This is a genomic window from Kitasatospora misakiensis (assembly GCF_042656005.1).
GTDB lineage: Bacteria > Actinomycetota > Actinomycetes > Streptomycetales > Streptomycetaceae > Kitasatospora > Kitasatospora misakiensis.
This window is the reverse complement of sequence record NZ_JBHSOF010000018.1, coordinates 1-57054: the sequence shown is the minus strand read 5'-3', so window position 1 is coordinate 57054 and position 57054 is coordinate 1. Positions and strand designations below refer to the sequence as shown.

The 57054-nt window shown below is 74.7% G+C and carries 47 protein-coding genes (1 of these 47 only partly in view); 24 read left to right on the top strand and 23 right to left on the bottom strand.

Annotated features, from left to right (window positions below; genetic code table 11):
* The 7 genes from ACFP3U_RS16125 to ACFP3U_RS16095 all read right to left on the bottom strand — a co-directional run.
* A protein-coding gene (locus ACFP3U_RS16125) for a dynamin family protein (protein ID WP_380226207.1) crosses the window boundary here: on the bottom strand, positions 1-1480 show its 5' portion. The gene continues 329 nt to the left of window position 1, outside the view; only the first 1480 of its 1809 coding nucleotides appear in the window; its start codon is at positions 1478-1480; its stop codon lies beyond the left edge, outside the window.
* Complete coding sequence (locus ACFP3U_RS16120) at positions 1477-3462, bottom strand: dynamin family protein (RefSeq protein ID WP_380226206.1); 1986 nt, start codon at positions 3460-3462, stop codon at positions 1477-1479. The genes ACFP3U_RS16125 and ACFP3U_RS16120 overlap by 4 nt, the downstream gene beginning before the upstream one ends.
* Entirely contained in the window at positions 3459-3881 is a 423-nt protein-coding gene (locus ACFP3U_RS16115; protein ID WP_380226205.1) for a hypothetical protein, read from the bottom strand. The genes ACFP3U_RS16120 and ACFP3U_RS16115 overlap by 4 nt, the downstream gene beginning before the upstream one ends.
* Before the next feature lie 11 nt (positions 3882-3892).
* Positions 3893-5500, bottom strand: coding sequence for an Hsp70 family protein (locus ACFP3U_RS16110; RefSeq protein WP_380226204.1), 1608 nt, complete (start codon positions 5498-5500; stop codon positions 3893-3895).
* 91 nt (positions 5501-5591) lie between these two features.
* Positions 5592-5897 carry a hypothetical protein gene (locus tag ACFP3U_RS16105; RefSeq protein ID WP_380226203.1) on the bottom strand — a complete coding sequence of 102 codons (306 nt, stop codon included), beginning with the start codon at positions 5895-5897 and terminating at the stop codon, positions 5592-5594.
* Positions 5894-8149: an Hsp70 family protein gene (locus ACFP3U_RS16100; RefSeq protein WP_380226202.1), complete on the bottom strand. Its 2256-nt coding sequence runs from the start codon at positions 8147-8149 to the stop codon at positions 5894-5896. Before ACFP3U_RS16100 ends, ACFP3U_RS16105 begins: the two co-directional genes overlap by 4 nt.
* Before the next feature lie 316 nt (positions 8150-8465).
* Positions 8466-9887, bottom strand: a complete 1422-nt coding sequence (locus tag ACFP3U_RS16095) for a helix-turn-helix domain-containing protein (protein ID WP_380226201.1) — start codon at positions 9885-9887, stop codon at positions 8466-8468.
* A gap of 405 nt (positions 9888-10292) precedes the next feature.
* On the opposite strand from ACFP3U_RS16095, the gene ACFP3U_RS16090 reads away from it, so the two are divergent.
* The 3 genes from ACFP3U_RS16090 (at position 10293) to ACFP3U_RS16080 (ending at position 15879) form a co-directional block, all read left to right on the top strand.
* Entirely contained in the window at positions 10293-13505 is a 3213-nt protein-coding gene (locus ACFP3U_RS16090; RefSeq protein WP_380226200.1) for a M28 family peptidase, read from the top strand.
* Positions 13506-13696: 191 nt separating this feature from the next.
* Positions 13697-15013, top strand: a complete 1317-nt coding sequence (locus ACFP3U_RS16085; RefSeq protein WP_380226199.1) for a cytochrome P450 — start codon at positions 13697-13699, stop codon at positions 15011-15013.
* Between the two features lie 236 nt (positions 15014-15249).
* Complete coding sequence (locus ACFP3U_RS16080; RefSeq protein ID WP_380226198.1) at positions 15250-15879, top strand: LysE family transporter; 630 nt, start codon at positions 15250-15252, stop codon at positions 15877-15879.
* 73 nt (positions 15880-15952) lie between these two features.
* Here ACFP3U_RS16080 and ACFP3U_RS16075 read toward each other — a convergent pair whose 3' ends face one another.
* Positions 15953-18148: a discoidin domain-containing protein gene (locus ACFP3U_RS16075; RefSeq protein ID WP_380226197.1), complete on the bottom strand. Its 2196-nt coding sequence runs from the start codon at positions 18146-18148 to the stop codon at positions 15953-15955.
* Positions 18149-18429: 281 nt separating this feature from the next.
* Positions 18430-18948 (bottom strand): GNAT family N-acetyltransferase, encoded by a 519-nt coding sequence (locus tag ACFP3U_RS16070; protein WP_380226196.1) that lies wholly within the window; start codon positions 18946-18948, stop codon positions 18430-18432.
* 51 nt (positions 18949-18999) lie between these two features.
* Here ACFP3U_RS16070 and ACFP3U_RS16065 point away from each other — a divergent pair, with 51 nt between their 5' ends.
* Positions 19000-19581, top strand: coding sequence for a TetR/AcrR family transcriptional regulator (locus ACFP3U_RS16065; protein ID WP_380226195.1), 582 nt, complete (start codon positions 19000-19002; stop codon positions 19579-19581).
* A 229-nt stretch (positions 19582-19810) separates the two neighbouring features.
* The gene (locus ACFP3U_RS16060) at positions 19811-20386 is read left to right on the top strand and encodes a hypothetical protein (RefSeq protein WP_380226194.1); all 576 of its coding nucleotides are present in this window, start codon (positions 19811-19813) and stop codon (positions 20384-20386) included.
* Positions 20387-20602: 216 nt separating this feature from the next.
* Here the strand turns inward: ACFP3U_RS16060 and ACFP3U_RS16055 are convergent, their stop codons facing one another.
* Positions 20603-22813 carry a transglycosylase domain-containing protein gene (locus ACFP3U_RS16055; RefSeq protein ID WP_380226193.1) on the bottom strand — a complete coding sequence of 737 codons (2211 nt, stop codon included), beginning with the start codon at positions 22811-22813 and terminating at the stop codon, positions 20603-20605.
* Positions 22814-23081: 268 nt separating this feature from the next.
* Between ACFP3U_RS16055 and ACFP3U_RS16050 the strand changes: the two genes are divergently transcribed.
* Positions 23082-24038: an ROK family protein gene (locus ACFP3U_RS16050; protein WP_380226192.1), complete on the top strand. Its 957-nt coding sequence runs from the start codon at positions 23082-23084 to the stop codon at positions 24036-24038.
* Positions 24039-24076: 38 nt separating this feature from the next.
* Positions 24077-24223 carry a hypothetical protein gene (locus ACFP3U_RS16045; protein ID WP_380226191.1) on the top strand — a complete coding sequence of 49 codons (147 nt, stop codon included), beginning with the start codon at positions 24077-24079 and terminating at the stop codon, positions 24221-24223.
* 120 nt (positions 24224-24343) lie between these two features.
* On the opposite strand, the gene ACFP3U_RS16040 is transcribed toward ACFP3U_RS16045, so the two are convergent.
* The 3 genes from ACFP3U_RS16040 to ACFP3U_RS16030 all read right to left on the bottom strand — a co-directional run bounded on the left by ACFP3U_RS16040 (position 24344) and on the right by ACFP3U_RS16030 (position 26512).
* Positions 24344-24940, bottom strand: a complete 597-nt coding sequence (locus tag ACFP3U_RS16040; RefSeq protein WP_380226190.1) for an acyl-CoA thioesterase — start codon at positions 24938-24940, stop codon at positions 24344-24346.
* Entirely contained in the window at positions 24937-25251 is a 315-nt protein-coding gene (locus ACFP3U_RS16035) for a hypothetical protein (protein WP_380226189.1), read from the bottom strand. Before ACFP3U_RS16035 ends, ACFP3U_RS16040 begins: the two co-directional genes overlap by 4 nt.
* A 268-nt stretch (positions 25252-25519) precedes the next feature.
* The gene (locus ACFP3U_RS16030) at positions 25520-26512 is read right to left on the bottom strand and encodes a DUF6528 family protein (RefSeq protein WP_380226188.1); all 993 of its coding nucleotides are present in this window, start codon (positions 26510-26512) and stop codon (positions 25520-25522) included.
* 213 nt (positions 26513-26725) lie between these two features.
* Here ACFP3U_RS16030 and ACFP3U_RS16025 point away from each other — a divergent pair, with 213 nt between their 5' ends.
* Complete coding sequence (locus ACFP3U_RS16025) at positions 26726-29116, top strand: ATP-binding cassette domain-containing protein (RefSeq protein ID WP_380226187.1); 2391 nt, start codon at positions 26726-26728, stop codon at positions 29114-29116.
* Between the two features lie 24 nt (positions 29117-29140).
* Here the strand turns inward: ACFP3U_RS16025 and ACFP3U_RS16020 are convergent, their stop codons facing one another.
* From ACFP3U_RS16020 to ACFP3U_RS16010, 3 genes are all read right to left on the bottom strand, one after another.
* The gene (locus ACFP3U_RS16020; RefSeq protein WP_380226186.1) at positions 29141-30520 is read right to left on the bottom strand and encodes an NAD(P)/FAD-dependent oxidoreductase; all 1380 of its coding nucleotides are present in this window, start codon (positions 30518-30520) and stop codon (positions 29141-29143) included.
* Between the two features lie 140 nt (positions 30521-30660).
* Entirely contained in the window at positions 30661-31254 is a 594-nt protein-coding gene (locus ACFP3U_RS16015; protein WP_380226185.1) for a hypothetical protein, read from the bottom strand.
* 124 nt (positions 31255-31378) lie between these two features.
* Complete coding sequence (locus ACFP3U_RS16010; protein ID WP_380226184.1) at positions 31379-31861, bottom strand: cysteine/serine endopeptidase inhibitor; 483 nt, start codon at positions 31859-31861, stop codon at positions 31379-31381.
* A gap of 130 nt (positions 31862-31991) precedes the next feature.
* Here ACFP3U_RS16010 and ACFP3U_RS16005 point away from each other — a divergent pair, with 130 nt between their 5' ends.
* Complete coding sequence (locus tag ACFP3U_RS16005) at positions 31992-32249, top strand: hypothetical protein (RefSeq protein ID WP_380226183.1); 258 nt, start codon at positions 31992-31994, stop codon at positions 32247-32249.
* Positions 32250-32292: 43 nt separating this feature from the next.
* On the opposite strand, the gene ACFP3U_RS16000 is transcribed toward ACFP3U_RS16005, so the two are convergent.
* A complete protein-coding gene (locus ACFP3U_RS16000; RefSeq protein WP_380226182.1) occupies positions 32293-33090 on the bottom strand; it encodes a helix-turn-helix transcriptional regulator in 798 nt (265 codons plus the stop codon).
* A gap of 55 nt (positions 33091-33145) precedes the next feature.
* Here ACFP3U_RS16000 and ACFP3U_RS15995 point away from each other — a divergent pair, with 55 nt between their 5' ends.
* From ACFP3U_RS15995 to ACFP3U_RS15945, 11 genes are all read left to right on the top strand, one after another.
* Positions 33146-34489, top strand: coding sequence for an MFS transporter (locus tag ACFP3U_RS15995; protein WP_380226181.1), 1344 nt, complete (start codon positions 33146-33148; stop codon positions 34487-34489).
* Positions 34490-35041: 552 nt separating this feature from the next.
* The gene (locus ACFP3U_RS15990; RefSeq protein ID WP_380226180.1) at positions 35042-36076 is read left to right on the top strand and encodes a TauD/TfdA dioxygenase family protein; all 1035 of its coding nucleotides are present in this window, start codon (positions 35042-35044) and stop codon (positions 36074-36076) included.
* Between the two features lie 28 nt (positions 36077-36104).
* The gene (locus ACFP3U_RS15985; RefSeq protein ID WP_380226179.1) at positions 36105-37403 is read left to right on the top strand and encodes an ROK family transcriptional regulator; all 1299 of its coding nucleotides are present in this window, start codon (positions 36105-36107) and stop codon (positions 37401-37403) included.
* Between the two features lie 61 nt (positions 37404-37464).
* Positions 37465-39048 (top strand): ABC transporter substrate-binding protein, encoded by a 1584-nt coding sequence (locus ACFP3U_RS15980; protein WP_380226178.1) that lies wholly within the window; start codon positions 37465-37467, stop codon positions 39046-39048.
* Positions 39049-39066: 18 nt separating this feature from the next.
* On the top strand, positions 39067-40011 hold the full coding sequence (locus ACFP3U_RS15975) for an ABC transporter permease (protein ID WP_380226177.1): 945 nt from the start codon (positions 39067-39069) through the stop codon (positions 40009-40011).
* A gap of 32 nt (positions 40012-40043) precedes the next feature.
* On the top strand, positions 40044-40904 hold the full coding sequence (locus ACFP3U_RS15970; RefSeq protein WP_380226176.1) for an ABC transporter permease: 861 nt from the start codon (positions 40044-40046) through the stop codon (positions 40902-40904).
* Positions 40901-42589, top strand: a complete 1689-nt coding sequence (locus ACFP3U_RS15965) for an ABC transporter ATP-binding protein (RefSeq protein WP_380226175.1) — start codon at positions 40901-40903, stop codon at positions 42587-42589. Before ACFP3U_RS15970 ends, ACFP3U_RS15965 begins: the two co-directional genes overlap by 4 nt.
* Positions 42586-44940 (top strand): arylsulfatase, encoded by a 2355-nt coding sequence (locus tag ACFP3U_RS15960; RefSeq protein WP_380226174.1) that lies wholly within the window; start codon positions 42586-42588, stop codon positions 44938-44940. The genes ACFP3U_RS15965 and ACFP3U_RS15960 overlap by 4 nt, the downstream gene beginning before the upstream one ends.
* Positions 44941-45028: 88 nt before the next feature.
* Positions 45029-45664, top strand: a complete 636-nt coding sequence (locus ACFP3U_RS15955) for a 4'-phosphopantetheinyl transferase family protein (RefSeq protein ID WP_380226173.1) — start codon at positions 45029-45031, stop codon at positions 45662-45664.
* A 153-nt stretch (positions 45665-45817) separates the two neighbouring features.
* Complete coding sequence (locus ACFP3U_RS15950; protein ID WP_380226172.1) at positions 45818-46411, top strand: hypothetical protein; 594 nt, start codon at positions 45818-45820, stop codon at positions 46409-46411.
* 21 nt (positions 46412-46432) lie between these two features.
* Entirely contained in the window at positions 46433-47686 is a 1254-nt protein-coding gene (locus tag ACFP3U_RS15945; protein WP_380226171.1) for a sensor histidine kinase, read from the top strand.
* Here ACFP3U_RS15945 and ACFP3U_RS15940 read toward each other — a convergent pair.
* From ACFP3U_RS15940 to ACFP3U_RS15930, 3 genes are all read right to left on the bottom strand, one after another.
* Positions 47658-48587, bottom strand: coding sequence for a polysaccharide deacetylase family protein (locus tag ACFP3U_RS15940; RefSeq protein ID WP_380226170.1), 930 nt, complete (start codon positions 48585-48587; stop codon positions 47658-47660). The two genes, ACFP3U_RS15945 and ACFP3U_RS15940, sit on opposite strands and share 29 nt — an antisense overlap.
* 192 nt (positions 48588-48779) lie before the next feature.
* A complete protein-coding gene (locus ACFP3U_RS15935) occupies positions 48780-48989 on the bottom strand; it encodes a DUF397 domain-containing protein (protein WP_380226169.1) in 210 nt (69 codons plus the stop codon).
* Positions 48986-49408 (bottom strand): Scr1 family TA system antitoxin-like transcriptional regulator, encoded by a 423-nt coding sequence (locus ACFP3U_RS15930; protein WP_380226168.1) that lies wholly within the window; start codon positions 49406-49408, stop codon positions 48986-48988. Before ACFP3U_RS15930 ends, ACFP3U_RS15935 begins: the two co-directional genes overlap by 4 nt.
* Between ACFP3U_RS15930 and ACFP3U_RS15925 the strand changes: the two genes are divergently transcribed.
* The 4 genes from ACFP3U_RS15925 to ACFP3U_RS15910 all read left to right on the top strand — a co-directional run bounded on the left by ACFP3U_RS15925 (position 49391) and on the right by ACFP3U_RS15910 (position 52835).
* The gene (locus ACFP3U_RS15925; protein WP_380226167.1) at positions 49391-49516 is read left to right on the top strand and encodes a hypothetical protein; all 126 of its coding nucleotides are present in this window, start codon (positions 49391-49393) and stop codon (positions 49514-49516) included. The genes ACFP3U_RS15930 and ACFP3U_RS15925 overlap by 18 nt on opposite strands.
* Before the next feature lie 295 nt (positions 49517-49811).
* On the top strand, positions 49812-50297 hold the full coding sequence (locus ACFP3U_RS15920) for an NUDIX domain-containing protein (RefSeq protein ID WP_380226166.1): 486 nt from the start codon (positions 49812-49814) through the stop codon (positions 50295-50297).
* A 216-nt stretch (positions 50298-50513) separates the two neighbouring features.
* Positions 50514-52070, top strand: coding sequence for a CehA/McbA family metallohydrolase (locus tag ACFP3U_RS15915; protein ID WP_380226165.1), 1557 nt, complete (start codon positions 50514-50516; stop codon positions 52068-52070).
* 294 nt (positions 52071-52364) lie between these two features.
* A complete protein-coding gene (locus ACFP3U_RS15910; protein WP_380226164.1) occupies positions 52365-52835 on the top strand; it encodes an ATP-binding protein in 471 nt (156 codons plus the stop codon).
* Positions 52836-53118: 283 nt separating this feature from the next.
* Here ACFP3U_RS15910 and ACFP3U_RS15905 read toward each other — a convergent pair whose 3' ends face one another.
* The 3 genes from ACFP3U_RS15905 to ACFP3U_RS15895 form a co-directional block, all read right to left on the bottom strand.
* Entirely contained in the window at positions 53119-53721 is a 603-nt protein-coding gene (locus ACFP3U_RS15905) for a sigma-70 family RNA polymerase sigma factor (RefSeq protein ID WP_380226163.1), read from the bottom strand.
* A 212-nt stretch (positions 53722-53933) separates the two neighbouring features.
* Positions 53934-55331, bottom strand: coding sequence for a S8 family serine peptidase (locus ACFP3U_RS15900; RefSeq protein ID WP_380226162.1), 1398 nt, complete (start codon positions 55329-55331; stop codon positions 53934-53936).
* On the bottom strand, positions 55328-57054 hold a 1727-nt coding region (locus tag ACFP3U_RS15895; RefSeq protein WP_380226161.1), incomplete at its 5' end, for an AAA family ATPase. The genes ACFP3U_RS15900 and ACFP3U_RS15895, both read right to left, overlap by 4 nt.

Sequence of the window (57054 nt, the reverse complement as noted above, 5' to 3'; positions counted from 1 at the left end):
GGTCGACGGTGGCGCGGATCCGGGCGGCCGAGGGCGGGTCGGGCGGCAGCAGGTCGAGCGGCAGGGTGTCGGGGAGGGTGCGGGCCCGGTCGACGATCCGGCGGAGTTTGATCAGGTCGGCCCGGGCGCCGAAGTGGTCGGTGAGCAGGCGGCGGAAGTCGGCCAGGCCGCTGCGGCGGTCGAGTTCGGCGCGCAGCTCCGGCAGCCGGTCGACGCCGTCCCGGAGGAGTCCGCAGGCCAGGGTGAGGCCGTACCCGGCGAGCAGGCCGAACAGGTGCGCGCGGCGGTCGGCCGGGACGGGCAGGTCCGGATAGGGGCGGGTGGTGAAGTACGGCCCGCGGGCGACCCGGCGGGCGAGCAGGGCGGGTTCGACGGTGGCCAGCTCGGCGAGGTCGGCGAAGTCCGCCTCGGTCAGTTGCCCGGCGGCGGCGCCGACCAGGCTGCAGAGCGGGCGCAGGTCGTACATCAGCCGGGTGCCGCCGGCGGCGGTCATCACCCTGCCGGCGACCCGGCGGCCCTCGGCGAGCGGGTCGGGGTGTTCGGGCCAGTACAGCTCGACCTTGGTGAGGGCGCCGACGGTGGTGAGCGCGCCGCCGGGGCCGCCCGGGGCACCCTGCCCGGTCCCGGGGCCGCCCGGGGAGCCCGGTGCGCCCGGGGCGCCGCCGCCGGTAGAGGCGCCGGGGCCGAAGCCGGCGCCGGTGAAGTCGGCGAGCAGTTCCTCCTCCCCCTGGGCGAGGCCGCGGGCGAAGACCAGTACCAGGGCGTCCGCGCTCCCCGCGTGGCCGATCGAGTCGGCCCGCACCTCGTCCGGCGAACGGCCCAGGAAGCGCAGGGTGTTGGCGGAGTCGGCGCCGAGCACCGAGTCCAGGCCGGGGGTGTCCACCAGGTCGAAGGAGCGGAGGTAGGGGCTGGGATCGGTCACCACCAGGTGGTCGACCGCCCGGAGGCGGGCCTGCCCGGCCGCGTCGTCCTCGCGGGCCCGGGCGGTGAGCGCGCGCAGCTCGTCCGGGTGGTGGCGGTCGGCCGGGCGGCCGTCCTTGTAGTGGACGGTGACGGTGCGCTCGGATCCGTGGGTGAGGCGGCTGACGTTGAAGGTGAGCTCCTCGGCCCCGGTCTCCACCCGGTGCGCGCCGAGCAGGGCGTTGACCAGGGTGGACTTGCCCGCGCTGACTCGGCCGACCAGCGCGACCCGCATCGGGCGGGCGGCCAGCTCGCGGTAGCCGTCGAGCGCGTCGAGGGCGGGGAGGAGGGCCGCCGGGGCGCGGTGGCGGGGGCCGAGCAGGTCGGCGGCCTCGGTGACGGCGCGTTCGGTGGCCTCGCGGACCCCCGGTTCGGGGGTGGCGGCCTCGGACCCATCCGAGATGGGCGGCGGGGCGGTGGCGGTCGGGCCGGAAGGGCCGCCCGGGGCGTGCGGCGGCGCGGCCGGGTGCTCGTCGCCGCCCCGCCCGAGGCGCCACCAGCGGCCGCCCGCCGGGCTCACCGCGCCTCCGCCAGCAGGGCCGCCAGCCGGGTGCCCAACTGCTCCACCCCGGCCCGGACCTCGGTCAGCGGGCGGCGCTCCAGACCGAGTTCGGCGGCCCGCCGGGTGGCCTGCTCGCGGGTCGCGGTCCGGGTGGACTCCAGCCGGGCCAGGGTGTCCCGGGCGGCGGCCTGCTCGCGGGCGATCCGGCTCTCCAGTTCGGCCCGCACCGCGTCCGCCAGGGTGCGCGTCAAGTCCCGGACGGCGTTGGCGAGATGGTTGTACTGGCCGGCCCGCATGGCCTCCAGTTCGGTGCGCAGGCTGTTCCGCCGGGCGGCCCGGTCGGCGATCTGCTGGTCGCGGACGGCGCCCCGGTAGCCGGCCACCCCGCCGAACAGCGCGCCCACCACCGAGCCGATGGAGGAGCCGATCTGCGCGCCGACCGCCGTGCCCGCGCCCGGCAGCACCAGGGTCCCGATGATCGCGCCGATCGCCCCGGCCGCCAGGCCGCCCGCCGTCGTCCCCAGCCCGGAGCCGCCGGTGGTCGCGCGCAGCAGGCCGCCGCCGCGGGCCTGCCGTTCCTCCTCGCCGAGCCGGCCGGTGACCGCCAGCGGGGGCACCGGGGGCTCGGGCAGCCGGCCGCTCGGGCGGGCGTCCAGCTCCAGGCCGTTGCGGCGGGCGAACTCGGCCTGGAGCTCCGCTGCCCGCAGGCCGGCCAGCTCGCCGACCGTCCCGGTGACCAGCGCCGCGTCGGCCGCCAACTGGCCGACCAGGCGGTCCGGTTCGGCGAGCATCGCGTCGTCGTAGAGGTACTCGGTGCGGAACCGGTGCCAGACCTGGTCCAGCTCCTGCTGTGCCTGGACGACCAGGCCGCGGCCGAGGTCGGCGACGGCGTCGACGAGTTCGCGGCGCCAGCGGGCCTCGGAGGAGGCGAGTTCGGCGATCCGGCGCTCGCGTTCCTCGGTGTCGGCCCGGAGTTCGGCGAGCCGGGTGCGGGTCTCGTCGAGCAGGGCGTGCAGCTCGGCGTCGACCGGTTCGAGCATGGTCCGCGCGGAGGCCTCGAGTTCGGCCAGCGCGCCGCCGACCAGCAGCGAGGCCCGCCGCCTGGCCAGCGCCGACCAGAGCACCCGCTCGAACTCCTCGAAGTTGCTGATCTCCAGGTCCTCCGGGTCGCCGTGCGCCAGGTGGTCCAGTTTGGCGCGGGCGGAGACCGGCACCAGCGGGACGTCCTGCGGGGCGAGGCCGGTCGCGGCGGCGAGCTTGGCCAGGGTGTTGGCGTGGATCGCGGTCCAGTCGCCGACGGTGTCGATCTTGGTGAGGGCGAAGACCAACCCGTCGGTGCCGTCCAGGGCCCGGGACGCGGCGGCCGCCCGGGAGAGGAAGCGCAGTTCGCTCTCGGTCAGCGGCTGGGTCGCGTCGGCCACGAACACCAGCGCGTCGGCCTGCGGCAGGAAACCGGCGGTCACGGCGGTGTGCGCCTGGTAGACGGCCCCGACGCCCGGGGTGTCCACCAGCACCAGACCGGAGGCCAGCCGCGGGTTCGGCAGCAGGACGGAGATCAGCCGGACCCGCCGGACGTTCCCCGGATTGCCGGACTCGGTGGCGAACTCCGCGATCCGCTCGCGCGGGATCTCCAGCCGGACGGGCACGCCGTCGGGCCGGTCGTCCGGCGGGTCCAGGGTGACGACGACCTGCTCGACGGGGCCGAAGGCGGCGGTGGTCACCAGGCTGGTGGCGAAGTACGTGTCCCGGGGGAAGAGGTCCGGCTCCTCCAGCAGCGCGTTCAGCAGGCTGGACTTGCCGCGCTTGAACTCGCCGCACACGACCACCGTCAACGTGCCCTCCCGCAGCCGCCGTTCGGCGGCGGCCAGCCGCTCGGCGGTCACCGCGTGACGGGCCGCACCGGCCGCGGCCACCGGGCGCAGCGCCCCGTACAGCGCGAGGGTGTCGGCGCGCAGCGCGTCGAGGACGCGGGCGGGGGACGGCGGGGCGACGGAGGTCATACGGATCCTCGGAGGTCGGGCGGAAGGTCGAACGGGAGGTCGGGGCCGGACCGGCCCGGGCCGGCGATGTCACGCAACCGCTCTTCCATGGTGGCGAGTTGCTCCGGATCGGCGGCCAGGATGTCCTCGATGAGGTCGGCCGGGTCGACGGCGGCCACCGGGTCGACGAGGGCGGCGTAAGTGCCGACGGCACCGGGGCCGGGGCCGGCGGTGTCCGGTCCCCCGCCGGAGCCGCCGGAGCCTCCGGCCTCGGCCTCGGCGTCGGCCAGGTCGTCGAGGAGGCCGATCGCCTCGCCGACGTCCTCGACCAGGTCGGTCACGAACTCGGCGACCTGCTCGACGAGTTCGGCGAAGCCCTCGACGGCGTCGTGCTGGTCGGGCAGGTGCAGCGGGTCCCCGCCGCCAGTGGGATCGAACATCCTGTCGTCCTTCATCGTCCGCTCCTACGGGTCTCCCGCGTCTCCCGGGTCGTCCGGGCCTCCCGGGCCGTTCGGGTCGTCCCTCGGTTCTCCCGGCGGCGGCCCACGGCGTAGTAGACGCCGACGGCGAGCAGTCCGGTCACGATGCCCACGGGCGCGTTGCCGCTCATGGCCAGGCCCGCCACCACGGCCAGCAGGAACACCAGGGCCAGCACCCCGGGCCGGCGGTGCGGGGCGGCCTGCGGCCGTGCTCCGGCGGGCCGCGCCGCCGCGCCGGGCGCCGCCGGGGCCGGCTCCTGCTGGACCGCGATCAGCCACTCGCCGGCGCCCACCGTCTCACCGGGGGCGCGGAGTTGGCGGACCACCCGGCCCGGGGCGGCGGCGGCCAGCTCGACCAGGGCGCCCTCGGGCGTGCGCAGGGTGCCGAGCGCGGCGCCCGCGGGGTAGCCGGTACCGGGCGGGACGTGCCAGGCGGTGAGCTCGGCCGGCGCGGCGAGCTCCCAGGCCAGCGGCACGGCCCCCGCCTCGGTGGCGGCGGGCAGCAACCGGCGGTCGGCGGAGCGGGCCGCCCAGGCGGCGGCGCCGTGCACCACCGCCAGGTCCGGGTCCTCGACCAGCCGCAGCGGACGGCCCAGCCGGTCGGCCAGCAGGGTGGCGACCAGCGGGATCCGGGTGGTCCCGCCGACCAGCAGCACCGCGTCGACGTCCCTGGCCCGCACCCGGTGGGCGGCGAGCAGCTGTCGACAGCAGGCCACCGTGCGGTCGATCAACGGGCCGACCAGGTAGTCGAGTTGGGCGCGCGCCACCCGACTGGCCGGAGTGACGGGGGTGAAGTAGTCCTCCACCTCCGCGGCCTCGCTCAGCTGGTGCTTGATCCGCCGGACGAAGTCGCCGAGTTCGAGCCGGGCCCTGGTCGCCCCGGCGGCCATCAGCGGGTCCAGCCACTCCCGCCCGGCGGTGGCGATGCCACCGGCCAGCAGGGCGTCGATGTCCCGGCCGCCGCAGTCGTCCAGCGCCGCGTGCCCGAGCACCGTGGGCGAGGCACCGCCCGCGCCGATCCGCACCAGCGCCGTGTCGAACGTACCGCCGCCGAAGTCGTACACCAGCACCGTCGCGCCCGGCGCGAACGGCGCCCCCGCCACCGTCGCGTGCGCCGCCGCCACCGGCTCGGCCAGCAGTTCCACGCTCCGAAATCCGGCCGCGGCGCCAGCCGCCAGCATCGCCTCCCGCCGCGGATCCACCGGCCCGTACGAGGCCGGCACGGTCACCACCAGCCGATCGACCTCCCGGCCGACCGCGGCCCGCGCCTGCCCCCGGAACTCGGCCAGCACGGCCGCCACCAGGGCCACGGCGGTGAAGCTGCGCCCGCCCAGCACGACGGGCGCCCGCTCACCGAGGTCCCGCTTGAACTCGGCGCGGTAGGAGTCCGGTTCGGCCCGCTTGCGGCGCTCCGCGGCCGAGCCGACGAGCAGCCGCCCGTCCGCGCCGAGGGACACCGCCGACGGCCAGGACAGCAGCCCGCTGGACGGCTCCTTCAGCGCCCGCTCACGCCCGTCCAGCACCACGGCGGCCGACGAGGAGGAGGTGCCGAAGTCGACGACGAGCACGGGTACGGTCACACCGCGCCCCTTCCTGTGAGGTCTTCCGGAGTGGGTGGTCGCCCGCAGGGCGAGGTTCCTGCGGAACGGCCCGGGCGGGTGGTGCCGGTGGTCAGTCGCCGTGGCGGGCGAGCCGGACGGCCCAGCCCACCGCCCCGGCGGCCAGGCCGAACGGCAGCACGATGCCGAGCATCGCGACGAACTCGCCGTCCGCCCGCGTCACCGTCAGGACCACCGCGCCCACGAGGGCCGCCGCCGCCCCCAGCCCGAGCCCCGTCCGCGCCCCCGCCGAGTGGCCCCGGCCCCGGACGGCGGCCACCGCGAGGGTCACCGCCGCCGTCACCAGGACGACCGTCGCGAGGACGGTGACACCGCCGTCGCCCAGCAGCCAGGGGCCTTCCGCCGCCGCGAGGATCATCCGAGCACTCCGTTCACCGCGACCAGCCCCGCGAACAGCAGGGCGCACCAACTGCCCACCGGCAGGCCCGCCACCCGCTCGGCGCGCCGGGACCGGGCGGCGAGGCCGAGCCCCGCCGCGCCCCCGGCGGCGGCCAGCGCCGCCGCCACCTCCACCAGCCACCGGCCGTGCCGCAGCTCGTCCGCTCCGGCGGCGATCAGCGCCGCCGTGGCGAGCCCGGCCGCGACGGCCGGCCAGACCGACCGGCGGGACCTTCCGAGGGCCCGTACGAGGAGCGCCCCGGTGACCGCTCCGCCCACGCAGGGCAGCGTGACGGTCAGCAGCTCCGCGCCCTCCAGCACGCCGTACCGGCCCTCGTGCGAGGAGACCGCGAACCAGGTCGTGCCGCCGGCGAGCACCGCTCCCAGCAAGCCGCCGAGCCAGCTCCGCCACGCCACCGAGGCCTCCGCGCGCCGACGGCGGCGGACCGCCAGGGCCACCGCGACCAGCCCGGTGCCGAGCAGCATCAGGCCCGTCTGCTGGAACTGGTAGACGGTCGGGCTCTCGTCGAACGGCAGCCGCCGGTACGGGTCCCAGTCCCGGGTCACCGTGTCCGACGCCCAGCCCGCCCAGCACAGCGCCACCACCAGCGCCGCCCCCGCGGCCGAACGCCAGGCCCGGCCCGCGCTCCGGCCGACCGCGACGAGCCCCGCCACCAGCACCACCACGGCGGCCTGGCCGAGCAGCAGGAACATGCCCCGGCCCGGGTCCACCTTGTCGACGAGCCCGAGCAGACCGTACCCGAGGAGGAGCGCGCCCAGCAGCGCCAGCATCGCGGTCCCGGTGCGGCCCGGCCAGCTCGGCCGACCCGGCGGTGGCGGCGGGTAGCCGGGCGGGGCGTGCCCGCCAGGCGGCCCGTCCGGCTCCTGCGCCGCGCCGGCCGGCTGGACCGCCAGCAGCCATTCGCCCGGACCGACCGCCGTGCCGGGCGCCACCAACTGCCGGACCATGGTGCCGGGTTCGTCGGCGGTCAGCTCCCAGAGGCTGCCGTCGGGCAGGCGCAGCGAGCCCAGCGCGGCACCGGCCGGGTAGGCGGTCGCGGCCGGGACGGCCCAGCCGACGACCTCGGCCGTCGGCGCGGGGAAGCCCCAGGCGAGCGGCCGGGTGTGGGCGGGCAGCCGGAGCGGGCTGAGCCGGCGGTCGGCGGAGCGGGCGGCCCAGGCGGCGGCGCCGTGCACCACCGCCAGGTCCGGGTCCTCGACCAGCCGCAGCGGACGGCCCAGCCGGTCGGCCAGCAGCGCCCGCACGGCGGGGACGCGGGTGGTGCCGCCGACCAGCAGGACGGAGTCGACGGCGCGCGGTCGGACCCCGCAGTCGGCGAGCAGCTGGCGGCAGCAGGCCACCGTCCGGTCGAGCAACGGGCCGATCAGGGCTTCGAGTTCGTCGCGGGCCACCCGGCTGGCCGGGCCGAGCGGCGTCAGATAGTCCTCGACCAGCGCGGACTCGGTGAGCTGGTGCTTGATCCGGCGGACGAAGTCGCCGAGCTCCAGGTGGGCGCGCAGCGCGCCCGCGCCGCCCGCGCCGAGCAGCGGCTCCAGCCAGTCCCGGCCCCGTTCGCGGATCCGGCCGGCGAGCAGCCCGTCGATGTCCCGGCCGCCGCAGTCGTCCAGCGCCGCGTGCCCGAGCACGGTGTGCGAGGCGCCGTCCGCGCCGATCCGCACCAGCGCCGTGTCGAACGTACCGCCGCCGAAGTCATACACCAGCACCGTCGCGCCCGGCGCGAACGGCTGCCCCGCCACCGTCGCGTGCGCCGCCGCCACCGGCTCGGCCAGCAGTTCCACGCTCCGGAACCCGGCCGCGGCGCCCGCCGCCAGCATCGCCTCCCGCCGCGGATCCACCGGCCCGTACGAGGCCGGCACCGTCACCACCAGCCGCTCGATGCCGCGGCCGATCATCACCTGCCCTTGGGAGCGGAACTCCGCCAGGACGGCGGCCACCAGGGCGCTCACCGGGTACGTCCGCTCGCCCAGCGGAACGGGCGCCCGCTCGCCCAGGTCGCGCTTGAACTCCGCGCGGTAGCAGGACGGTTCGGCCCGTTTACGGTGCTCGGCCGCCGAGCCGACGAGCAGCCGGTCGCCCTCCGCGCAGACCGCGGAGGGCCAGGACAGCAGGCCGCTCGACGGCTCCTTCACCAGCCGCTCGCCCCGGTCCAGCACCACCGCCGCCGCCGAGGACGACGTGCCGAAGTCCACCACGAGCACCGGCTCGGCCATGCTCCACCCCCTGGACGGACCCGGCCGGCGGTGAGGGTACCGGCCCGGGTTCGCGGCGAGGATAGCAGCGGCGGATCTTCCCGTTCGGCCGCTTCGAGGCCGGTCCGGGAGACCGATGCGATGTCGTGATGGACGGTCCACAGACGGATGTTGATGCACCGTCAGGTATTCCGACGACGGGTCGCGAGGGGATCGGCGGGTGCACTCGGACCGTCGTTCGAGTGCACCCGGGGGTGGTGGTGTCGGCGGTACGTTCAGCCGCGGTGGCGCGGATGGCGGGGGACGGAGCGGCGGTGGGCGAACCCCGCCCGTCGCCTCACCCCGCGAGGCCGTGCCCGGCCAACCGGCGGCGCAGGACGGCGAGTTCGCGCCGGACCAGCGGCGGCAGCCCGTCCGCCCCGCCGCCGCCCGCCGCGAGGACCGGCCCGAGCAGGTCGGCGGCGGCCCGGGGGTCGTGGGCGAGCAGGTGGCAGTCGGCCACCCGGACGGTGAACAGGAGTCGGGCGGCGGGGAGTTGGTCGGGGGCGAGCAGGGCGAGCGCGGTCTCGGCGGCGTCGACGGCGCGGCGGGCGAGCCGGGGGTCGTCGACGGCGGCGGCCGCGTCGCGCAGGGCGGCGGCGGCGCCGGCCTCGACGCGCAGCCGCATGGAGGCGATGGAGAGCCAGGCGGCGTCGGACTCGTCGTGGGCGCCGATGTGGTCGAGGTGCAGCCGGGAGCGGCCGAGGTGGCGGACGGTGGCGCGGACGTCGCCGGTCATGGCGTGGGCGCGGGCCTGGGCGATCTGGCCCATGGCGCCGGCCCAGTGCCGGGCGGGGGCGACCCGGGCGATCTCGCGGGCGTAGCCGAGGGCGGCGGCGGGGTCGCCGTCGAGGCGGGCGAGGAAGCTCATGTCGCTGAGCGCGGCGACCTGGGTGGCGTGGTCGTCGGCGAGTTCGGCCCAGCCGAGGGCGCGGGTGTAGCAGGCCATGGCGGTGGCGTTGCGGCCGTCCTGCATGCGCAGGGCGCCGGCCGCGTGGGCGTACTCGCCGGCGAGCCGGGCCAGCGGGCGGCGGTCGGGGCCGGCGGGGTGGGCGGCGAGGCGGCGCAGGACGACGCGCAGGGTGTCCTCGACGGCGGCGGTGCCGGGGGCGGCGGGGCTGTCGCCGGCCCGGAGGTGGGCGGCGAGCAGGCCGGCGAGGGCGTGGGCGGTGTCGGGGTCGAGCGGTGCGGCGGTGTCGGGGTCGGCGGCGCGGAAGGCGGTGTGCAGGACGGCCAGTTCGACGGGCTCGGGGACGGCGCAGCCGGCGGCGTCGTGGAGCGGGCAGAGCAGCCCGTAGTCGGGGAGGCGCGCGGGCAGGTGGGCGGCGAGGCCGGCGGGCAGGAAGGCGGGCAGGACGGGGCCGAGGGCGGCGACGGGCGGGCCGGGCAGCGGGGGGCGGGCCCAGTCCCCCGAGGCAAGTGCGGGAGCGGGGGCCAGGGACGTCCCGGCGGTGGGGGGCGGGCCCTCCTCGGCGAGGCGGCAGGCGGTGCGCAGGTCGCCGCCGGCGTGCAGGAGGTCGTCGAGTCGGTCGGCGACGCGGGGGCTGGTGCGGCGGGTGCCGTGTTCGAGTTTGCTGACGGCGGTGTGGTCGTAGCCGATCTCGGCGCCGAGCTGGGCCTGGGTCAGGCCGGCGCGGCGGCGCCACTGGCGCAGGCGGAGCCCGAAGGCCTGCCAGAGGTGGTCCTGGACGGGCGTGGTCGCCGCCCGGTTCCGGTGCACGGGGCTGCCCTCCCGAGTGCGTTCCGGGCCTTCCGGTGGGGAGGTCCGCTGAGGAGGACGGTACTGGACGGGGGCCTCGTCGTACATGAGGTGGTCTCAACCACTTCCGCACTCTGGTCTCAACCTCTCCACACGGTGGTCTCTACCTCTCCAGTAGCTCCGACCTGCCCCGACGCCTCCACAGCCACCAAGTCCCGTAGCAACCACACCTCCTGACGCCACTTGACGGAACTTGCCAACCGCCCGCTCCGCGCGCCCGATCCGTTGACCGTGGCATGACGCCGTGTGAGGGTTCCGGCACCCGAGCGCGGACGCCCGCAGGGCCGTCCCCCTAGCGGCCCGCGGTGAGCGCCCTTCCGGCACGCCGTCCGCGGTCGAGCACCCCCACGTTCGAGGAGCCTCGGAATGACACGCAGATTGCTGACGGCGGGGACCACCCTGGCCGTCCTGGCCGGCCTGCTGACCGCCACCGCGGTCGGGCAGGCCGCCGCCGCCCCGGGCGCGGCCACACCGACACACCCCAGCGCGCCGACACCCCCCAGCGCCCTGGCCGCCGCCGTGAACACCGCCGACCGGGCGGCCGCGGCGGGCCTGGACGCACTGGCCAAGGGCCCCGGCGAGACGTACGAGCGCCAGTCCGTGACCCCCTGGCTGGCCGGTCTCTACTCGGTCGCCTACGAGCGCACCTACCGGGGCCTGCCGGTGGTCGGCGGCGACGCCGTCGTGGTCGCCGACGGCCAGGGCAGGGTGCGCGGGCTGCAGTCCGCCGCCACCGGCCCGATCGGCGTCCCCACCACCGCGCTGGTCAGCGCCGCCCACGCGGAGCGGACCGCCCGCACCCAACTGGCCACCGTCGACGGGGTGCAGGCCCGCCGGCTGGTCGTCCGGGTCAAGGACGGCGCCGCCCGGCTCGCCTGGGAGACCGTGCTCACCGGCCGGACCGCGACCGCACCGAGCACCCTGCACGTCTTCGTGGACGCCCGCAACGGCGAGCTCGTCGACAGCTACGACGACGTCCGGGCCGGCACCGTCAACAGCAAGTGGAACGGCGCTCCCCCGGTCACCATCAGCACCACCGCCTCGGGCGGCGGCTACTCGCTGCGCGACCCGAACCGCCCCGGCCTGACCTGCGCCGACTACTCGACCGGCCAGGTGTTCAGCAAGTCCTCGGACTCCTGGGGGAACGGCAGCCCCACCAGCAAGGAGACCGGCTGCGGCGACGTCATGTTCGCCGCGCAAAAAGAGTGGGACATGCTCAAGGACTGGCTGGGCCGCAACGGCCACAACGGCAACGGCGGAAGCTGGCCGGTCAAGGTCGGTCTGAACGACGTCAACGCCTACTGGGACGGCTCCTCGGTCTCCATCGGCCACAACCAGGCCAACGAGTGGATCGCCGCGATAGACGTCGTCGGCCACGAATTCGGCCACGGCATCGACCAGTTCACCCCGGGCGGCGCCAACAACGAGAACGGCCTCGGCGAGGGCACCGGCGACATCTTCGGCGCGCTCACCGAGGCGTACGCCAACGAGCCCTCCCCGTACGACACCCCGGACTACACCGTCGGCGAGACGATCAACCTGGTCGGCCGCGGCCCGATCCGCAACATGGCCAACCCCTCACTCGTCAACGGCGACCCCAACTGCTACTCCTCCTCGATCCCGAGCACCGAGGTGCACGCGGCGGCCGGCCCGCTGAACCACTGGTTCTACCTGCTCGCCGAGGGCTCCAACCCGGGCGGCGGCAAGCCCACCAGCCCGACCTGCAACAGCTCCGCGGTCACCGGCATCGGCATCAAGGACGCGGGCCGGATCTTCTACGGCGGCATGCTGCTCAAGACCAGCGGCATGACGTACAAGAAGTACCGCACCACCACCCTGACCGCGGCCAAGAACCTCGACCCGAGCTGCACCCTGTTCAACCGCACCAAGGCGGCCTGGGACGCGGTCAGCGTACCGGCCCAGACCGGCGACCCGAAGTGCGACGGCCCGACCGGCCCCGACTTCTCGATCGCGACCACCCCGGGCTCCGGCACCGTCCAACCCGGCTCCTCGGCCACCGCGACGGTCGTCACCCAGGTGACCCAGGGCGGCGCCCAGACCGTCAACCTGACCGCCTCCGGCGCCCCGAGCGGCGCGAACGTCAGCTTCAGCCCGTCCTCCGTCCAGACCGGCTCGAACGCGACGATGACCGTCTCCACCAGCGCCACCACCGCGCCGGGCAGCTACCTCATCACGGTCACCGGCACCGGCCAGACCACCCACACCGCGCAGTACGCGCTGACGGTCGGCGGCGGCAACCCCGGCGGCCAGGCGCCCGACATCAGCGTCGCCAACGTCCAGGCGCACCTGGCCCAGTTCAACACCATCGCCACGCAGAACGGCGGCAACCGGCGCACCGGCACCGCCGGGTACAGCCAGTCGCTGGCCTATGTGAAGGGCAAGCTCCAGGCGGCCGGCTACACGGTCGGCGAGCAGACCTGCGGCTCCTGCACCTACGGCGGCAACAACCTGATCGCCGACTGGCCGGGCGGGCCGGCCGACCAGGTCACCATGTTCGGCGCGCACCTGGACGGCGTCAGCGCCGGCCCGGGCATCAACGACAACGGCTCCGGCTCGGCCGTCCTGCTGGAGAACGCGCTCACCCTGGCGCAGCAGAACCCGACCCTCACCCGGCACGTCCGGTTCGCCTGGTGGACGGGCGAGGAGCAGGGCCTCCAGGGCTCGCAGTCCTACGTGGGCCAGCTCAGCTCGACCCAGCGCAGCGCGATCAAGGGCTACTACAACTTCGACATGGTCGGCTCGCCCAACGGCGGCTACTTCATCAACAACCTCAACTCCGCCACCTCGGCGCCGATGAAGGCGTACTGGGACTCGCTGAACCTCCAGCCGGAGGAGAACGTCGAGGGCCAGGGCCGCTCGGACGACGCCTCGTTCCAGGCCGCGGGCATCCCGACCTCGGGGTACGCGGCGGGCGCCGGCGCCACCAAGTCCTCCGCGCAGGCGGCCAAGTGGGGCGGCACCGCGGGCCGGGCGTACGACTCCTGCTACCACTCGGCGTGCGACACCACCGCCAACATCAACGCCACCGTGCTGGACCGCAGCGCCGACGGCGTCGCCTACACGCTGTGGAAGACCTCGGTCGGCGGCGGCCCGATCCCGACCAACGACTTCTCGGTCGCGGTCAACCCGGCCACCGGCACCGTCAAGCCGGGCGAGTCGGCCAGTGCCGCGGTCGACACCCGGACCACCTCCGGCTCCGCGCAGACCGTGAACCTCGCGGTCTCCGGCGCGCCGGCCGGGGTGACGGCCACGGTCAGCCCCGCCTCGGTGCAGTCCGGCGGCTCCGCGACGCTGACCGTCGCGGTCGGCCCGTCGGTCCCGGCGGGGACGTACAACCTGGTGGTGACCGGGACCGGTTCGGTCGCCCACACCGGCGGCTACACGCTGGTGGTCGGCTCCGACCCCGGCCCGGGCAACGGCACCTGGGCGGCGGGCACCACGTACAAGGCGGGTGACCTCGTCACCTACAACGGAATCGGCTACCGGTGCCTCCAGGGCCACACGGCCCAGGTGGGCTGGGAGCCGCCGATCGTCCCGGCCCTCTGGCAGTCGATCTGAGCGGACCGGATCGTCTTCCGGGACGGGATGTCAAAGCGGTGCCGCGGTTCGTCGAGGGGGACGGACCGCGGCACCGCCGCGTGGTCGGGGGCCGTTCGCTGACGTAGAGTCAGCGCGGGCCGCCGTACGGTCCGTCGCCAGCCACGAGCCGCCGACCGAGGAGGCACCCCCGTGACCCGAGGAGGCACCCCGTGACCACCACCGCGAACCCCGGCCCCTCCCCCGCCGCCGCCCCGCCCGTCCCCGAACTGCCGCCCGAGGCCGTCGAGGAGTGGCGCAGCGAGGAGGCGGAGCTGATCGACCTGCTGGCCCGCACCCGGCAGCGCCTCGGCGGCGTCGCCGCGTTCCGGATCGGGCCGCGCCCCACCGTCCTGGTCACCGACCCGGACGCCGTCCAGCACGTCCTCGGCCGCCACCCCGAGCGGTACGTCAAGCGCTCGCACCGCGCCCGGATGCTCGCCGGCGAGGGTGTGCTGTCCGCGACCGGCGAGCCCTGGAAGCGCCAACGCCGCATGCTCCAGGCCCAGTTCACCGGCACCGGGATGCGCCGCTACGAGCAGCGGATCGCCGCCGCCGCCCGCCGCGCCGCCGACCGCTGGGCCGGGTACGCGCGCACCGGCGAGCCCGTCGACCTCGGCGAGGAGATGCGCCACTTCGCCCTCGACACCATCTGGCGCGCGCTCACCGGCCACCCCCTGGAGGCGGAGACCGAGCGCGAACTCGACCGCATCGCCACCGTGGTCGCCGCCCTGCCCCAACTCCCCGACGGCGAGCAGGTCCAGGAGGCCGTCGCCGAGGACCTCGCCCGGATCGACGCGGTGGCGCACGCCGCCATCGCCACCGCCCGCCGCCGCGAGGACGGCCCCGACGGCCCCGGGGTGCTGCGCGTCCTGCTCGACGCCGCCGAGGAGCACCCCGAGTACACCGACCGGCTGATCCGCGACGAACTCGTCACCCTGCTCGTCGCCGGCCACGAGACCACCGCCACCACCCTCGGCTGGCTCTTCCTGCTCCTCGACACCGCCCCGGACACCCGGAGTTGGGCCCTCGACGCGGGCCCCGAGGGCTCGCCCGAACGGCGCGAGGCGGTGCAGGCGCTGGTCTCCGAGACCCTGCGGCTCTACCCGTCCGCGTGGATCCTCCCCCGGCACGCGCTCACCGAGGACACCCTCGCCGGGCACCGCGTCGAGGCCGGCACGGACCTGCTGGTCTGCCCCTACCTCACCCACCGCGACCCGGCGCTCTGGCTCGACCCGGAGCGGTTCGACCCCACCCGCTTCACGGCCGCCGGCAGCCGCCCCGCCCACCTCGGCGCCTACCTTCCCTTCGGCCTCGGGGCCCGCGCCTGCCTGGGCACCCAGTTCGCCCTCCGCGAGTCGGTCGCGCTGCTCGAACTCCTGCTGCCCGCCTTCGCGGTGCGCTTCCTCGACAAGCCGTCCGGCGCCGCGTACAGCATCACCGTCCGCCCGGACGGGCCGATGCCGGTGGTGCTCAGCGCGACGGGGTGAGCACCGGGGCAGGGTGAGCACCGGGGCAGGGTGAGCACCGGCGCTCGGACGGTCGGTCCGACGAGCGCCCGGGGCTGAAATCCGGTACCCGGGGCGGAAGTCCGGTGTCCGGGGCGGAAAACCGGTGGCCGGGGCGGGAGGCGCGGGGCTACGCTTCCGGCCACCCCGACCACCGCCGCGACGCTGCGACCGCTGCGACCGCCGCCGGCGACCCCGACCGGATCGGACCTCCCCCGATGACCGACGCCCTGCTCTCCGGACTCCTCGCCGGCTACGGCATCGCCATGCCGATCGGCGCGATCTCCGTCCTGATCGTCACCCTCGCCTCCCGCGTCTCACTCGGGCGCGGCCTGGCCGCCGCCCTCGGCGTGGCCACCGCCGACGGCCTCTACGCCCTCGCGGCGGTGCTCGGCGGCGCGGCGCTCGCCCCGCTGCTCGCCCCGGCCGCGAACACCCTGGAACTCGTCGCGGCCGGGGTGCTCGCCCTGCTGGCCGTCCACGGACTGCGCGCGACCCTGCGCGGCCACCGGGCGGAGCGCGACCCGGCGGGAGCGCCGCCCCCTGCGCCCGCCTCGCCCTGGCGCACCTACGCGTCGCTGCTCGGCCTGACCCTGCTCAACCCGCTCACCGTGGTCTACTTCACCGTCCTGGTGGTCGGCGGCCGGACCGGCCCCGGCACGCTCGGGCCGGGGCTGCTCTTCGTCCTCGCCGCCTTCGCCGCCTCGGCCAGCTGGCAGGCCCTGCTCGCCACCGGCGGCGCCCTGCTCCGCCGCCTGCTCACCGGCCCGCGCGGCCGCCTGCTCACCGGGCTGGCCGGCAACGCCGTGGTGTTCGCCCTCGCCCTGCGCCTGGCCCTCCGGCACTGAACCGCCGCCGGCCCCGGGCGGGGCCGGCGGCGGTCGGGAGCGCCTCCGAAGAACGGTCAGGCCGTCACGGCCGTCACGGGAAGGAGACCACCGTCGACGGAGTGGTGGAGGTGCCGGAGGTCGCACCGCCGGTGCCGTTGATCACGTGCTCGAACTGGCCGTTGCCGCTCAGCGAGACCACCAGCAGGTCGTGGAACCGCACCCCGGGCCGGACCGGGGCCTCGAAGCCGTGGTCCATCCGGATGGTCGGGTCCACATTGAAGTAGCAGTAGCTGCCGATCCCCCAGCCCTCGTGGGTGGTGACGTGGTCGTCCACCTTGTACGCGGCGAAACCCTTGGTGGCGCCGTTCTGCACGGCGGCCTGGTTCGGCGCGTCATAGGCGATCTCGTTCTGGTAGAAGATCGTCCGGCCGCGCTCGCCGGACCACTCGACGTCGTACTTCTTGAAGTGCTCGACGAACAGGCCGGTGCCGAGCACGTCGTCGCCGCGGACCAGCAGCCCGTAGTCGGCGGGGTTGACCGTCCAGCCGACGCCGGCGCCGTGGTCGGCGCGCCAGATCCAGGTGTGGTCGATGATCACGTCGTCGCTGTTGACCACGATCCCGGCGGTCGCCCGGCCCGCGCCCGCGCCGCCGACCCGTACGAACACGTCCTGCAGGGTGGTCGGGTCGGCCGCGTGGTCGGCGGCGGCGTTGTCCGGGCCGATCTGCACCAGCACCGGCGAGTTGACCGGTCCGGCGTCGACCAGCAGACCGGCCAGCCGGACGCCGTCCACGTCGGCCACCCGGATCGCGGTCACGCCGTTGTCGGGCACCACGGTGGCCAGACCGAGGCCGAGCACCACGGTGCCGGGGCGGGTCACCTCGATCGGCCGGTCCACGTGGTAGACGCCGGGGGTGAAGAGCAGGTCCAGGCCCTGGGCGAGCGCCTGGTTGATGGTGGCCGCCGTCGCCCCCGGCTTGACCAGGTAGAACTGGCCGAGCGGTCGCGAACTGCCCTGCAGGGCGCCGTCCCAGGAGACCCCGCGGGCGCCGGTGCGCTTCGCCGGGACGAACACCCGGTACTCGGTGCCGTCCAGGTAGAGGAACGGCTTCTCCCGGGAGACCGGGGTGGTGTCGAGCGTGGTGTACGGCGGGGTGGGGAAGCTCTGCGCGGGCGCGCCCTGGACGCCGGAGAACACCTGGTTCCACACGCCGTTGGAGAAGCCGCCGATCGCGCTGTCCCGGGTGTACCACTGCTGCTGCGAGTAGTTGCCGACCTGCCCGTCGATCCGGCTGTCGGCGATGTAGCCGCCGCTGGCCCAACCGTAGCCGTTCGGGGCGAGGTTGAGGCCGCCGCGGACGTGCATCCGGCGGAACGGCGCGGCCTGGGCGACGGCCCAGCGGTCGGTGCCGTTCACCGGGTTGAGGGCGAGGTTCTCGGCGGAGCGCCAGAAGTTCTGGGTGGCGTTGCCGTCGAACCAGCCGGCGTCCACGGTGACGTCGCCGTTGATCGTGGTGTCGTCGGGCTTCAGGCCGAGACCCGCGATCGAGGTGTAGAAGCCGAGTTGGGCGTTGAGGTTCTGGTAGGTCCCCGGCTTGAACAGCAGCGCGTACCGCTCGGGGCCGAACTGGTTGGCCTCCTGCTTGCGGAACACCTCGTCCAGCTTGGCCTGGATGCCCGGCGTGCCGGGGTCGAAGAGCAGCACATTGGGCCCGAGGTCACCGCCGCCCTGCACCGGCGGCACGGTCGGCCCGTCGGAGGCGGCGACCCGCAGCTCCCAGAGCGAGTAGCCCCACTCGGTGGCCCGGGCCAGGCCGTTGAGCCGGAGGTAGCGGCCGCTGCCGGTCACGGCGAGGGTCTCGGTGCCGCCGGTGCCGCGCTCGGTGGCGTAGAGGGTCCGCCACTTGGCGCCGTCGTCGGAGGCCTCGATCCGATAGGCGCGCCCGTACGCCGCCTCCCAGGCGAGTTCGACGCGGCAGAGCGGCCGCACCGAGCCGAGGTCGACCTGGAGCCACTGCGGGTCGGCGAAGGCGGAGGACCAGCGGGTGGCGGGGTCGCCGTCCACGGCGTTGGCGGCGGACAGGGCCGCGCCCTCGGTGGAGGAGGCGGTGACCGGGCGGCCCCGCGCGGCGTCGGCGGCGCCGCACGCGGCGGCGGGGGCCGTCGAGGGGGCGGGCGCCGCGAGGGCGGCCGGGCCCGGCAGGGCGAGGGTGGTGGCCGCGAGCAGGGCGAGACCGAGCCTGGCGGCCGGCCTCCCGCGACGCGGGCGTGCTGAAGTGAGCCTCATGGGCTGCTCCTGCGGTGGGGGGCGGGTGAAGGGCGGAGGCGCCCGCCGAGTCCCGCGTCCGGCGCGGTGTTCGGCGACGGGCGGCCATCAGGTGCATGACAGATCTCCGCCCGACCGTGCTCCAGGCCCGGGAAGCGCCCCCGACCCGGAGTCTCGGTGCTGCCGATCCGGGGTGTCAACCCCGCCCTCCGGCTTCCCTCATGCCATGAACTCGCCGACGCCCCGCCGGATTCCGGCAAACACCCGGCGGCGCCGGCTCACCGAGCCGTGCCGTGGGTCGCTCAGAACCGCAGGTCCATCCGCTGCTCGACGGTATCGAGCCCGAACTTGCGTTCCGGGCGCGAGACGGTGAGCTCGAAACCGGCCTCGGCGTACAGGTGGTGGGCGGCGTCGAGGCCCGTGATCGTCCAGAGCAGCACGCCGTCGTACGAGCGGGCACGGGCCTCGTCCAGGGCGGTCTCCAGCAGCCGCCGCCCCAGGCCGCGACCCCGGGCGACCGGGTCGAGCAGCACCCACCGCAGCTGTCCCCAGCCCGGGCGCTCCTCGGTCCGGACCAGGCCCGTGGCACCGACCACCCGGCCGTCGAGCTCGGCGACCCAGAGCCGACCGGGTGCCGCGCTGCCCTCGGCGGCCCGGGCCAGGACCAACTCGGCCATGCCGGCCGCGACATACGCCTCCATGGTGGCGTCCATGCCGTACTCGCGGGAGTAGAGGACGCCGTGCAGGGCGGCGACGGCGCCGAGGTCGCCGGGCCGGTCGGCCTCGCGGACGGTCGCGGTCCCGGGTGCGGAGGTGGCCATGGCAGCATCCCCTTCGACTGAAACACTCGTTTCAGTGAAAGGATAGAGCACGTGCCCACCCCAGCCGACGCACCTTCCCACCCGACGCCGCGCCGCCCGTCCGCGCGCCGAGAGGACCTGCTCGCCGCGACCGTCCGCTACGTCGCCGAGCACAACGTCTCCGACCTCTCACTGCGCCCGCTCGCGGCCGGGATCGGCACCAGCCCCCGCGTACTCCTCTACCTCTTCGGGTCGAAGGAGGAGCTGGTCCGCGAGGTGCTCGCGGTCGGCCGGGGTGAGCAACTGGCCCTGCTGGAACGCTCCGAGGCCGAGGGCGGCAGCCCCCGCGAAACCCTCGAACGGCTGTGGGAATGGGTGACGGCCCCCGAACACCGGGGCGCGCTCCGCCTGTTCTTCGAGGGCTACGTCCGCGCCTTCGGCCGCCGCGAGCCCTGGCTGGACTTCGGCACCGCCTCACTGGAGGAGTGGCTGCCGCCCCTGACCCGCGTCCTCGACGGCACCCGGGCGAACGCCACCGTGGTGCTCGCCGTCCTCCGCGGACTGCTGCTCGACCTCCTCGCCGCCGAGGACGAGCCCCACATCCAGCGCGTGCACGCCGCCTGGCGGGACTTCCTGGCCACCACCTTGGGCTAGGGCCCGTCTTCAAGCCCCCGCCTGCGGGCCGACGCCGGGGGCTTGAAGACGGGCCCTAGGCCGGCAGGGGCGGCGGGGTGCCGGAAAGCTGCCGGTCGAACTGCCGCCGACCGCCGTTCCGACGGCCATAACCTGGGCGCCCGGCGCGCAGGAACAGCCTGACGCACCGTCGGAACGGCGGTCCCCCCGGGCCGCCGCTTCTCCCATCGGAAGGATCCCGAGCCCCACTATGACCACTCTCCGCAACCGGGCCGCGGCCCTCGCGGCCGTCGCCGCGATAGGGTTCGCCACCCTCGCCGGCGGCACCGCCCACGCCGCCCCGGCCCCCGCCCCGGCCGCCCCCGTGACCGCCGAGGCGCCCGTCCTCTCCGCGACGGCCCTCTCCACCCCCACCCGGATCCCGGGCAACACCTCGATCGGCCGCAACCAGGCCTGGTACTCCCCGGACGGCCGGGTCATGCTCGCCATGCAGGGCGACGGCAACGTCGTGCTGTACCGCGACAACAAGGCCATCTGGGTCGCCAAGGGCGCCATGCCCCGGGGCGAGGTCCTGATCATGCAGGGCGACGGCAACCTCGTCGTCTACGCCGCCGACAACACGCCGCTGTGGAACAGCCAGACCGGCGGCCAGTGGGGCGCCACCCTCTCGATCTACAACGAGGGCGCCATCGCGATCGAGCTGAACGGCAAGATCCTCTGGACCTCCGCGCCGCCGGCCCAGCTGCCGCCGTGCCCGCCGTGGGGCCCGCCGGTCCCGGGCCAGATCGTCTGGCCGTGGTGCCCGACCTGGCCCTTCCCCTCCTAGGTCCGGACCACTACCGGCCATGACCGCCGGAGCGGCGGGACGAACGGGCAGCCGTTCCCGCCGCTCCGGCACCGCTCAGGCACCGCTGCTTGTCAGATGAGCTTCTTGGCGTTCTGGACGGCCTTGGCCGACACGCACGGCGGCGGCCCCCGTGGCGGCGCCCCGGAAAGGGGTGCCGCCACGGGGGCCGCGGGTTCGACCGACGTACCGCCGGGACTACTGCCCGGTGGGAGAAGTAGCGGGAGCGCTGGCGGGGGCCGTGGACGGCGCGCCCGTGGGGCTGCCGGTGGCGTCGGGGTCGGCGGGCGGGACCGGGTCCGGGATGTCCATCATCGGCAGGGACTGCTTGGGCGCGCCCCGCAGGGCCTGGTTCATCGCGTCCCGCCAGATCGGCCCGGGGCCGTCCGCGCCGAACACCTCCTTGCGGTACTTCCCGTTGATGGTGATGTTGCGCATCTCCACACCGCCGTCGGGGCCGCCGATCCAGACCGCGGTGGCCAGCTGCGGGGTGTAGCCGCTGAACCAGGCGGCCCGCTTCCGGTCCGAGGTGCCGGTCTTGCCCGCGATCTGCCGGCCCCCTTCCAGGCCGAGGTCACGGCCGGTGCCGTTCTCCGTCACGCCGTTCAGGATGGTGTTCAGCGCCCGGGAGGTGTCCTCGGAGAACGCCCTCGCGCAGTGGGCGGACGGGACCGGTACGTTCTTGCCCGCGACCGTGGTGATCCTGTTGATCGCGACCGGGGCGCAGTAGGTGCCGCCGGCGGCGAAGGCGGCGTAGACGCCGGCCATGCTCAGCGGGCTCACCTCCTCGACGCCCAGGGCCATCGCGGGGACCTCCTCCAGCGGCTGGCCGCTCGCCTTGGCGTTGATGCCGAGCTTGTTGGCCATCTGCTTGACCGCGCAGAGACCGATCTCCTGCTCCATCTGCACGAAGTAGGTGTTGACCGAGAGGGCCATCGCCTCCTTCAGCTGGTACGGCCCCTGCTCGCTCGCGGACTCGTTGGGCACCACCGTCTTGGGCTTGCCGGTGTTCGTCCAGGTGCCTTCGCAGGTCTTCATCGTCGGGTACTCGAGCTTGTTCGGGGCGTCGTACTGCTGGGTCGGGGACAGCCCCGCCTCCAGGGCCGCGGCCGCGACCACCGGCTTGAACGTCGAGCCGGGCTGGAAGCCGTTGCCGCCGCCCATCGCCGCGTCGACGTTGAGGTTGACGACGGTCTGGTTCTTGCCCGTGTCCAGGCCGTACGGGCGGGTCTGCGCCATCGCCAGGATCTTGCCGGTGCCGGGCTCGACCATGCTGGCGGCGGCCGAGACGCTGTCGGTGACCCGCACGTTGGAGCTCACCGCGTTCTGGGCGGCGGCCTGCTTGTCCGGGTCGAGGGTGGTGTAGATGTTGAGGCCGCCCTGGTCCCAGACCTTCTTCCGCTCGGCGGCCGTGGCGCCGAAGGTCGGGTCCTGCTTGACCACCTGGCGGACGTAGTCGCAGAAGAAGCCCATGCCCGCCTGGGCGGTGATGCAGCCGTTCTGCGGGTCCTGGTAGTTCAGGCCGAGCGGGGCGGCCTTGGCCGCCTTGGCCTGCTCCTCCGTGAGGTGCTTGTTCTCGACCATCTTGTCGAGCACGGTGTTGCGCCGGTTCAGCGCCGCCTGCGGGTGCAGCTTCGGGTCGTACTGGGTGGGGTTCTGCACCAGTCCGGCCAGGGTGGCGGCCTCGGCGACGGTGAGGTCCTTGTTGCTCTTGCCGAAGTAGCGCTGGGAGGCGGCCTCCACGCCGTAGGCGCCGTTCCCGTAGTACGTGATGTTGAGGTAGTTGGTGAGGATCTGGTCCTTGGTGAGGTCCTCCTCCAACTTGATCGCGATCCTCAGCTCCTGGATCTTGCGGCCCAGGGTCTTGCGCTGGGCCTCCAGGACGGCGGCCTGGTCGTCGCCGGCCTTCTCGACGTTGACGTTCTTCACGTACTGCTGGGTCAGCGTCGACGCGCCCTGGGAGGCGGTGCCGCTCTCCGCGTTCTTGCTGATCGCGCGGAGCACGCCCTTGAGGTCGACGGCGCCGTGCTCGTAGAAGCGCGCGTCCTCGATGTCGACCTGGGCCTGCCGCATGTACGGCGACATCTTGTCAGCGGCGAGAACCGTCCGGTCGCGCTCGTACACCTTGGCGATCAGCCCGCCCTTGGCGTCGAAGATCTGGGTCGCCTGGGTGAGCGGCGGCGTCTTGAAATCGTCCGGAATGTCGTCGAACCCGTCCGCCGTGCTCTTGACGGCCAGCCCGAGCGCGCCGGCGGCGGGCACGGCCAGCCCGGCCAGCAGCACGCCGGACATCACGCTCACGCCGAGGAAGGTCGCACCGTGCCGGGCCAGTCGCAGTGCGGTGTTCCGGGGCGGGCGGGGAGGTCCGTCGCCGGACGAACGCCAGGTCGGAGGGAGGTTCGATGCCATGTCGGCATGCTAACCACCGATTCTTATGAGTCGAATAAATTTCCGCATGGCTCTGTCACAGCCCTGCAACAAGCACGGGAATTCAGGATTTTCTCATGAATCGTTCACGAACTTCATGATCGCGAGAGGCGCACACCCGGGCGGGACCGGTCACCCTGCGACTGACGCCGGTGGCCTGATCCTGTTTGCTGTCCCTGTCCGGTCGGCCGTCCGGCCGCACCGGTAGTCGTCCCACCCCCGTCCGTCCCCGCATCCGGAGCCACCCGCCATGACCGCGCCCTCGCCGTCCACCGCCCCGCTCGCCGCCGGCCCGCTGTTCGCCGCCGTCGACATCGGCGGCACCAAGATCGCCGGGGCGCTCGTCGACTCCGCCGGGACGCTCGCCCACCGCGTCCAGCTGCCCACCCCGGCGAAGGAGTCCGGCGCCGAGGTGCTGGCCGTGGTGCACCGGGTGCTGGACCACCTCGCCGCCGCACCCGGGTGGGCGGCCGTCACCGCCGTCGGCATCGGCAGCGCCGGCCCGGTGGACCTCGTCGGCGGCACCGTCAGCCCGGTCAACATCCCCGGCTGGCGGGAGTTCCCGCTCACCGCCGAGGTCTCCGCCCACCCCGCCGTGGGCGCCCGCCCGGTGGCGCTGGCCGGGGACGGCGTGGCGATGGCCGCCGCCGAGCACTGGCGCGGCGCCGCCCGGGGCGTCGACCACGCGCTCTGCCTGGTGGTCTCCACCGGGGTCGGCGCGGGCCTGGTGCTGAACGGCGCCGTGCACCCCGGCCCCAGCGGCAACGCCGGGCACCTCGGCCACATCACCGTGGACCTGGACGGCGAACCCTGCCCGTGCGGCTCGCGCGGCTGCCTGGAGAACCTCGCCAGCGGCACCGCCATCGCCCGGCGGGCGCTCGCCGCGGGCTGGGAGCCCGTCGGGGCGGACCGCTCGGCCCGCGCGGTGGCCGAGGACGCGCTGGCCGGGCACCCGGTGGCACTGGCCGCCTACGACCGGGCGGCCCAGGCACTGGCCGCCGGAATCGCCGCCACCGCCACCCTGGTCGACCTGCGGCGGGTGGTGATCGGCGGCGGAGTGGCCGCCGCCGGGCCGGTCCTGTTCGAGCCGCTCGCCCGCCACCTGGACCGCTACGCCGCGCTGCCCTACGTCCGCGGGCTGGAGGTGCGCCGGGCCGAACTTGGCACCGACGCCGGGCTGATCGGCGCCGCCGCGCTCTGTCGCTGACGGCCGGCGGCCGTCGCCGAGGCCCGGGGGGCGAGCTGATGGCCGACTCGGACAAGGTGCTGCGCTGCGGTTCGACCGCCAAGCACATCGACGTTCCGGGCCTGCTCGCGGTGACCGGGTTCCGGGCCGCCGCTCCGGCCGTACGCGGAGCTCCACCGCGCGACCGTCGGCTGACGCCCTCTTGAGTCTTGTCCCGCCCTGGTCCTGCCCGTCCGGCGCCGTGGCCGCGGGGACCGCCCCTGCACAGGAAGAAGCCCCAGTCGACTTCCTGTGCCCGGCGTCGTCCGGCCCGGCGCCCCGGAGGGTCAGCGCGCGCGGTGCCGGTAGGAGCCCACGGGGACGCTCCGGGTCAGCGCGCCCAGGCCCGGCAGGCGCCGGCGGGGCTGGTGGTGTCCGGAGGAGGCCGCGGTCAGCGCCCCGCGCGGGGACTTCACCGCCAGCCGGGGCGGCACCGCGACGGCCGTCTCCTCGGCCAGGAACCCGGTGAGGAACCGCCGCTCCGAAGGGCTGAGCGTGCGGGAGCGGCCGGACGCCGCGTCCCGGGCGACCACCACCGTCCGGGCCCGCATAAAGGTGTGCGGGTCACGACACACATTCACCACGACATGTGCGGAACTCCGCCCCAGGCGTTCCACGTTCAGCCTCACCAGCAATGGCTCCGGCCGATGGTACAGCTGTTCCAGATAATCAATCTCGTGCCGGGCGATCAGGAATCCGGACGGGAAAAGGGATTCCCGCACGGCGACCGAGTGGTGGCAGAACAGGTCGTAAATTCCCTCCTGTACGTAGGAGACCAGCCGGGCGTTGTTGATGTGCCCGTTCTCGTCGACGTCGCTCCACCGGGTGGGGCAGGCCAGGACGTGCGCGTTGGCGTCCGCCGCGTGGTTCCGTGCCGCGCTCACCGCTGCTCTGCCGCGGCAACGGTCGGCAGCAGCGCCCGCTGCAACCGCGCGTAGTAGACGGCGTGTTCGGACGCCATCCGGGCGGCGGTCCAGCCCTCCTCGGCGGCCTCGGCGGCCGCCTGGACGACCAGGCTGTCGAGCACGCCGTCGACCGCGCGGCACAGCTCGGCCACCGCCGCCAGCCGGTCCGGAACGTCCGCCCCGCCGACTCCGCCGACCCCGCCGCGGTCCGGGAAGGCCGCGAGCGAGTCGACCGCGAGCCGCAGCTCGTCGACGCTCTCGGACCTGGATTCGGAAACGAAATTGCGCACAGTTCTCTCCCTAAACGGTTACGGCATTTCTGGATGTGCGAACCCGGCGAGCGGGTTCGGTTCCCCCCGGCGCCATGGACGCTATCCCAGCCCGGGGTGCTACCGGGAGGTATTCGGAACGGGAGCGGAAACTGACCACTATTGGAGTAGTTTGGCGTTGCATAAAATCAGCCGCATCCACCGAATGCCAGCCCGTTCGGCCCTTCCCCCGGTCGAACCCCCGGTCGGGCCACCGGTCGGATCCCGGTCGGCCCCCGTGGGGAGCGGGTCAGGCCCCGCTCCCCCAACTGGTCCACCAGCGCGCCTTGTAGAGGTGGACGCCGGGCAGCTGCCGGACGCCGTCCGGGCGGTGCAGGGTGAGCACCGAGGTGCACCAGGCGCACGGGCCCGCGTGGTCCGGGGCGGCCGTGAGCAGCCGACCGGTGCCGGGCTCGTCGCCCACGCTCTTGATGTCCCGCTCGGCCCGTTCGTCCGCCAACCGGATCCGGGTGAAGCGGTCCGCCGCCAGGTCGTAGCGCCACAGGTGCCGCGCGGTGCTCACCCAGAACCGGCCGGGCGCGGCGAGCACCGGCGCCAGGTCGTGGCCGCCCGGTTCGGGCAGCCGCACCGACCGCTCGGCGGTGAGCGTCGGCGCGGCGGCGGTGCCACCCACCCGCAGCGCGGTCAGCGTGTCGTCGCCGAGCGCCCAGAGCCAGCCGCTCCGCGCGTCCCAGTGCACGCCGTGCGCGCCCGGCAGCCGGTACTCGGCGTGGACGGTGCTGCGCGGCCCCAGCGAGGCGGCGTACAGCCGGATCCAGCCGCCGCCCGAGGCGGCCACCGCCACGTTGCCGTCCGGGAGCAGCTCGGCGCTGTGCGGGTTGGCGCCCCGGCCGGTGTCGGTGGCCCAGACGGCGGCGCCGGTCACGGTGTCGACGAGGGCGGCCAGGCCGCCGGAGGCGGTGGTGACCAGGTAGCGGCGGCCGTGCCGCACCCGGTTCTTGGCCTCGTCCGGCAGGTCCCAGGTCCACCGCGGGTGCAGGTCGGCGAGGTCGGGGGCGGTGTCCGCGGACCAGGACCAGAGCACCGGCCGCCGGTGGTCCGGCCCGCGGAGGGCGGTCAGCGCGGGCGGCTCCTCGGCGCCGAGCAGCAGCACCCGGCGGGAGGCCTGGTCCACCACGGCCACCGTCCACCCGGGCCGCAGCCCGGCGGCCGCCGCCGGGGCCGCGGCGATCCCCAGCACGAGGGCGGCCGCACCCGCCGCCGCCCGCCACGTCCGCCACATCCGCCGTGCCTGCCCTGCCTGCCCTGCCTGCCCTGCCTGCCGTACCCGCCGTGCCCGCACCTGACCGCCTCCCGCCGTCCGCTTCCCGCCACCACCGTGCGGTGCGACCCCCGCCCCCGCCAGCGCACCGCCTCCGACCGGCCTAAGGCCCAGTTGTCGTACCCGGCTGGTTAGATCGGAACCGAGGCACGGCGACGAGCAACCGGAGAGACGATGAGCACGGTCACGAGGGACGGCGCGCGGACACCCGAGCCGCACGCCGCCGACACCCACGACCTGATCCGCGTGCACGGCGCGCGGGAGAACAACCTCAAGGACGTCAGCATCGAGATCCCGAAGCGCCGGCTCACGGTGTTCACCGGCGTCTCCGGCTCGGGCAAGAGCTCCCTGGTGTTCGACACGGTCGCCGCCGAGTCGCAGCGGCTGATCAACGAGACCTACAGCGCGTTCGTCCAGGGCTTCATGCCGTCCGTGGCCCGGCCCGAGGTGGACGTGCTCGACGGCCTGACCACCGCGATCATCGTCGACCAGCAGCGGATGGGCGCCGACCCGCGCTCCACCGTCGGCACCGCCACCGACACCAACGCGATGCTGCGGATCCTGTTCAGCCGGCTGGGGCAGCCGCACATCGGCCCGCCCAAGGCGTTCTCCTTCAACGTCGCCTCGATCAGCGGGGCCGGCGCGGTCACCGTGGAGCGCGCCGGCAAGACCGTCAAGGAGCGGCGCAGCTTCAGCATCACCGGCGGCATGTGCCCGCGCTGCGAGGGCCGCGGCTCCGTCTCGGACATGGACCTCACCCAGCTCTACGACGCCTCCAAGTCGCTCGCCGAGGGCGCGATCACCGTGCCCGGCTACACCGGTGACGGCTGGATGACCCGGATCTTCAGCGGCTCCGGCTTCCTCGACCCGGACAAGCCGATCCGCGACTACACCGAGCGGGAGCTCCAGGACTTCCTGTACCGCGAGCCGACCAAGGTGAAGGTCAACGGCATCAACCTCACCTACGAGGGGCTGGTCCCCAAGGTTCAGAAGTCCATGCTGGCCAAGGACCGGGAGGCGATGCAGCCGCACATCCGGGCGTTCGTGGACCGCGCCGTCACCTTCGCCTCCTGCCCGGACTGCGAGGGCACCCGGCTCACCGCGGCCGCCCGCTCGTCGAAGGTCGGCGGGATCAGCATCGCCGACGCCTGCGCGATGCAGATCAGCGACCTGGCGGACTGGGTGCGCGGGCTGGACGAGCCCTCGGTGGCGCCGCTGCTGGACGCGCTCCGGCAGACCCTGGACTCCTTCGTGGAGATCGGCCTCGGCTACCTCTCGCTGGAGCGCCCGGCCGGCACCCTCTCGGGCGGCGAGGCGCAGCGGGTGAAGATGATCCGTCACCTCGGCTCCTCGCTCACCGATGTGACGTACGTGTTCGACGAGCCCAGCACCGGCCTGCACCCGCACGACATCCAGCGGATGAACGGCCTGCTGCGCCAGCTGCGGGACAAGGGCAACACGGTGCTGGTGGTCGAGCACAAGCCCGAGGTGATCGCGATCGCCGACCATGTGGTGGACCTCGGTCCGGGCGCGGGCTCGGCGGGCGGCACGGTCTGCTACGAGGGCCCGCTGGAGGGCCTGCGCGCGGCCGGCACGGTGACCGGCCGTCACCTGGACGACCGGGCTGCGGTGAAGAAGACCGTCCGCACGCCCACCGGCAAGCTGCCGATCCGCGGCGCCACCGCCCACAACCTGCGCGGCGTCGACGTGGACATCCCGCTCGGCGTCCTGGTCGCCGTGACCGGGGTGGCCGGCTCGGGGAAGAGCTCGCTGGTGCACGGCTCGGTCCCGGCCGGGGAGGGGGTGGTGTCCGTCGACCAGAGCCCGATCCGCGGCTCGCGGCGCAGCAACCCGGCCACCTACACCGGGCTGCTGGAGCCGATCCGCAAGGCGTTCGCGAAGGCCAACGGGGTGAAGCCGGCCCTGTTCAGCCCGAACTCGGAGGGCGCCTGCCCGACGTGCAACGGCGCGGGCGTGGTCTACACGGACCTCGCGATGATGGCCGGCGTGGCCACCACCTGCGAGGACTGCGAGGGCCGGCGCTTCGACGCCTCGGTGCTGGAGTACCACCTCGGCGGCAAGGACATCAGCGAGGTCCTGGCGATGCCGGTGACGGAGGCGGAGGCCTTCTTCGCCACCGGTGAGGCCCGCACCCCCGCCGCCCACCGCATCCTCACCCGCCTGGCCGACGTCGGCCTCGGCTACGTCAGCCTCGGCCAGCCGCTCACCACGCTCTCCGGCGGCGAGCGGCAGCGCCTGAAGCTGGCCACCCACATGGGCGACAAGGGCGGCGTCTACGTCCTCGACGAGCCGACCACCGGCCTCCACCTGGCGGACGTCGAGCAGTTGCTCGGCCTGCTGGACCGCCTGGTCGACTCCGGCAAGTCCGTCATCGTCGTCGAGCACCACCAGGCCGTCATGGCGCACGCCGACTGGATCATCGACCTCGGCCCGGGTGCCGGCCACGACGGCGGCCGCATCGTCTTCGAGGGCACCCCCGCCGACCTCGTCGCCGCCCGCTCCACCCTCACCGGCGAACACCTGGCGGCCTACGTGGGCGCCTGAGCCCGCCCCTCCCCCGGCTTGGACCTACCGCCCCGCGACGGTGTCGGCGAGCCGGGCGAGGGGGGAGGTGGTGGGGCGGCGGGTGGTGGCTTCGCGGCGGTCGGCCAGGTGGTAGGCGGCGTAGAGGGCGTGGACGCCGAGCCAGCGGAGGGGTTCCGGCTCCCAGGGGCGGACGCGGTGGCCGACCCAGGGCAGCCGGGTCAGCTCGGTGTCGCGGCCGAGGACGAGGTCGCGCAGGGTGCGGCCGGCCAGGTTGGTGGTGGTCACCCCGCTGCCGACGTAGCCGCCGGCCCAGCCGAGGCCGGTGCGGCGGTCCAGGTCGACGGTGGCGCACCAGTCGCGGGGCACCCCGAGCACCCCCGCCCAGGCGTGCTCGATCCGGGCGGTGCGGGCGGCGGGGAAGAAGTCGTGCAGGATCTCCCGCAGCTGACGGACGGTCGCGGGCTGGGTGGCGCCGTCGGTGTCCGTCCGGGAGCCGAAGCGGTACGGGACGCCGCGCCCGCCGAGGGCGATCCGGTCGTCGGCGGTGCGCTGCGCGTACATGTAGGCGTGCGCGAAGTCGCCGAGCACCTCGCGGCCCTCCCAGCCGGTCTCCGCCCAGAAGGAGGCCGGGAGCGGCTCGGTGGCGATCATCGCCGAGTTCATCGGCAGCCAGGTGCGCCGCTCGCCCGCGAGGCCCGGGGTGAAACCCTCGGTGGCGCGCAGCACGTACCGGGCGGTGACGGTGCCGTGCGGGGTGACGGCGCGGGGCTTGCGTCCGCCGCGGATCGCCGTCACCGGGGTGCCCTCGTAGAGTTCGACGCCGAGCCGTTCGACGGCGTCGGCGAGGCCGGCGGCGAGCTTGGCGGGCTGGACGCGGGCGCCGTGCGGGCTCCAGACGCCGCCGAGCGCCCCGGCGACGTGCAGGCGGTCCGCCGTCTCGCCGGCGTCGAGGTCCTGGACGCGGTCGGCGCCGTAGGTCCGTTCGGCTTCGGCGAACGCGCGCAGCCGGGCCAGTTGGGCGGGGGTACGGGCAACCTCCAGTACGCCGCCGCGCACCAGGTCGGCGTCGATACCCTCGGCGTCCAGGGTGTCCGCGACCTCGCCGACCGCCGCGTCCATCACCCGCTGCATCGCGGCGGCGCGCTCCGGCCCGTAGCGCCGGGCGAAGGCCCCGCGGCCGGCGAAGCCGTTGTACAGCCAGCCGCCGTTGCGCCCGGAGGCGCCGTAGCCGCAGAACCGCTGCTCCAGGACGGCGATCCGCAGGCCCGGGTCGGCCTTCTTGAGGTAGTACGCCGTCCAGAGGCCGTTGTACCCGCCGCCGACCACGCAGACGTCGACCTCACGGTCGCCCGGCAGGGCCGGCCGCGCGTCGGGCAGCCCGAGCCGGCTCCACCAGAAGGACACTCCGCCGTTCACACCCATGCCGCTCACACCCGTGCCACCGGATCCCACGGACCCCGACCTCCACCTCGCGCCGACAGTTTTCCCGGACGCTATGCCCGGCGGACGGGGTCGAACCACCGCCAGCGTGGAAGGATCCGGTGCCCGCGCGCTGCACCCTGTCAGGTCAGCAGGCGTTCGAGCAGCTCGGCGGCCGACGCGTCCTCGTCGGCCTCCGGGACGGCGCAGCGGACGTCGAAGGCCGTGTCCCGGGCCCGGGCGAGGGCGGCGGCGTCCCGGGCCGGGTCGAGGAAGCGGGACCGCCCGGGCGAGAGGTGCATCAGCGCCGTGCCGTCGGTCCAGTCGGGGGTGAGTTCGACGAGTCCGCCGTCGCCGTCGGCCATCGCTCCGGCCAAGCCGCGCAGGGTGGTGAACGCCCAGATCATGCCGGGGAGTTCGAAGTCGACCCGGGTGTCGAGGTCGAGGGTGAGGGCGCCGGTTTCCCCGTCGTGGCGGAGGGTGAGGTCCTCGTGCTCGGCGAGGCCGAGGAGGAGGTCGGCGTGGTCGCCGTCGAGCCAGCTGTCGCACTCGGCGACGGCGGCCGGGAGTTCGGCGCGGTAGCGGCGGCGGACCGCCTCGTCGGGCCAGGGGGTGCAGAGGCCGTGCCAGTCGGACTCCGGCCAGGTGGAGGCCGGGGCGAGCGGCGAGCGCAGATACGCCCGCAGGCGTGGTTCGGCGATCGTGACCGCCGCCGTGACCGTGAGATAGCGCCCCATGCCCGCCCCCCTGTCGACGCACCGCCCCGCCGGGCTCGTCCCGCCGGGCTGTCGGTGGGGCCGATTCTGCCCGCCCCCACCGACAACCGGGCCGGTCGGGGCGGGCAGGGCGTCACCGGAGGGCTCAGCCGATGGTCGAGCCGGTGATCGGCTCGGAGAGCGGGATGGTCTCACCGGCGAGCCCGGCCTTGACGAACTGCCAGGTCAGGCCGTTGATCACGCCCTGGCCGAGCGGCGCGAACCGGGCGAAGGCCGGCTGGCTGAGGTCGAGGTGGGTGGAGTCGCAGGAGGGACACTTGTCCTTGACGGGCACGGTGACGGTCTTGCCCTGGTAGCTGACCTTGACCGAAATGCCCTTGCAGAGCGGGTCGTTGTTCGGGTTGGCAGTGGTCCACCAGGTGTGCGAGACGGCGACCAGCATCTGGGTGCCCGCGTTGATCTGGGTGCCGCAGGCGCCGTAGCCGGCGTCGTTGTAGTAGGTGGCCTTGCCGGACATGGGCTTGTTGATCGGTATCGCGGCGCTCGCGGTGCCGGCGGTCAGTGCGACCAACGCGGCGGCGGCCAGCGGGACGCCGGCCAGGATCCGGAGGTTCGGGACAACTCGCATGGGGGCCCTCCCAGTTCGGTGATTGGAGAGGACGGTAAACAAAATATCCACGAGTGGTCCAGACAACTGACGTGTTGTCATGAACACAAGTGAGGAAGCTTTACTTGAGCGGCCGAAAGGGGGACGATACGTGACCGCAGGACTCCGCCGCGTGTTCAGCAGGACGACCGATCCCGCGTCCTCGGAGGCCCCGTTGCGCACCTTCGCCCTGCTCGCCACCCTCACCGCCGTCCTCACCGGCGCCCTGACCGGCCCGGCCGCCGCCGCGCCGAAGCCCCGGGAGGTCAACCAGGGCTACAGCATCCCGGTCGGCGCCGTCACCGACCTCGGCGCGCTCCCCGTGCTCGGCAGCCTCGGCCTGGACTTCGCCCGCCTGCTGGGGGCCTAGCTGATCGATCCCAACGGGTCAGCACGAAGCCCGACTTGGGAATTCACCCCCCGGGTGCGATGCGATAGGTCCCCGGCGTCTGGCCCATGGTGCGGCTGAACGTGTCGATGAACGCACTGGTCGTGGCCCATCCGCACCGCCGTCCCGTTTCACTGACGCTCGCTCCCTCCGCCAGCAGCACCATGGCGTGGAACACCCGGACGTTGGTCCGCCACTGCGGATAGGTCATGCCGAACTCGCTCCTGAACAGCCGGGCCAGGGTGCGCTCGCTCACGCCGATGCTCCGTGCGAGCCAGGCGGCGGTCCGCGGCTGCCGCAGATCGCCGGTCACCAGCGCGCACGCCTGCCGCAGCAGGGAGTTGTCGGGGGTGGGCAGCGTCAGCGGCTCCACGAGGGCTCGCCGCAGCCGGTCCCGCAGGACGGCGCGCAGGCGGCGTGCCTCCTGCTCCGGGAGGGACGGTTCGCTGCACGCGATGATCAGTTCGCGCACCAGGGTGTCCACGGCCACGACGACCGGCGTCCGGGACTCCAGCAGGGCGTCGTGGGCGGCGAAGCCGAGCGTGTGCACGGAACTGTGCCCGTGCACCCGGTGCTGATGCCGGATGCCCGCCGGAATCCACACGGCGCGCGCCCTGGACGCCACCCAGGACGCCTCGCCCGTCTGTACCGCCACCACACCGGCGCTGACATAGAGCAGTTGGTGATAGCCGTGCTGGTGGCGGCCGATGACGTCACCCGCGAGGTGGGCATGCGTGGAGTCCCTGGGCTCCGCCGCCTCCGCCGTCTCCTCCGCCTGGCTGTTTTCCACCTGGCTGTTTCCCGCCTGGCTGTTTTCCGACATACGACGGCAGAATAACGGAAGCGGTGGACCGCGCGGCCCTGCCAGCGTGGTGCCCATGCCCACGACATCCCGCACCCCGCGCGATCTTCCGCCCACGGCCCCGCCCGCGCTGAAGGCCCGGCTGGTCTCCGGCCTCCGCGGTATCGCCCTCGACACCCGCCCGCTGGCGCACCCCGTCTTCCGTCGCCTGATGATCGGGCAGGGCGCGGCGTACATCGGGACCATGGTCACCAGCGTCACCATCCCGATACAGGTGTACGCGCTGACGCGGTCGTCGCTGGTCGTGGGGCTGACGGGGCTGGCCGGCCTCGTACCGCTCGTGGTGTTCGGCCTGTACGGCGGCGCCATCGCCGACCGGTTCGACCGCCGTACGCTCTACCTGGCATCGGCCTGCCTCACCTGGGCGATCACCCTCGCCCTGCTGTTCCAGGCGCTCGCCGATCTGCGCTCGGTGCCCCTCATCCTCGGCCTTGTCGCCGTCCAGGCCGGCGCCTTCGCCGTGTCGTCCGCCGCCCGGGGCGCGATCATTCCCCGTATCGTTCCCACCCCGTTGGTACCGGCCGCGAACACGCTGTACTTCACCGCCGGCAATGTCGGGCAGGTCGCCGGGCCCCTGGTGGCGGGCCTCCTGATCTCGCTGCCGAACGGCTACTGCTGGGCCTACGGCACCGACGCCGTGCTGTTCTCCGTGCTGCTGTACTCGGCCGTCGGCCTGCCCCCGATCCTGCCCGCCGGCTCGGGGGCCCGCATCGGCGGGCTGCGCTCGGTCTTCGACGGGCTGCGGTTCATCGCCGCGGCCCCCGTGCTCTGGATGTCCTTCGCGGTCGACATCGCGGCGATGACCATGGCCCTGCCGACCGCCCTGTTCCCGGAAGCGGCACAGCTGCGCTTCGGCGGAGGAGCGGGACTGTTGTACTCGGCCATCGCCATCGGGTCGGTCGCGGCGGGGCTGTTCAGCGGGTGGATCGGACGAGTGCGCCGCCAAGGCCGGGCGCTGGCGATCGCCGTCACCACCTGGGCGGCGGCCATCGCCCTCGCGGGCACCGTCCACCACCTCCTCGCGGCCGCGGCCCTGCTGGCCGCCGCCGGAGCGGCGGACCTCGTCAGCGCGGTCTACCGCGAGACGATTCTGCAGACCTACGCACCGGACGCCATGCGTGGCCGGCTGCAAGGCGTCTTCACCGTCGTCGTCGCCGGCGGTCCGCGCCTCGGAGACCTACGGGCCGGCGCCATGGCCTCCGCCACCGGTCTCGGTGTCGCGTGGACGGGCAGTTCGCTGCTCTGCATGGTCGTCGTCATGGCCGGCGCACTGCTTGTCCGACCGTTCTGGCGCTACACCGTCACCCTGGCACAGCCGCCGTCCGCGCCGACGCGTCCCGAAGCCGCACACCAGCCATAGCCCGTCGAGTGCGCGGGGCCCGTCCGGACATGCTCCGGGCGGGCCCTTCGACTGCCCACGGGTTTCTTCCGCTGCGAAAGTTAGTCACCCCGACACGCCCGCGACAGGCGGGAAGACGACTCCGCAGCAGCCGCGTCATCGCTCGAACGCCGCCCGCAACAGGCCGTCACACGGCCGCAACACCCGTTCCCAGCAGGCAGATCGGGTGATTGACAGGGAGGCGCGGGCTTCAGCACCATGAGCGCCGAGCCCAGTCGCAGCACCCCTGGAACCGGAAGGAGGGCCGATGATCACCCGCACCGTTCACCGTGTCGCCCCGGCCCGCCGCCGCTGTTGTTGTCGCGGGGCGCTCGCCCGCTGATTCCCGGCCGCACTCCGGCCGCACTTCCGCACGGCGGCACCCGTGCGCCCTCCGTCGCACCCCGCTGAGCCCTGCCCCGCCCTGCGCTCCCCCGTCCTGCCCGCGTCCGCGGCGTCGTCCGCGTCGGCCGGGGCCTGCCCGCACACCCGCCTTCCCCGCACCCACCTCCGTACGAGAGTCGAGGATCCGCCATGTCCACTGCCACCCCGACCGCACTCCGCCTCACCCCCGCCGCCGGCCGGATCGGCGCGATCGTGCACGACGTGCGCCTCGGCGGCGAGCTGCCCGCCGAGACCGTCGCCGCGATCGAGGCCGCCCTGTACGAGCACAAGGTGCTGTTCTTCCGCGGCCAGCAGCACCTCGACGACGCCGAGCACGAGGCCTTCGCCCGCCTGTTGGGCCACCCGGTCGGCCACCCCACCGTCCCCAGCGCGGACGGCCGCTACGTCTTCGAGCTGGACGCCACCAAGGGCGTGCGCGCCAACAACTGGCACACCGACGTCACCTTCGTCCCCTCCTACCCCAAGGCCTCGATCCTCCGCGCGCTGGAGCTGCCGCCGGCCGGCGGCTCGACCGTGTGGGCCAACACCGCCGCCGCCTACCAGGACCTGCCGGAGCCGCTGAAGGTGCTGGCCGAGTCGCTGCGCGCCGTGCACACCAACGACTACGACTACGCGGCCAGCCTCGGCCTGCGGCCCGAGCTGGCGGACAACGCCGAGATCGCGAACCTGTTCCGGCAGGTGTTCGTCTCGACCGCGTTCAAGACCGAGCACCCGGTGGTCCGCGTCCACCCGGTGACCGGCGAGAAGAACCTCCTGCTCGGCGCGTTCGCCCAGCGGATCCAGGGCGTCTCGGGCGCCGACGGCAAGGCGCTGATCGCGCTCTTCCAGCGGTACGTGGAGCGCCTGGAGAACACCGTGCGCTGGGACTGGCAGGTCGGCGACGTCGCGATCTGGGACAACCGCGCCACCCAGCACTACGCCGTCAACGACTACGGCGACGAGCCGCGCCTGGTCCGCCGGATCACCCTGGACGGCGACCTGCCGGTGGGCGTGGACGGTGCGCCGAGCCGGCTGCTGGAGCCCGCCGAGCCGCCGCGGGTGGCCGGGCTGGTGCCGGCCGAGGAGTTGGAGACCGCCGCCGCCGAGGCCGCCAAGGTGGCCGCCGCCGCAGCCGTCACCGCTGGGGCCGTCACCGCTGGGGCCGTGGCCGCCGACCGCGGCTGAGCGGAACCGGATCCGAGGAAGGCGAAGCATGGTCACGGAGACCGCCCCCGCCGCGCCGCCCGTCACCGGGCCGCGTACCGGGGACCGGCCGCGCACCGGGGACGGACGGCGGGACGTCAACGCCGCCACCGTGCTGCGGACGGTGCTGGACCACGGCCCGGTGGCCCGCGGCCGGGTGGCCGCGCTCACCGGCCTGAGCCCGGCCGCCGTCTCCCGGCAGGTGGTCGACCTCACCCGGCTCGGGCTGCTCCACGAGCGGCCCGGGTCGACCGCCCCCGGCAGCGGCACGGTGGGCCGGCCGCAGCTGCCGGTGGACGTCGACACCGGCCGGATCGCCGTGGCCGGGCTGCACATCGGCCTGCCGTACACCACCTTCGCCTTCCTCGACCCGCGCGGGAACGTGCTCTACCGCAAGGAGCTGAGCCATCGGGGCCGCACCGGCCGGGCCGTGCTGCGGCCGCTGCTGGAGCGGCTGCCCCGGCTGCTGGCCGCCGTACCGGACGGCCGCACCCTGGTCGGCCTGGGCGCGGTCACCGGCGGCTCGGTGGACCACGAGCGCGGACTGATCCTCCGTCACGATCCGCTCAACTGGCGGGACTTGCCGCTCGGCGCCCTGCTCGCGGAGGCCTCCGGACTGCCCGTCCAGGTGGACAACCACGCCCGGGCGCTGGCCCGGGCGGAGATCCTGTTCGGCCACCCGGCCGCCCGGCGTTCGATGGTGCACCTGTTCGTCGGCCACGTGGTGGACGCGGCGCTGGCGGTGGCCGGCACCGTGCACATCGGCCCGGCCTCGCCGACCGGCGACGTCGCCCACCTGCCGGTGCCGGACAGCGACGCGCTCTGCCACTGCGGCCGGACGGGCTGTCTGGCGGTCGCCGCCTCGGACACCACGCTGTTCGAGGCGGCGACCGCCGAAGGCATCGTCGAACGACCCGACCGCGCCGCCTTCCTGGCCGCCGTCCGGGCCGGCGACCCGCGCGCCGACCGTCTGGTGCGGCGGCGCGCGGAGATCGTCGGCCGGGCGCTCGCCCTGCTGGCCGACGTCGTCAACCCCGATCTGCTCGTCCTCACCGAGACCTTCGCCCTGCTCGACCCGGCCTACCTGGACGTGGTGCGCGGCGAGTTCACCCGGCGCTCGCACCTGCGGCGCGACGAGGGCCTGCTGATCGCCCAGCAGCGCGGTGCCGACGTGCTCGCCGTGGCCGCCGGGGCACCCGCCCTCGACGCCCTGTACGCCCGTCCGGTGCACGCCCTGCACGCCCGCCCGGTGCACGCCCTGCACGCCCGCCCGGTGCACGCGCTGACCACGGCCCCGCGAGGGCACTGACCACCGCCCCGCGGCCGAACTGACCGACCCCGCACGCCCCTTCCCGCAGAGGACCCCACTCGTGACCAGCCACCCCACCGCCCCCGCCCTCTCCCGCCGGACGCTGCTCCGCGGCGGCCTCGGCGGCGCCGGCCCGCTGTCCCTGGCCGCCTGCCGCTCGGCCGCCGACACCGCCGCCGGGCGGGCGTCGGGCGACGCGGCGGGCCCGCGCCGCGGCGGCGTCCTCACGGTCGGCACCGGCGTCGACTTCACCCCGGCCCTGCTGTTCGCACAGAGCGCCAACACCCTCGTCCAGCGCCTGGTCTTCAACACCCTCACCCGCTACGACGACCAGCTGAAGCCGCAGCCCGAACTCGCCACCTCCTGGCAGGTCGCCCCGGACGGCGCGAGCGTCACCCTCAGGCTGCGCGAGGACGTGACCTTCCACAGCGGGCGCCAGTTCACCGCCGACGATGTGGTGTTCGCCGTCAAGAACCTCCAGAACCCGGCCCGTTCGGCCCAGTTGAGGTCGACCGCCGCCGCCGTCACGGACTTCCGCAGGAACGGCGACTTCGAGCTCACCCTCGTCCTCGCCCACCCGGTGAGCAACCTCTTCGACCTCTTCGAGTTCATGATCGTCCCCGACTCCGAGACCGTCGAGGACGCCTTCGCCGGGACGAAGCTGGTCGGCACCGGCCCCTACACCTTCACCGAGCGCAAGCCCGGCAGCTCGCTCACCTTCGCCCGCAACGAGAAGTACTGGAACCCGGGCCGCCCCTACCTGGACGGCGTCGAGGTCCGGGTGATCCCCCAGCCGGACTCGCTGCTCTCCTCCCTCCGCACCGGCCAGACCCACCTCTCCTACAGCGTCCGCGGCAAGGACGTCGCCACCCTCAGGAGCGACCCGCAGTTCCACGTCACGCCCTACGACACCGGCGCCGGCGCCTACTACATCGGCGCCAACCTCACCGCCGAGCACGTCGGCGACAAACGCGTCCGGCAGGCCATCGCCTGGGCCGTCGACCGCGAGCGGCTGGTCGAGCAGGCGCTCGGCGGCTACGGCACCGTCTCCGCCACGCCCTGGCCGAAGTCCTCCCCCGCGTACAGCGCGGACGCCGCCGCCCACTACCGCCACGACCCCGAGCGCGCCCGGCAGTTGCTCAAGGACGCCGGGCTCAACGGCATCAGCCTGCCGTTCGCGCACAGCAACGACCCGGGCAACACCGCCATCGCCCAGATCCTCCAGTACGACCTCAAGCAGGTCGGCATCGAGACCGTGCTGCAGCCCACCGACTCGCCCACCATGCAGAAGCAGCTCATCTCCCAGTCCATGCCCGCGCTCTGGACGCTGAGCCACGGCTTCGCCCAACTCCACCCCGCCACCCTCGCGGTGAGCGCCTACCCGTTCAACGAGGCGAAGAACAGCTCGCGCTTCAGCTCGCCCGCCTACACCGACGTCGTGCAGCGCGCCTGGCAGCGTCCGGACAGCGACAGCCCCGAGGCCAAGGCGCTCTACGGGCAGATCACCGACGTCCTGCTGGACGAGCAGTTCGTCATCGACCTCGCCATCGCCGGCCTCACCGAGGTCGCCGTCGGCAAGGCCCGCGGCGCCACGCTCAACAAGTTCGGCTACCTCAACCTCGACGACGCCTACCTCACGGCCTGACCGGAGGGCCCGAACCCGATGCGAAGCTTCCTCCTCAAGCGGCTCCCCTCCGGGCTGCTCGTCCTCCTCCTCGCCTCCTTCCTCGTCTTCCTCATCCTCCGCCTCATCCCCGGCGACCCGGCCACCACACTGGCCGGCCCCGACGCCGGACCGCAGGCCGTCGCCGCGATCCGCGCGCACCTCGGCCTCGACCGGCCCCTCCTCACCCAGTACCTGCGCTGGCTCGGCGACCTGCTGACCGGCGACCTCGGGCCCAGCTACGCGATCGGCGGCCAGGTCGCCGACCTGATCACCGACGGCCTCGGCGCGACCGCCCAACTCACCGGCGCCGCCCTGCTGCTGGTCGTCCTGCTGGCCCTGCCGCTCGGCGTGCTCGGCGCCACCACCAGGCGGCGGCCGGTCGGCGCCGCCGTCCGCGCCTTCACCACCGCCGTCCTGGCCGTCCCGCCGTTCGTCACCGGGGTGCTGCTGGTGCTGCTGTTCGCGGTCACCCTCGGCCTGCTGCCGGCCGGCGGCCACGAGTCGCTGCTGGACGCCCCCGACCTCGCCCTCCAGTACCTGCTGCTGCCCGCCGTCTGCCTCGCCCTGCCCAGCGCCGCCGTCCTGGCCCGCTACCTCAAGGACGGCATCGAACGGGCGCTCGCCGAGGACTACGTGCGCACCGCCACCGCCGTCGGCGTCTCCCGGCGCCGGATCGTCTGGCGGCACGCCCTGCCCAACGCGCTGCCCTCCGCCGTCACCGTGCTCGGCCTGCAGCTCGGCCACCTGGTGGCCGGGGCGGTGCTGGTGGAGCGGATCTTCGCCTGGCCCGGGCTCGGCCAGCTCGTCGAACAGGGCGTGCTGCGCCGGGACTACCCCGTGGTGCAGGACCTCCTGCTGCTGATCGTCGCCGTCCACGTCACCGTCCAACTGCTCACCGACCTGGTGTACGCCTGGCTCGACCCCCGGATCCGGTGGGAGTAACCGATGACCTTCCTCTCCGCCGGGAGCACCCGATGACCGTCCTGCCCGCCCCCGCCCCCACGCGCACCGCCCCGGCCCGCGCCCGCAACCGCTACCTCGCCGGGCTGCGCACCGGCCGCGGCCTGACCGGGCTCGCCCTGGTCGGCACCGTCGCCCTCGCCGGGCTGCTCGCCCCGCTGCTCACCGACCGCGATCCCGACGCCCAGGGCCCGCTCGCGCTGGCCGGGCCGAGCGCCGCGCACCCGTTCGGCACCGACGACCTCGGGCGGGACCTGCTCAGCCGCGTCCTGCACGGCATCGGCACCGACCTGGCGCTGATCCTCGGCGCCGTCCCGGTCGGCGCGCTGATCGGCTGCTCGCTCGCCCTGCTCGCGGCCACCCACCGCTGGGCGGACACCGCCGTCCAGCGCGCCTTCGACCTGGTCCTCGCCTTCCCCGGGCTGATCCTGGCGCTGGCCGTCACGGCCGTCCTCGGGCCGGGCCGCTGGCCGGTGTTCATCGTCATCGCGCTCGCCGAAGTCCCGCTGTTCGGGCGCCAGTTGCGCTCCGGGATCCTGGTCCAGCGGGAGCGCGAGTACGCGCTGGCCGCCCGGGTCGGCGGCGCCTCGCGGCCCCGGGTGCTGCTGCGGCACGTCCTGCCGAACGCCGTCGACCCGCTGATCGTCCAGGCGGCGGTGGCGCTCTCCGTCGGCGTGTTCATCGAGGGCGCGATGAGCTTCCTCGGACTCGGTGTGCGCCCGCCGGAGCCGACGCTCGGCTCGATCCTCAGCCAGTCCGTCGGCTACCTCGCCACCCGTCCGACCTTCGCCGCGGCCCCGTTGGCCGCGACCACCGCCCTGGTGCTCGGCTTCACGCTGATCGCCGAGGCCCTGAACCGGGGGATCCGCCGATGACCGGCAGCACCGCGCCCCGCACTGCGCCCCGCACCGAGCCCCGCACCGTCCTGCGGGTCACCGACCTCACGGTCGCCTTCGACGGCACCACCGCCGCGGACGGCGTCACCGCCGTGGACGGTGTCGGCTTCGAGCTCGCCGCCGGGGACACCCTCGGGCTGGTCGGCGAGTCCGGCTCCGGCAAGTCCACCACCGCGCTCGCCCTGCTGCGGATGCTCCCCGCCGGGGGCCGGATCACCGGCGGCTCGGTGGAGCTGGCCGGCCAGGACCTCGCCGCCCTGCCCGAACCGGCCCTGCGCGCCCTGCGCGGGCGGCGGATCGCCATGGTCTTCCAGGACCCGATGTCCTCGCTCAACCCGGTGCTCACCGTCGGCCGGCAGCTCGACGAGGCCCTGCGCGCCCACGGCGGCCACCCCGACAGGCGCGAACGCGCCGCCAGTGCGGGCGAGTTGCTCGACCTGGTGGGCATCCCCGACGCCGCCGCCCGGCTGCGCGACCACCCGCACCAGTTCTCCGGTGGGCAGCGCCAGCGCATCATGATCGCCCTCGCGCTCGCCAACGAGGCCGAGGTGCTGGTCGCCGACGAGCCCACCACCGCCCTCGACCCGACCGTCCAGCAGCAGATCCTGCGCCTGCTCACCCGGATCAACCGGCGGACCGGCACCGCGCTGGTGGTGATCAGCCACGACCTCGGGGTGATCGCCCGGACCTGCCGCCGGCTGCTCGTCATGCGGCACGGCCGGGTGGTCGAGTCCGGCACCACCGCCGAACTCCTCTCCGCACCGCAACACCCGTACACGCAGGAGCTGTTGGCCGCCGTCCCGCGCCTGGAGACCCCCTCCGGGGCGGCCGCCAACAGCACGCCGGGGCCGGAACCCCTGCTCACCGTCACCGGCCTGCGCAAGACCTACGGCGCGCGGCGGCGCACCGTCACGGCGCTTGACGGGGTCGACCTGGTGCTGCACCCCGGCGAGACCCTCGGCCTGGTCGGCGAGTCCGGCTCCGGCAAGTCCACCCTGGCCCGCGCCCTCGTCCAGGTGCACGCGCCGAGCGGCGGCGAGATCCGCTTCCGGGGGCGGGCGTTCGGGCAGGGCGGCGAACGGGCGGCCCGCCGCGAGGTGCAGCTGGTCTTCCAGGACCCGTACGCCTCGCTCAACCCCCGGATGACCGCCGGGCAGATCATCGCCGAGCCGCTGATCGCCCACGGCCTGGGCGACCGGGCCGCGCGGACGGCGCGGGTCGCCGAACTGCTCGAACAGGTCGGCCTCGACCCCGCGAGCGCCGGCCGGCACCCGCGCGCCTTCTCCGGCGGACAGCGCCAGCGGATCGGCATCGCCCGGGCCCTGGCCCCCGAGCCCAGCGTGCTGATCTGCGACGAACCGGTCTCCGCGCTGGACGTCTCGGTGCAGGCGCAGGTCCTCGACCTGCTCGCCCGGCTCCAGCGGGACCTCGGCCTCGCCGTCCTCTTCATCGCCCACGACCTCGCGGTGGTCCGGCAGGTGAGCCACCGGATCGCGGTGCTGCACCACGGCCGGATCGTCGAGACCGGCCCGGCCGACCGGGTCGTCACCGCGCCCGAGCACCCGTACACCGCCCAACTCCTGGACGCCGTCCCGCGCCTGGCCCCCGCGCCGGCCCCGGCGCCCGCCGCCGCGCCCGCCCTGACCCTCCGGAGCACCGCATGAGCAGCCCGACCCCGGCCGACCCTTCTCGTAGCGGCCCCTCCCGCCGCGACCCCTACGCCGCCTTCCCCGGCACCGTCGGCCGCACCTTCGGCGAGTCCACGCCCGCCTGGCCCGAGCGGGTCCGCCCGCGCGAAGGCGCGCCCAACATCGTCGTCGTCCTGGTCGACGACCTCGGCTACAGCGACATCGGCCCGTTCGGCGCCGAAGTCCCCACACCCGTCCTCGACGGCCTCGCCGAGCGCGGCGTCAAACTCGTCAACTACCACACCATGCCGCTCTGCTCGCCCGCCCGGGCGGCCCTGCTCACCGGCCTCAACCCGCACCGGGTCGGCTACTCCTTCGTCGCCAACGCCGACCCCGGCTTCCCCGGCTACGGCATGGAGGTCGCCGGGGACATCCCCACCCTCGCCGAACTGCTGCACGACGCCGGCTACGCCACCTGGGCCGTCGGCAAGTGGCACCTCACCCGCGACTCCGCCTCCCACGCCGCCGACAACCGCGCCAACTGGCCGCTACAGAAGGGCTTCGACCAGTACTACGGCGTCCTGGAAGGCCTCACCAGTCTCTTTCACCCGCACCAACTCGTCCGCGACAACAGCCCGTTGTACATCGACGAGTTCCCCGACGACTACTACTACACCGACGACATCACCGACCGGGCCATCGACATGGTCAAGTCGCTGCGCGCCCACGACGCCGACAAGCCGTTCTTCCTCTACCTCGCCCACAACGCCGTGCACGGCCCGCTCCAGGCCAAGCCCGCGGACCTCGCCCGCCACCGCGGCCGCTACGACGGCGGCTGGGACGAGCTGCGCGCCGCCCGCTTCGCCCGCCAACTCGCCGCCGGCCACTTCCCACCCGGCACCGAACTGCCCGACCGCAACGCGGAGTCCGGCCACGAGGTCGGCCCGTGGAGCGAACTCACCGAGCCCGAGCGGCGGTTGTACGCCCGCTACATGGAGGTCTACGCGGCCATGGTCGACAACGTCGACCAGAACCTCGGCCGACTGCTCGACACGCTCGCCGCGCTCGACGAACTCGACAACACCATCGTGGTGTTCACCTCCGACAACGGCGGCACCGGCGAGGGCGGCGCCGAGGGCACTCGCAGCTACTTCAGCCGCTTCGTCCACCACCCGAACCTCCCCGCCGACTGGAACCCCGACGTCGAGCGGGAGGTCGAGCTGATCGGCGGCCCGCGCTCGCTGGTGCACTACCCGCGCGGCTGGGGCATGGCCTCCAACACGCCGTTCCGCCTCTACAAGGGCCAGACCCACGCCGGCGGGGTGCGCGTCCCGTTCGTACTGTCCTGGCCCGCCGGACTGCCGCGCGCCGCCGACGACCCCGGCGTCCGCACCGCCTACCAGTACGTCACCGACCTGCTGCCCACCCTGCTCGACCTCGCCGGCGTCGAACGGCCCGCCCAGCGCGCCGGACAGCCCGTGCAGTTCCTGGACGGCTTCCCCTTCAGCAGCGTCCTGCGCGACCCGGCCGCCGGCTCCACCCACCACGAGCAGTACTGCGAGATGACCGGCAACCGCAGCTACTACCGCGACGGCTGGAAGCTGGTCACCCTGCACCGCCCCGGCACGCCGTACGAGGACGGCGAGTGGGCCCTGTACGACCTGCGAACCGACCCCACCGAGATCCACGACCTCGCCGCCGAACACCCGTGGCTGGTCAAGGAGTTGTCCGAGGCCTGGGAGGCCGCCGCCTGGCACAACGGGGTCTTCCCGCTGGCCGACGGCAGCGGCGCGCTCGCCCGCCGGCACCCCGACGACGCCCGGCTGCGCCGCCCGCTGCGCCTGCTGGCCGGCACGCCCGAGCTCGAACGGTACCGCTCGTCCCGGCTGATCTCCTTCCGCTCCTTCACCATCGAGGCCGAACTCGCCCACCACGGCGCCGGGGACGCCGGCGTGCTGGTCTCCCACGGCGACCAGGGTGGCGGCTACAGCCTCTACGTCGAGGACGGCCGGCTGCGCCTCGCCTACAACCAGTACGGCGAACTCTTCGAGGCCGACGCCGGCCCGCTCGCCCCCGGCGCCCACCTGGTCACCGTCGAGGCCACCGCGCTGCCGGGGCTGCGCTGGGAGTTCCGCGTCCTCGTCGACGGCACCGAGAGCGGCCGACTGGGCCCCGTCCACCAGCTCATCGGGATGGCGCCCTTCCAGGGCATCAGCGTCGGCGTCGACCGCAAGTCCCCGGTGTCCTGGCCGGTGTACGAGCGCCACCGCTCGTTCCGGTACGACGGCGGCCTGCGCGCCGTCACCTACCGCCCCGGCGACCCCGGCCCCGACGACCCGGAGACCGTGGCCCGCGCCCTGCGGGAGGCCGCCGCCGCCTTCGAATAGCCGATCACCGGGCCAGCCGCCGGGCCGATCATCACGCTATCCTCCGACTTGCGCAGCCTTCTTGTCGTCCGTCCTGTCCGGGGGAACAGTGATCAGCGAACTCCTGCCCGCACCCGTCCTCGTCGAGACCGCCTACGCCGACCCGCCCGAGGCCCGCCTGGAGCCCGAGGAGGAGGCGGCCGTCGCCCGCGCCGTCGAATCCCGCCGCCGCGAGTTCACCACCGTCCGCCACTGCGCCCGCCTCGCCCTGGGCCGCCTCGGCGTCCCCTACCGCCCCCTGGTCCCCGGCCTGCGCGGCGCCCCGAGCTGGCCCGACGGCGTCATCGGCTCCCTCACCCACTGCGCCGGCTTCCGCGCCGCCGCCGTGGCCCGGGCCGGTGACGTCGTCTCGGTCGGCATCGACGCCGAACCCGCCCTCCCGCTCCCCGAGGGCGTCCTCGACGCGATCGCCCTCCCCGCCGAACAGCGGCGCGACACCGCCCTCAGCGCCGCCCACCCGGGCGTGCCCTGGGACCGGATCCTCTTCAGCGCCAAGGAATCCGTCTACAAGACCTGGTTCCCGCTCACCCACACCTTCCTCGACTTCTCCGAGGCCGAGCTCACCCTCCGCCCCGACGGCACCTTCACCGCCACCCTCCTCGTCCCCTCCCCGCTCCCCACCCTGGACGGCCGCTGGCGCGTCCACGAGGGCCACCTGGCGACGGCCATCACCGTCCTGCGGTAGCCCGGCCCCCCGACCCGGCGCCCCGTCCGGTCCGGTGAGGTCGGGGCGCGGGTGGGGCCGAGGGCTCATGTTCCCGGGACAGGGACGGGAGGAGGGTGGAGGTACATCGCCCGCAGGAACCGGAGCGGGCCAGGACGGTTACGAGGTGTAACCATGAGTAGCAGTTCCGTTACCGACGTGCCCGCTCTGCTCGTCACCGTGCACACCCAGGTGCGCGACGGAGTGCCCGGCAAGCTGCTGGCACACGGCTTCATGACCAGCGCCTCGACCGTGCTGGTCCCGGATCCGCCCCGGGAGCTCGCGAGCCCGTGGCGCAGATACATCCTCCGGATCTCCCGGTCACCGGGGCAGGACGGCCCGGCCGAGCTGCTCCCCGTCGCCGGCATCGGCCTGGCGGCGGTCCACGGGGACGGCATCAGCACCGCGGCGGCCATGCTGACGCTGATCTGGCCGACCCGGTTCGAGGTCCCCGCCGTGACCTCCACGCCGGAGCGGACCGCCGAACTCCTGATCCGCCACAAAGGGGACCAGTGGGCGGTCTACGCCGAACTCGGCTTCCAGGTGGTGCGCCCGGCCCGGAAGCCCGGCCCGCCCGACGAGTGGTGGCTCGGCCCGGCGTTCGAGCAGGACGTCCACTCCAGCGCCGAGGACTTCAGCTGCGGCACCTGCGGCAGCAGCCCGGTCTGCTGCCGGCGCCCCGCGTCCCTGGTCGCGGCCGACGCCGCCGATGCCGCCGACGCGGCCTGACCGCACGGTGGGGCGATCAGGATGACCACAACCGCGCAACGCGACCTCCCGGGCACGGCCCGGGAGGTCAGGCCGGGCCTCGCCCCGACAGTCTTCCGGACGGTCTGCTGGCAGGACGTCGCACTGGCGCTCGCGGCCGTCGTCCCCGAGCTGTTCTACTTCGGCACCGTGCTCACCCCCTGGGCGAGCTGGGACCAGCGGCTGTGGATGGTCCTGCTCGCCCTGGGCGAGGCCGCCGCCCTGGTGGTGCGCCGCCGGTGGCCGGTGGCGGTCTTCGGCGCCGTATGGGTGATCTCGGCCGGCGCCGACCTGCTCTCGTGGGCCGACGCGCTCGACTACGTGCCGTGCTTCGGGCTCATGATCGCCCTCTACACCGTCGCCGCGCAGTGCCGCCGGCCGGTCGCGTACGCGGCGCTGGTGCTCACCCTCGTCCCGCTCGGGCTGGCGATCGCCGAGACCATCGGCAACTACCAGGGCACCCGGACCGTCTCCGTCCTGGTCGCGAACCTCGCCTTCTACCTCCCGGTGACCCTGGTGGTCTGGGGCTTCGCCCGGTGGAGCCGGGCCGCCGAGGAGGCCACCGAACGGCACCGGCAGGAGGTCGCCGAGGCGCGGCTGCGGGTCACCCAGGAGCGGGTGCGGATCGCGCGGGAGCTGCACGACATCGTCGCCAACGCCGTCGCGGTGATCGTCATGCGGGCGGAGACGGCGCGGGTCACGGCCCTGGAGGACCCGGCGCGCGCGGAGGCCTTCGGCCACATCGAGGACCTCGGCCGGTCGACGATGGCCGAGCTGCGGCACATGCTGCGGCTGCTCCGCAGCTCCGAGGCGGCGGTCGAGGACGGCTATAGCCACGGTCTGGGAGACCTCGACCAGCTGCTGGCGGACGTCCGGAAGGCCGGCGTCCGGATCTCCGTGGAGACCCGGGGCGCCCCGCTGCGGATCGACGACAGCGTCAGCCAGACCGCGTACCGGCTGGTCCAGGAGGCCGCCACCAACATCACCAAGCACGCCGGCCCCGGGACCCGGGCGGTGGTGCGGATCACCTGGGACCGGGCGCTGCTGATCGAGGTGGTCGACGACGGCGGCGGCCGTCCGCCGGACGGGCAGCAGGAGCTGTCGACCGGGCACGGGCTGCTCGGGCTGCGCGAGCGGGTGGCGCTGTACGGCGGGCTGCTGAGCGCGGCCCCGCACGGGCCCGGGTACCGGGTGGCGGCGGCGCTGCCGGTGTCCACGGCGGAAGGGGTCAGCGGAAGGCGTCGGAGAGGCGGGTGAAGGTACGCCCGGCGGCGAGGAGGGCGGGGAGCGCGGCGGCCAGGCCGCGGGCGGTGCCGGAGGCGGGGTGGTTCATGTGGGCGAGGACGATCCCGCCCGGAGCGACGTCGAGGAGTTCCCGCTGGACCTGCGCGGCGGGGAGCGTGGCGCCACCGTCGGCGTTGGTGCTGAAGCCGGCGATCCGCTGCCCGAGATCGTCGGCGATCCGGGTGGCGACGTCGTCGTAGTGGGCCGTGCCGGAGCGGAAGAAGCCCGGCGGACGGCCGAGGAGGGCGGTCAGCTTGGCCTGGTTGCCCGCGATCTCGTCGTAGACCTCGCCGGGGTCGCGGGTGCCCGCGATGCCGTAGGCCGCGCGGCCGGTGACGGAGAGGGGGCGGTGGGCGGTGCCGTGGTTGGCGATCTCGAAGAGCGGATCGGCGGCGAGAGCGTCGAAGACGGCGGGGTTGGCGTCGATCCAGCGGGCGTTGAGGAAGAGGGTCGCGGGGACGCCGTGCTCGCGGAGGGTCCCGACGAGGGCGGCGTCGTAGCCGGAGCCACCGGGACCGCCGCAGGCGTCGAAGGTGAGGGCGACGGCGGGTGCGGCCGACCTGGGGAGGGCGGTGAGCACCCCGGGCACGTCGAGGCCCCAGGCGGCGGGGGCGACGCCGGCGTAGCGGGCGGTGATGACGGCGCGGGCGGGGAGGGTGGCGGGCGTGGCGGACGTCGGGGCGGGCGTCGGAGTGAACGTCGCCGTGGGCGTCACCGTGGGCGGAGCGACTGTCGGCGGCTCGACGGCCGCTGTCGGCACCGGGCTTGTCGCCGGGCTCATCGTCGAACTCGTCGCCGGGCTCGCCGTCGGCGCGCAGGCGGCCAGGGCGGTGCCGGCCGTGGCCACCAGAAGGGTCCGCCGACTGAGTGACATGCAAAGCTCCGAATCTGCCCGACTGTCAGATGATCTGAATCCCTCCTATTCAGGGCCCGCCCCACCCCCGCGCGCAACCCGGGTCGGCCTTCACGGGGCCGCCGCGCGGACGTGGGGCCTGACACACCGAGGCCCCACCGCCCAGATCATGGGCGGTGGGGCCTCGGTGGCGGGTGCGCTCAACGCACCACTTCAGACGTCGCCGAACTCGCCACCCTGCACTCCGGCAACGAACGCGTGCCACGCGTCGGCGGGGAAGACCAGCGCGGGGCCGGACGGGTCCTTGGAGTCCCGGACCGGAACCATGCCGGGGAAGTCGGCCGCTACCTCTACGCAGGAGCCGCCATTACCGCTGTAGCTCGACTTGAACCAGGATGCCCGGGACAGATCGGGGGCGTTCATGGGAGTAGCTCCTTCCGTGCCTTGCGAATGAGTTCCAGAGACGCAGCTCGGGTCAGCGCATCTGCCTGGAGTCGATCGTAGGCCCGTTCCCACTCCCTGACTGTGCCGTCCATCCGTACGACGTAACCATGTTCGGCGCTCTCTGTGTATCCCACCACCGAACGGTCGCCCCCCGGAGGGCGGCATCGAGTGGACGACCTACCACAGCGAGATCGAACCGGCCGCCACGGAGACCGAGTTGGGCGCCAGGAAGCGCGGACTCGGCTCGCGGTCGGCGAGTGGTGCGGCGTGAGCGCGACGGAGAGTCTGCCGAACGAGCGGACCGGTGGCGCCGTCAGGCTCTGATGCGTGCCGACATGGTCAACCGCAACTCCACCATCCCGCTTAGGAGGAGAACAGCAATGCCGATCGAACCGCACAAGGAAAACACGCCCACCGACGAGCCCAACTCCGCGGGCCAGGGGGGCGAGCAGGCCGACGACGCTGCCGCGCCCGACAGGGCCGCCGGGCGGCTCGAAAGCTATTAACACCCCCCGTTCACCCGTCCCGCGCCGCGCCCACAATCCGGTGTGCGGACGGGCACCAACTCCACCGTGCCTTGGTCAACACGGTGGACGCCGTCTCCCCAGGGGTTGGCAACTGCCAGGGAAGCGGCACCCCGTCGCTCGAACGACGGGTCGGCTCCGCCCGTTCCGGTCCCCCAGCGGGACGGGCGGAGTCACATGCCCCCGGAGGAGATTCTCAAGGTGAACCGCCCTCCGGGTCCGCCCATCCCGGCCTGCATCCTGCCGGGATGGGCCCCTCACCTCACCTGGAGCCGTCATGGAAGACCCCCGCCGGCGCATCGGCACCCAAGTGCTCATCCTCAACCAGGCCGGTAACTCCGTGCTGCTGGTCCACCCGACGTATCGCGCGGACTGGACCCTTCCCGGCGGTGACGTCGCACCCGGCGAGCCCATCATCACGGCAGCACGAAGGGTGCTGTTCGACCGGATCGGGCTGGACCGGGAAATCAGTCACGGCCTGCTCGGGGACCAGGTGCCCTACAACAGCAACACGGGCACCCCCGAGCGCATCAGCATCGTGTGCGACGGCGGACGCATGAGCGTGACGGACGCTGCCGCCCTGTCCGTCCCGATCAACCACGCGCCGGAGACGCGCGCGTTGGAGTGGGTGCCGATCGATCTCCTGCCCCGCTACACCGAGCCGTACATCGAGCGCCGCATCCGTGCCGCCGTGGCGTCCATTGCCCTCGGCCATCGGTTCCCGCTGCTCTACCTCGGCGAGCCGGTCACCGTGGTCGTGTAGTACGTCCGGCCGAGCGCACTCTTCTCGCCCAAGGACCCGTGATCAAGCCCCGCCCTGCCGGTCATCCGGCAGGGCGGGGGTGGTGGGTGGGGTGGGCGCGAGCCGGGGCGGGCTTCATGGGGGTGTCGGGTGGGCGTGGGGTGGGGCTCACCGGGGGTTCATCCGGGTGGGTAGGTAAGGGGCCGCGAGCATCCACGGCGAGAGCGGAGGCACCCTATGACGGAGGACGTGCACGGCGAGCGGGCGCGGTTGGGCCGGCGCGGGTTACTGGCGGCGGGCGCGGTCGGGGTGGTGGCGGCGACGGCGGGCGCCGCGCACGCCGAGGAGGCGACGGCACCCGCCCCGGACCGGACGATCACGCTGACCGGCACGCTGCCGACCGGCGCGCCCGACTTCGTCCACCTGCCCTTCGACGTGCCGCCCGGCGTCCGCGAGATCGCCGTCTCCTACCGGTACGACAGGCCGACGGTGCCGCCCGGTACCCCGGGGAACTCCTGTGACATCGGGCTCTTCGACGAGCGCGGGACCGACCTCGGGGGTCGCGGCTTCCGGGGCTGGTCGGGCGGCTTCCGGACGGAGTTCGCGGTGAGCCGGGAGCAGGCCACCCCCGGGTACCTGCCGGGGCCGATCCGCCCGGGCAAGTGGCACGTCGTTCTCGGGCCGTACCAGGTGGCGCCGCAGGGGCTGGCGTACCGGGTCGACGTGACGCTGCGGTTCGGCGCGCCCGGTGGCGAGTTCGCCCCCGCCTACCCGCCGGAGCGGGCCCGGGGGCGCGGTCGGGCCTGGTACCGGGGCGACTGCCACGTGCACACCGTGCACTCCGACGGGCGCCGGCAGCCCGCCGAGGTGGCCGCCGGGGCGCGGGAGGCTGGGCTGGACTTCATCGTGTCGACCGAGCACAACACCTCCTCCGCCCACGGCGTCTGGGGCCCGCTGGCCGGTCCCGACCTGCTGATCCTGCTCGGCGAGGAGGTCACCACCCGCAACGGCCACTGGCTGGCGCTCGGCCTGCGGCCCGGCGAGTTCGTCGACTGGCGCTACCGCTCGCGCGACGAGGCGCTCCCCCGGTTCGCCCGCCAGGTGCGGCGGCAGGGCGGGCTCGTCGTCCCCGCGCACCCGTACTGCCCGTACGTCGCCTGCCAGTGGAAGTTCGGGTACGAGCACGCGGACGCCGTCGAGGTGTGGAACGGCCCGTGGACGTACGACGACGAGTCGGCGGTGGACGGCTGGGACGCCCAGCTGGCGGTGGCGCTGCGCGACGGGCGCTCCTGGCTGCCCGCGATGGGCAACAGCGACGCGCACAGCGCCCCGCAGGCGATCGGCTCGCCGCACACCGTGGTGCTCGCCGAGGACCTCCACCGGGACGCCGTCCTGGCGGGCCTCCGCGCCGGCCGCAGCTGGCTGGCCGAGTCGGCGGCCGTCCGGTTGGAGTTCACCGCGACCGGGCACGGCCGGCAGGCCGGGATCGGCGAGGAGCTGGCCGTCCCGGCGGACGCGCCGGTGGACGTCCGGCTCGACGTCTCCGGGGTGCCGAACGGCACGGTGCGGTTCCTGACCGACGAGGGGCAGCTGCACCAGGAGTCACTGCCCGCCGAGGGCGCGGGCACGGTGGTCTGGCGGACCACGGCCTCGCTCGCCGCGTTCGTCCGGGCCGAGGTCCGGCACCCGAGGGCCGACGGGACGCCGGGCCGGGGCAACGCCATGGGCGCCGAGCTCCCGTGGGGCCCGATGGCCGCGCTCACCAACCCGATCGTGCTGCGTGTGCGCAGGTAGCGGGAGAGCGAAGGCCCGGCGGAGGGACGGCGGGAGCTCCGAGGAGGGGGAGGACTCCGGGGCACAGCGTGGACTAGGTTGATCCCCGACAGCAGTCACTCGTAGGGACGAGGCGGTCGGCTGTCCGTTTCGCCGGGTTCGGCCGACCCGTGGTCCGATTCCGGCCGGCCCCCGTGCGCTCCGGCCCCGTCCCGCCCCGGCCCCGTCCTTCCCCCCGGCCCGCGAAGGGATCAGCAGGTGAACCGTACGACCATTGGTGGGCCGGAACTCGGAGGCGGACGGGGAGCGGGCAGCGTGGTCGTCCTCTCCGACCCGGCCGCCGGCGCCGGGAGCGGCGCGGTCGCCCCGCTGGTCGCGGCCGCGCTCTTCCCCAGCGTCCACCTGCGCGCGGAGGACTTCCGGCGGGCGGTCCGGCAGGGGTACGTCGCACCGGACCAGCCGGAGGCCCGGCGGCAGAACGTGACCGCGCTGGCGGCCACCGCGCAGGCGGCCTTCGCCTTCGCCTCGGGCGGCTACCAGGTGGTGGTGGAGGGCTCGGTCGCGCCGACGGCGCTGGACGCCTTCCGCCGGGAGAGCCGGGCGACGGGCGCGGCGCTGCACTACGTGGTGCTCAACGGAGGCGTGGTGCTCAACGGGCGCGGGGCGGTCGACCGGGGCGCGGTGGCGGAGGCCGGCGGCCCGGCGACCGGCGACACCGAGGCCGAGGCCATGGCCGACACGGTGCTGGCCGGGCTGCGCCGGGGGGCGTACCTGCTGGGGTGGTGAACCCCGGGCCGTGAACCGCCGCGAGCCGCCGCGGTTCGAACGGAACCGGGGCGGTCGGCCGTCTGGGGGGACCGGCCGACCGCCCCGGGGTAACGGGCCCCGACGTGGGTCAGGGCTTAACGGCGCCCCGGCGTCCGCGCTCCCACAAGGGCGGAACGCCGGGGCGACCGAGGGCCCGGCGCCCGTACGGGGGGACAGGCGCCGGTGGCGGTGCCGCCACCCTGGTCAACGGGCGGCGGAGGCGAAACGGTTCACGCCAACAAGGACAGCCGGGTCAGCCGGGTCAGCCGGCCCAGGCCATGCCGCGGGCCTCCAGGATCGGCCGCAGGGCGCGGACGGCGTAGAAGCTGCGGGACTTCACCGTGCCGACCGGCACCCCCAGCACCCGCGCCACCTCGGCCATCGACCGGCCCTTCATGTGCAGCTCGACCAGGACGTCCCGGTGGTGGGGCTGGAGCTCGGCCATCGCCACCGCCATGTCCCGGGCGACGAGCACCTCGTCGTACGGGTCGTGGGCGCCGGCGTGGTCCTCCGGGGTCTCGTCGGCGACCTCCTGCGCGCGGGCGGCCTGCATCCGGTAGTGGTCGATGGCGATGCGGCGCGCCACCGTGAACAGCCAGGGACGGCTGTGCTCGGCGCCGCGCTGCATGGCCGCCGGGTTCTGCCAGGCGCGCAGCAGGGTCTCCTGGACGATGTCCTCGGCCTTGCCGCGGTCGCCGCTGGTGACCCGGAGCATCGCGCGCAGCAGGTAGCCGCCGTGCAGGCGGTACAGCTCGGCCAGGGTCTCCTGGTCCAGGGTGGGCCGGGCGGCGGCCGGGGCGGGCACGGCGGGTCCCCGGGCGTCCCCGGTGGTCGTCCCGGCCTGGGCGGTTGCGTCGATGGCCACGGCTGTTGAGCCCCTCACACCATTCATCGGTACCTCGGTCGGTCGGTACCGGGGTCGATCGCTGTCTCGGTGCACCGGGGTGTGCCACTTGCGATCGGACCGTTCCCCGGGCACTGCCACGCTGGCAGCCGTCGCCAACGCGGGACCAACGCGACCGTGCCACCCGCGTTGGCGTGACGTTGGCCGTCGCGCCGGGGCGCCGCACCGGGCGGTCACTCAGGCTGCGGGGCCCGCTCCCCCACTCCGGCCCCGTTCCTGCTCCGCTTCCGGCCGACGCGTGCCGCGGCGGCCGCCAGGCCGATCAGCGCCGCACCGCCCAGGCTCGCCCCGGTGACGGCCGAGGCCAGCCGTACGGCCGTCCGGTCGGGCGGCGGCGGGAGGACGACCGGGTCGGGGGTCGCGGCCGGGGCGGCGGCCTCGGCCCGGGTCGCGGTGCCGACCGCCGTGACCGGGTCCACCGCGCCCCAGCCGACCGCCGGATCGGGCAGGGCCGTGCCGGGCCGGTAGGCGGTGGCGCGCAGCCGGTCGGCGAGCTGCTCGACGGTCAGCGACGGCGACCGGCCGAGCACCAGGGCCGCCACCCCGGCCACCAGGGCGGCGGCGTAGCTCGGCCCGGAGGCGGTGAAGGTGCCGCCGCCCGGTCCGGCGGCCAGCAGTGCTTCGCCGGGCGCGGCGAGGTCCACCCGCGAGGTCCGCCCGGCGGCAGGACCGGCAGCAGCGCCGGCGGCAGGACCAGCGGCAGCACCGGCGGACGAACCGGGGCCCGCCGCACCGCCCGCCGGGGAGCCGTCCGGGCCGATCCCCGCCACCGCGAGCACCCCGGGGTATCCGGCCGGATAGACCGGGCCGGCCACCGACTGGTTGTCCGGCCCGACCGGGGCGACCAGCAGCATGCCCTTCGCCGTCGCGTAGCCGACCGCCTCGGCGAGCGCCGGGGCCGGTTCCGCGATCGGCGCCGCGACCACGGCGATCCGGGCGCCGCCGTCGGCCGCCGCGCGGATCCCCCGGGAGAGCAGGTCGGCGTTGGTGCTCCCGGCGTCGTCGGTGACGGCCACGGCCAGCACCTTCGCGCCGGGGGCGACGCCGGACGGGCCGCCGTCGGCGGGGCGGCGGCCGGCCACCAGGGTGGCGAGGACGGTGCCGTGGCCGACGCAGTCCCGGCCCGCGTCGCCCTCGCCGTGCAGCCGGGCGCCGAGCGTCAGCCGCCCGGCCAGCGCGCCGGAGGCCGCTCCCGCCGCGGCGTCCACCCCGGAGCCGATCACGGCCACCGTCACCCCGGCGCCCCGGCTCAGCGGCCAGACGGCGTCGGGCCGCAGATAGACCTGGGACCACGCGGGCCGGTCGGCGCTGCGGGTGGCCGGCTTGCGGCAGCCGTTCTGCCGGACGTCGGACAGGGTCTGCCCCATCGCGGGCCGCTCCGCCCCCGCCGACGGCGAGGCCCCGGCGGCGGGCGCCCCGGCCAACGGCGCCGCGGTCTCCGCCGCGACGGACACCGGCACCACCCCGGCACCCGCCGCCACCGCCGGCCCGGCGGCCGCACCGAGCACGGCGAGACCGCAGGCCGCCACAGCGACGGGCCGGCCGAACCGCCCACCACCCCCGGCGCTCACACCGGGCTGCCCGAGCGCTCCGCGGCGATGTCCTCGGGCAGCAGCAGGCTCAGCTCCGAGAGGTCCGCGACCTCCAGCCGGCTGAGCCGGCCGGCCTGGCGGGTGATCATGCCCTCCAGGGTCTGCCGGGCGAAGCGCCCGTTGCCGAAGGTGCGGTCGCGCGGGACGCCGGCGAACAGGTGCTCCAGGGCCGCCAGTGTCTGCGGCGCGCACTCGTACCCGGCGGAGACGGCGTGGTTGCGCACGATGGTGACCAGCTCGCCGTCGGTGTAGTGGCCGAAGTCGATCTGGCGGGAGAAGCGGGAGGCGAGACCGGGGTTGGAGGAGAGGAAGTGCCGCATCTCGTCCTCGTAGCCGGCCACGATCACCACCACCTCGTCCCGGTGGTCCTCCATCAGCTTCATCAGGGTGTCCACGGCCTCCTGGCCGAAGTCGCCGCCGCCTCCGTGCCGGGGCGTCAGGGTGTACGCCTCGTCGACGAAGAGGACGCCGCCGCGCGCCCGGTCGAAGGCCTCCTTGGTGAGCTGCGCGGTGTGCCCGACGTAGCGGCCGACCAGGTCGGCGCGCGCTGTCTCGACGAGTTGGCCACCGGGCAGCACGCCCAGCTCGGCCAGCAGCCGCCCGTACAGTCGGGCGACCGTGGTCTTGCCGGTGCCGGGCGGGCCGGCGAAGACCAGGTGGTGGCTGATGGTGGCGGTCGGCAGCCCGGCCTCCTGCCGGCGGTGGACCTGACGGATCAGGTTCACCAAGTCCTCGACCTGCGCCTTGGCGGCGGGCAGGCCGACCAGGGCCTGGAGTTCGGCGAGCGGCTCGGTGCCGTCGGCCTCCTTCGCGGGCGGTTCGAGGTCGACGCCGACGTCCGCGGGGAGGAGCAGGGCGAGGTCCTGGTCGCTGATCTCGGCCTGCTCAGCCAGCCGGGTCGCCTGCCGGTCGACCATCTCCTCGAAGACCTTGCGGGCCGCCCGGCCGTTGCCGAAGTCCTCGCCGCGCGGCATCCGTTCGAAGAGCAGCGTCAGGGCCTCCCCGGTGCCCTCGGCGAGCTCGTAGCCGTGGCCGGTGGCGGCGCGTTCGACGATGGTGACCAGCTCGTCGACCTCGTAGTTGGCGAACTCGACGGTCCGGCTGAACCGGGAGGCCAGGCCGGGGTTGCTGGCCAGGAAGTCGGTGATCTCGGCGGAGTAGCCGGCCACGATCACCACCACGTCCTCGCGGTGGTCCTCCATCAGCTTGACCAGGGTGTCGATCGCCTCCCGCCCGAAGTCCGGGCCGGAGCCGCCGGCGCCCGCCGAGAGGGTGTACGCCTCGTCGATGAACAGGACGCCGCCGAGCGCCTGCTGGAACACCTCGGTGGTCTTGATCGCCGTGCCGCCGATGATCGAGGCGACCAGGTCGGCCCGGGCCACCTCGGTCAGGTGCCCGCTGCGCAGCACGCCCAGCTCCGCGAGGATCGCGCCGTAGAGCCGGGCGACCGTGGTCTTGCCGGTGCCGGGCGGGCCGGCGAAGACCAGGTGCCGGCTCATCGGGAGGGCCGGCATGCCGGCCAGTTCGCGGCGCCGGGCCAGCTTGTTGAGGTTGACCAGGGTGGCCACCTGCTCCTTGACGCCGGCCAGGCCGACCAGCGCCTCCAGCACCTCCAGCCGGCCGGGCGGCGCGGCCGGGGCCGGCTGGCGGGCGGGCTCGGTGCCCGGCCCGGCGGCGGCGCTGCCGGCCGGGGCGGGGGCGG

What these genes read in the sequence shown, in the direction of transcription:
- ACFP3U_RS15940 (WP_380226170.1), bottom strand. Translation starts at nt 48,587, where the DNA reads ATGTCACTCAGTCGGCGGACCCTTCTGGTGGCCACGGCCGGCACCGCC.
- ACFP3U_RS16080 (WP_380226198.1), top strand. Translation starts at nt 15,250, where the DNA reads ATGACCGACGCCCTGCTCTCCGGACTCCTCGCCGGCTACGGCATCGCC.
- ACFP3U_RS15945 (WP_380226171.1), top strand. Translation starts at nt 46,433, where the DNA reads ATGACCACAACCGCGCAACGCGACCTCCCGGGCACGGCCCGGGAGGTC.
- ACFP3U_RS16000 (WP_380226182.1), bottom strand. Translation starts at nt 33,090, where the DNA reads ATGTCGGAAAACAGCCAGGCGGGAAACAGCCAGGTGGAAAACAGCCAG.
- ACFP3U_RS16075 (WP_380226197.1), bottom strand. Translation starts at nt 18,148, where the DNA reads ATGAGGCTCACTTCAGCACGCCCGCGTCGCGGGAGGCCGGCCGCCAGG.
- ACFP3U_RS15950 (WP_380226172.1), top strand. Translation starts at nt 45,818, where the DNA reads ATGAGTAGCAGTTCCGTTACCGACGTGCCCGCTCTGCTCGTCACCGTG.
- ACFP3U_RS16060 (WP_380226194.1), top strand. Translation starts at nt 19,811, where the DNA reads ATGACCACTCTCCGCAACCGGGCCGCGGCCCTCGCGGCCGTCGCCGCG.
- ACFP3U_RS16015 (WP_380226185.1), bottom strand. Translation starts at nt 31,254, where the DNA reads ATGGGGCGCTATCTCACGGTCACGGCGGCGGTCACGATCGCCGAACCA.
- ACFP3U_RS15995 (WP_380226181.1), top strand. Translation starts at nt 33,146, where the DNA reads ATGCCCACGACATCCCGCACCCCGCGCGATCTTCCGCCCACGGCCCCG.
- ACFP3U_RS15970 (WP_380226176.1), top strand. Translation starts at nt 40,044, where the DNA reads ATGACCGTCCTGCCCGCCCCCGCCCCCACGCGCACCGCCCCGGCCCGC.
- ACFP3U_RS15920 (WP_380226166.1), top strand. Translation starts at nt 49,812, where the DNA reads ATGGAAGACCCCCGCCGGCGCATCGGCACCCAAGTGCTCATCCTCAAC.
- ACFP3U_RS15985 (WP_380226179.1), top strand. Translation starts at nt 36,105, where the DNA reads ATGGTCACGGAGACCGCCCCCGCCGCGCCGCCCGTCACCGGGCCGCGT.
- ACFP3U_RS16070 (WP_380226196.1), bottom strand. Translation starts at nt 18,948, where the DNA reads ATGGCCACCTCCGCACCCGGGACCGCGACCGTCCGCGAGGCCGACCGG.
- ACFP3U_RS16020 (WP_380226186.1), bottom strand. Translation starts at nt 30,520, where the DNA reads ATGGGTGTGAACGGCGGAGTGTCCTTCTGGTGGAGCCGGCTCGGGCTG.
- ACFP3U_RS15935 (WP_380226169.1), bottom strand. Translation starts at nt 48,989, where the DNA reads ATGAACGCCCCCGATCTGTCCCGGGCATCCTGGTTCAAGTCGAGCTAC.
- ACFP3U_RS15965 (WP_380226175.1), top strand. Translation starts at nt 40,901, where the DNA reads ATGACCGGCAGCACCGCGCCCCGCACTGCGCCCCGCACCGAGCCCCGC.
- ACFP3U_RS16045 (WP_380226191.1), top strand. Translation starts at nt 24,077, where the DNA reads ATGGCCGACTCGGACAAGGTGCTGCGCTGCGGTTCGACCGCCAAGCAC.
- ACFP3U_RS16100 (WP_380226202.1), bottom strand. Translation starts at nt 8,149, where the DNA reads ATGGCCGAGCCGGTGCTCGTGGTGGACTTCGGCACGTCGTCCTCGGCG.
- ACFP3U_RS16055 (WP_380226193.1), bottom strand. Translation starts at nt 22,813, where the DNA reads ATGGCATCGAACCTCCCTCCGACCTGGCGTTCGTCCGGCGACGGACCT.
- ACFP3U_RS16025 (WP_380226187.1), top strand. Translation starts at nt 26,726, where the DNA reads ATGAGCACGGTCACGAGGGACGGCGCGCGGACACCCGAGCCGCACGCC.
- ACFP3U_RS16010 (WP_380226184.1), bottom strand. Translation starts at nt 31,861, where the DNA reads ATGCGAGTTGTCCCGAACCTCCGGATCCTGGCCGGCGTCCCGCTGGCC.
- ACFP3U_RS15925 (WP_380226167.1), top strand. Translation starts at nt 49,391, where the DNA reads ATGCCGATCGAACCGCACAAGGAAAACACGCCCACCGACGAGCCCAAC.
- ACFP3U_RS16120 (WP_380226206.1), bottom strand. Translation starts at nt 3,462, where the DNA reads ATGACCTCCGTCGCCCCGCCGTCCCCCGCCCGCGTCCTCGACGCGCTG.
- ACFP3U_RS16090 (WP_380226200.1), top strand. Translation starts at nt 10,293, where the DNA reads ATGACACGCAGATTGCTGACGGCGGGGACCACCCTGGCCGTCCTGGCC.
- ACFP3U_RS16105 (WP_380226203.1), bottom strand. Translation starts at nt 5,897, where the DNA reads ATGATCCTCGCGGCGGCGGAAGGCCCCTGGCTGCTGGGCGACGGCGGT.
- ACFP3U_RS16030 (WP_380226188.1), bottom strand. Translation starts at nt 26,512, where the DNA reads ATGTGGCGGACGTGGCGGGCGGCGGCGGGTGCGGCCGCCCTCGTGCTG.
- ACFP3U_RS16115 (WP_380226205.1), bottom strand. Translation starts at nt 3,881, where the DNA reads ATGTTCGATCCCACTGGCGGCGGGGACCCGCTGCACCTGCCCGACCAG.
- ACFP3U_RS15960 (WP_380226174.1), top strand. Translation starts at nt 42,586, where the DNA reads ATGAGCAGCCCGACCCCGGCCGACCCTTCTCGTAGCGGCCCCTCCCGC.
- ACFP3U_RS15990 (WP_380226180.1), top strand. Translation starts at nt 35,042, where the DNA reads ATGTCCACTGCCACCCCGACCGCACTCCGCCTCACCCCCGCCGCCGGC.
- ACFP3U_RS16050 (WP_380226192.1), top strand. Translation starts at nt 23,082, where the DNA reads ATGACCGCGCCCTCGCCGTCCACCGCCCCGCTCGCCGCCGGCCCGCTG.
- ACFP3U_RS15975 (WP_380226177.1), top strand. Translation starts at nt 39,067, where the DNA reads ATGCGAAGCTTCCTCCTCAAGCGGCTCCCCTCCGGGCTGCTCGTCCTC.
- ACFP3U_RS15915 (WP_380226165.1), top strand. Translation starts at nt 50,514, where the DNA reads ATGACGGAGGACGTGCACGGCGAGCGGGCGCGGTTGGGCCGGCGCGGG.